Origin of the sequence: Haloarcula terrestris (genome assembly GCF_031624315.1) — an archaeon.
Lineage (GTDB): Archaea > Halobacteriota > Halobacteria > Halobacteriales > Haloarculaceae > Haloarcula > Haloarcula terrestris.
Genome location: NZ_JAMQOM010000009.1, coordinates 1 through 57,671 on the forward strand (window position 1 = coordinate 1; position 57,671 = coordinate 57,671).

Consider the following 57,671-nt stretch of genomic DNA (forward strand, 5'->3'; position numbering starts at 1 on the left):
TGCTGGCGACGTGGCGCCAGCAGGGACGCAATCCCTACGACGAACTCAAGCGAGTCTCCCGAGACAACGAAATGGTTTCACGGGCTCAGGCTGTGCCGGCGGTTGAATCCTCGGAGTAAACACGTACTCTTGAAATAATGGATCCTATCTGCTGTTCACTGTGATATCAAATACTGAGAACCAGGGGGTAGCATATATTGCACTCCGGGAATCATGTTACATTATCAATGCAAATGGCTCGTAACGAGACTACAGACACTTTCGAGATATCATCGAAAATGGTGTTGTTCTGTCCGGACTGCGGCTTTAAGAGTGGAATGATCGGCGGCGACTGGGATGTTTCGAGTACCGACCGGACGACGGCGTATCGCTGCCCTGAGTGCCAACACTCGTTTAGCGTTTCCAATCGACAATAGGGCTCGAATCCCGGAAAGCGGTACTGTATAGCCGTTTTACTTGTTGCGAAATGACCATCGTACACGCCGTGTTCCGAATACTCGTTGTTGATATGCGGACTACCGGTGTCGCAAACCGAGTATTAGTCGTCACCCGGGACGGCGTCAACTGGCTGCTGCGTGTCGTCCTGCCAGCTAAAGAAGCTCGCCAGGGCCGGTCCAGTGATGTTGTGCCAAACGCTGAACAACGCGGGGATGAGGGCGGCCGCAGGCTCAAACAGCGTCGTCGCCAACGCGACGGCTAGACCACTGTTTTGCAGGCCAACCTCGAACGCACAGGTCCGAACACGGTCGTTCGACATTCCGGTGGCCCGACCGACTCCGTATCCCGAGCCAAGCCCGATGGCGTTGTGGGCGACGACTGCCACCAACACGAGCAGGCCGGCCGTGAGAATGTTGTCCACGTTCGCACCGACGACACCGGCGACGATTGCCACGATGGCGGCGACACTGATAACCGGAAACACGTCGGTTCCGATTTCAGCGGCTTTGGGCGAATAACGGTCCAGCAAATACCGGAATGTGAACCCGAGCAACACCGGAATGATGACGATCTGGACGATGCTCTGGAACATCTCGGCGAAGGTGACGTTGATCTGCTCCCCGAGGGTAAACACCACCCAGGCCGGCATCACGATCGGGGCTGCGAGCGTCGTGAGCGTCGTGATCGCGACGGACAGCGCCACGTCACCTTTCCCGAGATACGTCATCACGTTTGATGCGGTACCCCCGGGAGCGGCACCAACCAGAATCAGCCCGATACCCACGGCGTCTGGAAGGTCAAGCAGGACGTACAGCCCGTACGCAGCGGCAGGCATCACCAGCCACTGCGTGACGGCACCGATACCGATATCGACCGGCTCTTCGATCAGCCGGCGAAAGTCCGCCGGCTGGAGTGTCAGCCCCATTCCGAGCATGATGATCCCTAACAACGGGGTGACGTAGTCCAAAACCGGAACGAACGGCTCCGGTCTGACGAGCGCGAGCCCTGCCAGGATGATGACCCAGACGACGAAGTACTTGCTTGCAGCTCTACTCACCGCCCGCAGCGTCGATATCGAAGTCATATCTCTGGATTATGAAGCATGTAAAAAAAGCTTGCTTTGCTTTACCTCAGTCCTGAATTCTGAACACGAAACGACCGGACTGCAGTTGGATTTCCCTACTCTATGTAGCCACTGTGCCCTTCAGATACAGCGAACCAGATGGCGATTTAAAATGTAATTGATAAAACAGATGGTCGCTGCCTGTCCCATGGTAATCCGGTTTCGGTGCGCTACTGGCATCCTCTCGTCGGTCAAATGTAACCACTTGGAAACTACGATTAGTAGCACCAATCAATCAGGCTGGGACATGATGTTTCAGCCTCCGAAGAAACTGTCGTGGAATGAGTGCCGGTTTTGCAATCAGGACCCGGTGGGGGTCTATCTCCCGTGACCTCTCTCGCACGCAATATCAGCTCCTGGGTGATGGTTGTTGTTGTGGTCGCCGCCAGTGGGACGGTGGGGACAACAGTGGCATTCCAGGATTCGGCACAGGACATTCAGTCGACGAACGATGCGCTCCGCGCTGAAAACGAGCAGCTACGCGAGCAATTGAATGAAACTCGGGCGGACCGAGCGGCCACACAGGACCGTGCTGAAAACCTCAGCACGCGGTTAGAAACCCGGAACGAGGACGTTGAGACGCTTGTTTCGAAAGTGGAAAAGAAGGAGAAATTACTCAATGCCAGTCGGAACCGACTCGCTGCGTCACAAGACAGCCAAGCGGGGATGTCACGGTCCGATATGGAAAAGCGCCTGGATTACCTCTGTGCGCAGCCAGAGAACAGAGACCGGTTCGGCTGTCGACAGTTCGGACCTGATGAATGAATGCAACAGTATCGGGAATTGTAGGTGGATACAATCCATATATACACAAAATAGATAATCAACAGCCAAATTCGAACTATATGGGATTGTATAGAGCAATCTCTCAGTAGAATACTGCAAATAGATTATATAAGCCACTCTCTCACTCATACCTTGCAGAATTTGTGTGTACCTACCCGCTTCCAGAGGTTTCGGAGAGAGTGATGGCTTATGACTCCTGTTGCTCGATCTGTTCGATCTGGTCTTGTGCGGCGGCCGCGGCTTCCGCGGGGGATTTGTCCTGCGTGAGACAGGCGTGGAACTCCTGCCCGATGGCCGCTTTCTGTGGATCCCAGACGGCGTTGATCGGCGGCGCGAACTGGTTTTTCGCCTGGTACTGGAGCGTGTCCAGATAGCGGTTTACCACGGGGACGTTGTCGGACTGCTCGATAAGCGAGGGCTTTGGCGGCGCTTCGCCCGTCACCTCGAACACCTTGAGGTAATACTCGTCGGTGGTCATCGCCTTGAGGACCTCGATTGTCGCGGCCAGCTTCTCCGTGTTAGGGTTGACGGAGAGGTGCCAGCCGCCGAGTTTCGCCTGGGAACCGCCCGTGCCCGCATATTTCGCATTTGACTCAGTGACGCCGTAGGGGTACGGCATTACGCCGAGATCTTGGCCGAACTCCCCGTCGGCGCCGAACTTCGCGATGGCGAACGTCCAGTTCCGGTGAAACACTGCTTCGCCGGCCTGAAACGATTGGAGCGAGGGGTTCGTGTCCCACCCGAGCGACTCGGATGGAAGAATACCACCGGTGAGCCCGTCGACGGCGTGTTCGCTGTCGCTCCCGTACATGAAGGTCAGCAACTGACGCAGCGTGTCGATAACCCGGTCGTCGTCAAGCGTCACCGGCCGGTCGCCGATCGGTCCGTTCTGGTTTGCAACGTCGCCGAAGTAGTTCCCGCCGTTTGTCATCAGGTGTTCGTACCCCGTGATACTCCCGGCGTTGCGCTGATTCAGCGCTGTGGTGTAGCCGTGGTCAGTGCCGTGTTCGGTCATCGTTGCCTCGGTGACCTCGGCGAAGTGGTCCCACGAAAGGGGCTCTGTCGCCCAGTTCTGGCCGTCGGGATCGTAGCCGGCCGACTCAACGAGGTCCTTCCGATAGACAATGGTCGGGATCCCCATTATCTGCGGGAAGCCGTAGAGCCCGCCGTCCCACGTCATCGAGTCGACGATTACGTCAGTGTGGTCGTCCAATTCAGCGAGTTTCTCCTCACCGAGGACCGTATTCAGGTCCAGAAGCCACTCTCGCGGGGCAAAAAACGGCGTGTACGCGAAGTTCGTCAGCAGCAGATCCGGCGTTGCCCGCCCGGCCGATAAGATCTGATTGTACCGGTCTTGCAGGTCGTCGGCTCCCCAGACTGTCGTCGTGAAGTTGATATCGATGCTTTCCGGGAGCCCGACATCGTACAGGGTTTGTTTCAGCGCGTCGGCGCTGTTGCCGAACAGCGGTGCCGTACTGTACTCGACGGTCACGTCGGACCCGTCGTACTCGATATCCGCAGCGGTCTGTTCAGTGGCACCGCTGGAACCGTCCTCGTCGTTTCCGTTGCCAGTCCCGGAACACCCTGCTACCCCGAGTGCGGCTCCGGTTGCGCCTATCGAGGCGACGAACTGTCGGCGGGAGAACCTGCTGGCGGCGGTCCGGCTATTCGTGGTTTTACTCCTATCGCGTTGCATGCTCGGCATATCAGACTCACCCTATATAATGTTATTGTTGATGTATGTTTTGTTCCTGATGACCGTTATCTGGTCGATTCTCCGTCCAGCGATTCTGTAGTTTCAATCGGGATTACTGAAATAATGCGTCCGGTGGGAGGAATTTCAGTGCTATTGAGGATGCGAAACGAAACACAGTATATATGACAAACTGCTGACTTCAAATATAGCGCGATTATACTGAATGTCCCCTCAAAATAAGTGGACATAATTCTGACTTCTGGTATCTCACGGGCTGTGATGGTCGCAACCGCATACAGGACAGAGCTGTGAGGGAGTGAATCGGTTAGCTGGCCCCTGTGAACGCAATCGCGTCACGTCGAATCACAGCCGTACATCTGTTAGGATGACGCAGAAACTACCGGATCAATAGCGAACGCCCACTATCGGGACTCGGCGTGTGTCAGTGAGTGACCGGTCGCGTATGCCCCACATCGACCGTACAGCGTAGTTCGAGATAGCTACCAGCCCGGTATATCCGGTCATCTCGGAACACTGTTCCATCACACCCGCGAATAGGAGCTTTTCTAAAACAAGTACCAGCCGTGTGAATCGGTCAATTGTACTGATACACTCTTGCTAACCGGTGATTATGTGCCGTCTCTCCCGTTCAACATATAGTAGATGAAAGTTGTTTAATACTGAATAGTATCTCGGACAGCGTGGTTGCCGGTGTGGGACCTTGTTTGTCGATGTGGACCCAGTACATTACCACCGCAAATTATGACAGGATTTTAACAATTCGTAAATTATAATTTATGGGGGTTTGATTGATTCTCACGGCGTGTTGTCACGTCGCAAGATACTATGACGCGTGAAACCGAATCCGAGGGACGAGAAGGGACAGATATCGAATCGAACGGACTGCGACTCGGTCGGCGGGCGATGATGGCTGCCATCGGCGTCGCCGGCCTCGGTGCCATTGGAAGCACTCAGGCACTCGCTCAGCAAAACGGAGACGACGGCGAGGGTAACGGCAACGGGAACGGTAACGGGAACCAGCCCTGGTACACCTGGGAGAACGACGTTGACGCCGGCGGGAACAGCCTGATGAACCTCGCCGGTGCAGACCCCGACCACCTCTACACCAGCGCACGCGAAGCGGATGTCGTGGTCTGGCGGGACGCCGAGGACGTGTATCAGGTCGATGGGTCGAACGGGACCGTCGCCGCAGAGGAGGAGCTGATGGCCGCGGTACAGGCTGGCGTGGATAGTTTGAGTGACGGCCGAACGACGGCTGAGAGCGTTCTCGTCGCATCGAGCGGCGTGGTGGACGCCGACGATGAAGTCACCGGCGTCGACCTCCCGAGTCATACGACCGTCGACGTGGCCGGCGAGATTACGATTGAGGGCGAAACCGACGATTTGTTCTCTGCGGTCGGGGCCAAGAACGTCGAGATCCCGCGACTGACGGTGTCGGGCGGCGCCAGCCGGGCGGTGTTCTTGGACGACTGCTCGGAGATCCGCCTCGGTCATCTCTGGATCAAGGGCGTCACTGTACAGGGGGTCCGCATCCAGGGCGGATGTGAGGACGTACAGATAGACACCGCGTACGTCGCCGAAACGGGGCACCACGGCATCGAAACCTACGATGTCACGCGCATCCAGATCGGACAGGTCATCGGCGTCGATCCGGGGAGCTCCGTCCTGCTTCTCAACGAGACCTTCGACGCGACAGTCGGACAGGTCATCGGACAGAATCCGAAGTTCGACTACGCCACCTTCCGGTTGGCCAACGGCTGTCGGAACGTCACCTGCGGACGCGTCGTCAGTCGAGGGGGCGTCCGTGGCGTGTCGATAATCACCGGGACGCGCGACGTGACCGTCGGCGAGGTCAACATCAACGGCGGCCGCAAGGCGGGGATACTGCTCGTGGACGTACGGAACGTCAACATCCTCGGCGGCGTTATCAAGAACGTTGACGGACCCGGCGTGAACATCTGGTCTATCGGGCTTCAGGGGACCACCTCGGAGATCAACGAATCCATCTCGCTTGGCAACCTCCGTATCGTCGACGAGCGGTCAGAAAGTGACCGGAGCCAAACGCACGCGATCAGAGAACGGGGCGCGTGTCTACACAACCGATTCCTCGACAATGACATCCGTGGTGGTGGGACGGAAGAGCTGATCGAGGTCGGATCCGAGACAACCATCGTCGACCGGAACGTCGGCGATGGCATCGCCTCGGGGACCGTCACGCTCGAACCCGGAGAGTCGGAGGCCGGGCGCGTCGAAGCGGTGACGACCCACCGCGCGTCCTCGCTTGCCGTTCGGTCCCAGCCTATGGATGAACCTGACGCCGCCTTCGCCTGGGACGAGTGGTTCGAGTGGACCGGCGATCAGTGGGACTTGGTATTTGACTGGCGAACTGACCCCGGCGAGTCGCTGACCTTAGAGTACGTCGTCGACCGGCCACAGGGGACGACCGACCGCGAGTTCGACCGTGAGGCTATCTGGGAGGAATCTGTCCCAGACGTTGAATCGGGGACCTACCGCATCGTCGCGGCCCACAGCGGGAAAGTAATGGAGGTCGCCGATGGCTCCGAATCCGGCGGCGCGAACGTCCAGCAGGGGACCTGGAACGACGACCCACACCAGAAGTGGACCGTCAATGTCGAGGACCGCGAAGACACCGGGTGGCGGGTCTATGCCTCCAGCATAACAGCCGAACACAGTGGAGGGGGACTCACCGTCTCGAGCGAGAACGCCCAGCAGGGGTCCGGACAGGCGTTCACGCTGGAACGCTACGAGAACGGTCACCAGATCAAATCGGACGACGGACGGCTACAGGTCGAAGACGGGTCGACGGCCGACGGGGCCAACATCGTCGAAGGCGGCTGGGAGGGCCGGGCCAATCAGATCTGGGTGTTCGAGCCGGTCTGAGCTTTCGCGGCCCACGAAAGCGACGTGAGAAACCGCAGACCCTCGCGGTGAGACTGGGGAAATTCCGTCTCGTGAAGGACGGATTTCAACCCGCATGTATCGGTCCCGAAATCGCTTGGAGTACTCTCACGCGTGAACGGCCTCTGTGGTGAGTATCACCCCCGTCTCCGGCGTTTTCGGTGCCGTGTCTGCATCTGATGGGCCAACTGAATATCCGTTTCGAATAGTTCCAAAGAGTGTGCTCCGTAGAATCTTGCGAGTCATTTCCGGGGTATCTACACTCTAAATATACTCCGAAAAACGAGAATATGTGTTTATATACATATACTATATCTCTAAAATTGGGATAAAATAATTGTATTTTCGACATGTAGGCGAGAAAATCCGGATGTAGTTGTATCCTGGAACAGTACTGATCGTCATACTTCGAACCACTCCCGGATTGCTCACGACAGCCTCTCCCTACAGGGCTGTAGTAGTCGGTACGAAGCGGTCTCTACATTGGCACGGGCATGTCGACCCGAGTACGGACCTGCTCAGTCCGTGAGCCTGTCCGTAGAAAGGGCCGTTCAACTGACAACTAGCCTTTGTATTTTACAGTATCAGAAGACCGTTTTCTGCGTATGGTTCCACCTCTCCGTGAATCGGGACACGGCGAGTCTCTGAAACAGGAAGCGTTTCTTTCTGGTTCGAACAGTGATGTCACTGTTCTTCACATTGAGGACGATCCGGCATTCGCCGATCTCGTTGCTGAGTTCTTGGACCGAGAGCGGTCGTATTTTACCATTCTCACAGAGACGGACCCGTATGACGCACTCGAACGACTTCAGGAGGAACCGATCAGCTGTGTCGTAAGTGATTACGAGATGCCGGGTCTCGATGGATTGGCGCTCCTCGAACGGGTGCGAGAAGACCATCCGCAGCTCCCGTTTATTCTGTTCACTGGACGGGGGAGCGAAGAGATCGCCAGCGACGCAATTTCGGCTGGCGTCACCGAATACCTGCAGAAAGACGGTGGCACGGAGCAATACGAGGTGCTGGCGAACCGCATCGAACAGGCGGTCGCTCGCTATCGTGCCGAAAAGCACGTCGAGCGAGGCTTCCAGGCCATTGAAACCGCACACGATGGGATCAGCATGTTGAACGAAACGGGGGAGTTCATTTATCTCAACGCGTCGTATGCGAATATCCTCGGATACGAACAGGACGACCTGATCGGTGAACATTTCGAGAGTATATACCCTTCGACCGGCGTCGAAAACGTATACGAGGAGATGATTCCACAGGCAAAAGCAGATGAGTGGGCCGGGACAACGGTGTATCAACGGAAAGACGGGACCAGCGTCTCGGTGGAGCACTCGCTGTCGTTTACCTCCGATGGCACGATGGTCTGTACGATCGCGGAGCGCGAGACTGAAATCCGTGACACGCTCTCGTTACGGGAGCGGGCGATGGACGCAGCGCCGATCGGTATCGTCATCACGGACCCACACCTAGCGGACAATCCCATCATTTACGCTAACGACAGATTTGTCGAGTTGACCGGATACCAGCGCGACGAAATCGTCGGTCGGAACTGCCGGTTCCTGCAAGGTCCGGACACGCGGCGTGAACCGGTTGCGAAGATGCGCCGGGCGATAGCGTCCGAGGAATCGGTCACCGTTGAACTGCGGAACTACCGGAAGGATGGCGCGGTGTTCTGGAACCGCGTCACAATCGCGCCGCTGTTCGACGCACAGGGGGACCTCGATCATTTCGTTGGTTTTCAGGAAGATGTGACTAACCGCCGGTAGTTGTTCGACTGTACTGGTCGACTGGACCCGTCTTTTCACACGCTGTGGCCATTCATACCGGTATCCGAACCCATCAATCCAGAATCGGGGTAGACCCGATCCAGTGAGTGGAGGGCGCGTCCGGCGTTAATTTCGGGAACTCGCTGCCCGGCACGTCGCTCATTTTGACGGCGTCGTACAGCTGGAGGGCAGTCGCTGGCCGAGCCTCGTCGATGATGGTTCGACGTTGCTCGTGCATCTCGGCGAGGTTGTAACGTTCACGCCGACCCACACTACTGCCCGTGATCGTGTTGCAGTCCTCCCTCTGATGAGATAACAAGAGTACTATTGTGATAGAGATCGTCGCACTCGGACGCTACTGCCGGGCACTGTCACAATATTCCGAGATCATACTCAGTGATGGGCGGCTTACCCGTTCTGAGAGGTGCCATCAGTAGTAGACCAATACTATTTTAAAACATTACGTCATTCCATCGGAGTATATGACTGATTCAAACAAAAGTCCGTCCGATCACCGGGCGCTCGTCGAAACGCTCTCACTGGCAGAAAAAATCGAACTCGTCCACGGGTCGATCGACCCTGCTGGGAAAGCGACGGGCTACTTGCCCGGGAACGAGCGGGTCGGTATCCCGCCGTTGCGAATGGTCGACGGACCACTCGGCGTCCGAGCGATGGGCGAGCGCGCGACGGCGTTTCCGTCGTCGATTGCGCTGGCAGCGTCGTGGCGGCCCGATCTCGCACACACCTTCGGTGCCGCGCTGGGTCGTGAGACGGCGGCACACGATCAGGATGTCATCCTCGGACCCGGTGTCAACATCATCCGGGTCCCACAGGGCGGCCGCAATTTCGAGTATTACAGCGAGGACCCGTACCTCACCGCGCAGTTGGCCGTCGGCACGATCCGGGGAATCCAGTCGGAGGACATCGCCGCGACGGTGAAACACTACGCCGCGAACAACCAGGAGACGAACCGATACGAGGTCAGCGCGGCTGTCAGCGAACGGGCGCTGCGTGAAATCTACCTGCCCGCGTTCCGCGCGGCGGTCGAGGAGGCCGATGTCCACTCGGTGATGACAGCGTACAACTGTGTCAACGGTGTCTACATGGGTGAACACGAGCGGCTCCTTACGGACGTGCTGAAGGACGAATGGGGTTTCGACGGGTTCGTGGTGTCGGACTGGTGGGGGACTCGAAGCACAGTCTCGGCCGCACGCGCCGGGTTGGACATCGAAATGCCCGGGGTCGAATTCTCCGAGTACGTCCCCGAGGAGACCGCCGACGAGGTAACGGGGTCGGACGACGAGGGTGACTTCCCACCGATCCCGGACGTGCCGGCGTACTTCGGGGTCCCGCTGCAGGAGGCGGTCGAGTCCGGAGAAGTCGACGAAACGGTGCTCGATGCCAAACTCCTGCGGCTGCTTGGGGTCATGGAATCCATCGGCTGCTTTACCGGTGACGACCGCTCCGCTGACGGTGTGCTCGATTCGGCCGATCATCGGCAGCTCGCTCGCGACGTTGCAACCGAAGGGACGATCATGCTGACCAACGACGGCACGCTTCCACTTTCCGAGTCGGATTCGATTGCCCTCATCGGGCCGAATGCCGATGCCGCGAAGCTCGGCGGCGGGGGGTCCTCCGAGGTGTCCCCCGTCACCGAGACGAGTCCGCTTGCGGGGCTGAAGGAGCGGGCAAGCGATGTGACCTTCGAGCGCGGTGTGCCGAGCATCGCGGAGTCGTCGTTCTTCGACGAAGGTGATGACGTTCCCGAGGAGAGTGACACGAGCATCGACGCTGCCGTCTCGATAGCCGGCGACGCCGACTGCGCGGTGGTCGTCGCACAGGACGACGCGACGGAGTTCAGAGATCGCCCGGACATCGAACTCCCCGGTGCGCAAAACGAGCTGATCGCCGCCGTTGCCGACGCCGCTGAACGGACCGTCGTAGTGCTTCGGACCAGCGGGCCGATCGAGATGCCGTGGCTGGACGCCGTTGACGCCGTTTTGGAGACGTGGTATCCCGGACAGGCCGACGGTGCGGCCCTCGCGGATGTCCTCTTCGGCGACGCCGACCCCGGCGGTCGGTTGCCGGTCACGTTCGGGCAATCGGTAGCTGACTACCCGACAGCGTCCGAGGCGGCGTTCCCGGGCAGTGACGATGTGGCGACCTATGACGAGGGCGTCTTTGTCGGCTATCGATATTTCGACCGGCAGGACACCGACCCGCTGTTCCCGTTCGGCCACGGCCTATCCTACGCCTCGATCGAGTACGATGCGGCGGCCGTCTCCGAAACGGCCACTGGATTCGAAATCGCCGTCGACCTCACGAACAGCAGCGACCGGGCCGGCAAAGAAGTTGTCCAGGTCTATGTCGACAAGGAAGCGGCACCGATAGCGACTCCCGACCGCGAACTCGCAGGGTTTGCGGCTGTCTCACTCGGGGCCGGTGAGTCGACGACGGTGACGATCCAGCTCGACGCCGACGACTTCGAGTACTACGACGAAGACGCCGGCTGGACTGTTGCGGAGGGGACCAACACCGTCTCCGTCGGCCGATCGTCCCGAGATATTACGGCCCGGTTCACTCTCGATATCTAACGGATCGAACTGGTTTGCGCACTGAATTCTTTGTCGGTCGATGACTCCGAATTCCGATGCGGGCAATGCGGCGCTTATCAGCCAGATCTAACGCACTCTGACTGTTGCGTGACACCATTTGTCGTTTCCATCGGTAATTGCGGAGAGTTAAGATTTAGTAATAATAATATGAATATTTGCGATATGCGAGAACATAGGAAAACCCCACAAGCAGATCAATAATATCAGACCACTCATCAATAGTCGGTCGTATCGACTGTCTCCGGAACGTATCGATCCGGCGCTTGGAACATACTTTCAGTGGAGAAGTGTTACGATGAGTGAACAACAGTCAAAATCGTGGGTGACTATCGGAACGCCCCTTCTCGTGACGACGCTGGGTGCGCTCTCGGGTGGAATTGTCAACCCTGTCTTGCCGGTGATCGAAAACGCGTTCTCGGAGGTTCCAAATGCCGGGACACTCGCACAGCTCGTCAGTACGCTCACAGGGCTTATCATCGCTATCTTTGCCCCGCTCACCGGGGTTATGGTCGATCGCTACGGGCGGAAACCCGTTTTGATCGGTTCGATCCTGCTCTACGGTGCCGGTCCCTTGTCGGCGTACGCTTTGGACTCGCTGTTCTTGATTCTTGGAACGCGAGTGGTCCTCGGCCTCGCTGTCGCCGGGATCATGGTCAGCGTGAGGACGCTCATTGCGGACTACTTTAGCGGTAAGCGTCGTGAGACTGTCTTGGGGTGGCAGGGGGGAATCATGCCGTTCGGGGCGGCTGCAGCCATGGTTGCCGGCGGATTCATGGCAGATTTCAACTGGCGAACAGTGTTTCTCAGGTACCTCGTCGCGTTTCTCACGGTTCCGCTGGTGGTCCGGTCTGTCGATGAACCGGACGTGGATTCGGGCAGTGATAAATCTGTAGAGTAAACTCGAATAATAGCATTCTGTCCCCTATCTCATTTGACCACTTAGCGGGTCATATTACAATCACCGCTGGATACCACTGTCGGAGCGGTTGATAACACCCGTACACTCGTTATCCGGTTCTGAGCTATGTTCCCGATCTCTACTGGCGACACACTCTCTCCGCTCCTGACCTATTGGTTGTGAGTGGTTCAGTCAGACTGCTTGTCGTACAACTGGATTCCTGAATGAACTATCCAAAATATAGCATATTGTTCCTTATAGGTGAACAAACGACCATTCCATTCTGCTGAACGGATGTTCTTGAATTCCGTGAATTAGTAGTTCGTACAGGAGTCCCGGGATTAACATCTCACCGATTACGAATTTTTGCGACCCTTTCCAAATAAATATTCAAAACTATGCCAAAATACTGCGTAGTATTGGATGGAACTCCCATCTATGATTCAACAGGATGGCTTGGCATGTATCTGGATGGATCGCTCATTAGAGGCCCCATACAGTCTGAATAGTCGTGAGTGGCCTACATCTGTCTGTTCAACCATCATGAACTGAATCGACCAGCAATTCTGGATTCGGTTACTGCCGATTCTCTCCGTTGCCACGACGGACGCCGAGTACAGACCGAGAGATCTCTTATTGCCACTCTCCGGGAGGGATCTGCCAGGTGTTCGACGATGCTGAAGCGAGGAGCCTACAGTAACGAGATTCTTGAATCGTCCAGGCACAATGATACCAGCGGATAGCCTCGACGGCCACACGCATCCCACGTGCCACGTCAAACACACGAGGGTCCGCTACGCCCAAATATCGGGCTCTACGTCCCACTCGGAACCAGTGAGACTCAGTCTTTGACCGGGGCTTCGACCTTCGAACTCTCCCGGGCGAGTATATTCACACCGTCCGATTGCCGGAAAAGGTGGATGTGTTCCTCGTCGAAGACGATTTCGTGTTCCCGGTTCGTTTCGGGAGTAACCCCACCGGGAACTCGAACCCAACATTCCTCGCCGTCGATGTCCATATGGAGGTAGTTGTCTGAGCCGACCGGTTCGCGGACATCCAGGTGGGCGCTGATGACGTTGGATTCGTCGCCGGTCGCGAGCCTGATGTTTTCCGGACGAATACCAAGGACAAAGTCGTCGATGCCGTCAGCATGCTCCTCAATGTGCTGGACGAGTTCCTCCGAGAGACCGTATTCGAATCCACTACCGACTAGGTTCGACCCGGACAACGTGACGTTGAACTGGTTCATCGGCGGACTGCCGACGAAATCGGCCACGAACAGGTTCTTCGGCTGGTGATAGATCTCGTCCGGGGTGCCGATCTGTTGTAGTGTCCCCTGATCGATGACAGCGATACGGTCGGACATCGTCATCGCCTCCTCTTGATCGTGGGTGACGTAGATCGTTGTCGTTCCGAGTTTGTCCTGTAGCTGTTGTAGCTCTGTCCGCATGTGGAGCCGTAGCTTGGCGTCCAGATTCGAGAGCGGCTCATCAAAGAGGAACACGGAGGGCTCCCGAACGATCGCACGCCCAGTGGCGATCCGCTGTTGCTGCCCGCCGGAGAGGTTTCCGGGCCGCTTGTCGAGCTGGTCCTCGACGCCCATCATCTCGGCGGCTTCCTCGACGCGCTCGTCGATCTCGCTGTCGGGGAGATCCGTTGTCAATTTCAGCCCGTAACTCATGTTCTTCCGGGCCGTCATGTGTGGATACAGCGCGTAGTTCTGGAACACCATCGCGACATCGCGGTCCTGCGGTTGGATACCGTTGACAGCCCGGTCCCCGATGCGGATCGTCCCGTCCGAAATATCTTCGAGACCGGCGATCATCCGGAGTAGCGTCGATTTACCGGACCCGGACGGACCGACGATTGTCAGGAACTCCCCGTCTTTTATCTCGAAACTGACGTTGTCGACGGCCACGACTTCCGAGTCACCCTCGTACACCTTGCGGACGTTCTCGATACTAACGTCGCTCATACAGGGGTAGTAACCAAGCGGCGTAATAATTGTTGTGACCGAACAATGATGCAGGTCGCAGACTGTTCCCCACCGCCGGACTTTCTCTCACCCGATTCCGTCGAACGGGTGACGAAATGATCCCTGGCAATTTACCGGAAACAATATCCTATATAGGTGGTTTAATAATTATGATGGTTTAACGGACTCTCCATGGGTCGTAGGAACGTCACCAGAGAGACGCGTCGTAAATTCATTAAATCAGTCGGAGCAGCAGGCACGGTCGCACTTGCCGGATGTGGCGGTAACGGCGGTGGTGATGGTGGGAGTGACGGCGGTAGCACAGGTGATGCCGGCAGTGCTTCCTACGAAATCACGTTCTGGGAGCCCTTCAGCGGCGGCGAAGGCCCGGTCATGGAGAACATCGTCCAGCAGTTCAACGAGAACCAGCCGCTGGATACCGATGCCGAAGTGACCATCAACCGCCAGCGGACACCGTGGGACAACTACTACAACAAGCTGTTTACAGCCCTGTCGGGCGACGAAGCGCCGGACATGACAATCATGCACGCCGCCTATCTGCGTGCGTGGAGCGGCGGCATCGACCCGATGGGCGATTACATCGACACCGACGCATACAGCGAGGATTACACGGAAAGCCACTGGAACCTCGTCACTGTCGACGGGAGCGTGAACGCGTTGCCGATGGACATGCACCCGATCGGTGTGTACTACAACAAGGATCTGTTTGAGCAGGCCGGGCTGGACCCGGAAAGCCCGCCTACGAACTGGAATGAGTTCCAGCAAGCAGGGAACGCAGTGGTCGAAAACACCGACGCCCACGCGTTCACGCAGTCCCCGTACAACGACGGGTTCGGTTCCTTCCGGACCTGGAGCACCTGGGTCAAGCAACAGGGTGGCACGCTGTTCGACGACGAGTGGAACCCGACGTTCGACAACGAAGCCGGCCAGAACATCTCCCAGCTGTTCTACGATATGACCGGCGACATGGGCTGGTCGAAACAGACGAGCGAGGCCGACTGGGGGAACAACGCCTTCCAGAACGGGGACTGTGCCATGGCGATGAACGGGACCTGGTACGTGGCCGCACTCGAAGGCATTGACGGCTTCAACTGGGACTTCTTCAAACCGACTGTCGGACCCAACAAACAGCAGGATAAGGTGTGGGCCGACGGTCATACGCTCGTGCTCCCACAGAAACAGAGCCGGAGTGACGCGAAGTCGGAAATCACAGCGCAGGTCGCCCACTGGATGTCCACGGCGAACCCAGCCTGGGCCACCGAAGCCGGCCATCTCCCTGCGGCGACGAGTATCTACGAGGCCGACGAGTTCCAGAACAGTTCGTACTACGACAAGACGCTCAGCAAGTACGTCGAGATGGCGGAAGACGACACCTACTTCTACCATCCGAAGGTCCCGGACGGTGACCCCAACGCCCAGAACTGGTACAACTGGCTGGTCGACATCTGGGCGCACAACTCGGAGCCCCAGGAGGGCATCGAGTCCGGAATCCAGACGGTCAGCGACGGTATCTCGGGGTAGTGACGGATGGGGCTGACAGAACGATTTACGGGAGGTGCGGACACGACGAAGCGCAAGACCATCGGCGGCGTGCGGAAAGAGACAATCGAGGGTATCGTCTGGTCGCTCCCGTATCTCGCCGTCTTCGCGGTGTTCCTCGTCTGGCCCGCGGTTCGGGGACTCTACATGAGTCTCCACACGTATCCGAACAAGTTCGACCTCTCACAGACAGAATGGGTCGGCCTGCAGAACTACATAGAGCTGTTCAACGACCCGGTGTTCTACAACGCCATGGAGGGGACGTTCCTCTTCGTCGCCATCTCGGTCCCGCTGCTCGTGATTCTCGGGCTCGTGATGGCCCTCGGCGTGAACAAGAACGTGGCCGGAAAACGAACGCTCCGGGCCATCTACTTCAGCCCCTACGTCCTGACTGTTGCTGTCGTGACGCTGGTCTGGGCCCAGGTGTACTCGACCAGCTACGGGTTGATAAACTACTACCTGGGGTTCATCATGGCGAACCCGCCGGGATGGCTCACGTCGATGAACCTGGTGATGCCAGCGCTCGCGTTCATGACCGTGTGGTGGCTGGTCGGGTTCAACTTCGTGATTTTTCTGGCTGCCCGCCAGAGCATCCCCGACCGACTCTACGAGGCGGCCAAGCTCGATGGCGCGCACGGATGGCGAGCGTTCAAGGACATCACGCTGCCACAGATGCGCAACTCCATCGTGTTCGTGGTCATGGTGCAGTTCATCCTGCAGTTTCAGGTATTCGCACAACCCTACGTCATGACGCAGGGCGGTCCGAAAAACTCCTCGGACACGCTCGTCTACTATCTCTACCGGAGCGCGTTCTCACAGCAGGAGTTCGGCTACGGGGCGGCGATGGGATACGTCCTCGTCGCTATCCTCATCGTCATAGCGATTATCAACTTCAAGGTTATCGGTGATAGCAATGACTGACACTACTTCCCGGTCACGTCTCGGTAGCGATCGCGTCCGGAACGCGTTGCTTCACGTGTTCCTGTACGGACTCGCGTTCTTGATGGCAGTTCCGTACCTGTATACGATCTCCCGGTCGCTCCAGCCAAACGAGTTGCTGCGGGACCCGCGTCCGTACTGGATTCCGCCGCTCGTCGGCGAGCCGGTGACGCTGGAACACTACCAGTACCTGCTGAACAACACGCTGGTCGTCGAATGGACGATCAACACGTTCATCATCGCCGGCGGGGCGACGTTACTGATCGTCGTCATCGACTCGATGATCGCGTTCTCGCTCACCCGCCTCGACTGGCCGGGCCAGGGCGCTATCCTCGGGATAATCCTGGCGAGCTTCATGGTGCCGTACTACATGAACATCGTCCCGCTCTACCAGATCGTCTCGGATCTGGGGCTGATTAACTCCTACTGGGGCGTTATCCTGCCCGCGGTTGCCAGTCCGCTTGGCGTGTTCCTCCTCTATCAGTTCTTCAAGGACATTCCCGAGGAGTACGAGGAGGCCGCGCGGCTGGACGGGTTCTCGACCTTCCAGGTGTACACGCGGATCATCCTTCCGCTCGCCAAGCCGATTCTCTCGGCGCTGGCGCTGTTCATGTTCGTCTACAACTGGAACGCGTTCCTCTGGCCACTCTTGGTGCTGTCGGAACAAACGGCCTACACGCTGCCGATCGGGCTCGTCAATCTGTATCAGGGGAACATCGACACGCCCGGCCTCCACATGGCCGTGGCTATCCTGGGCTCGCTTCCCCTGTTCATCGTCTATCTGCTCTTCCAGGGACAGCTCGTCCGGGCAGTGCAGATGCAGGGTGCAACTGGATGACTGAATCGACCGAGGGGACCCTGTCGGTCCACCGCGCGCTCGCAACCGCGTTCCGGACGGTGTACGACCATCCGGTTCCGATGGTCGCGATCAGCGTCGGCTGGGTGCTCGCGTCGCTGCCGCTCGTCACGGTCGGGCCGTCGACGCTCGGGGCGTACGCAGCGGTCCGCTCGGTCCGCGAAAAGGGATACGTTGACCGGACAGAAATCGCAGCAACGCTTCGTAACCACTGGCTCGATGCGGTCCTGTTCAGCGGCCTGATGGCTGTGTTTCCGGTTATTGCTGTCCTCTATCTGGACCAGTTCATAACGACCGGCACCGGATACGCTGGTCTGTTCGGCGCGGTCGGCGTCTACCTGGCCTATCACGTTTGGGTCGTCTTCGCACTGGCTTTCGTGTCGCTCGCCGGCGGGACCGATGTTGTCGAAGCCGTCACCACCAGCTACCGCTGGTCGGTCGAGCGGCCGGTCGTGACCGTCCTCGTCGGTATCGTCACCGGGACGCTGTTCGTCATCTGTACGCTTCTCACGATTGCGCTCCCGCTGATCTTTCCGGCGCTGGCGGCGACGTTCCATACGGAGCTGACTGCTGATTCGCTTCGTCCGGCGGGTACCTAGCGAAACGACGGCGATAGCACCCTTCTGGGCTCCTTGTTCGTCGAAAAAGTATTGTTGGCAGTGATGGCTCTACCGTGCTTTGCCCCGGCGATTCGGACTGCCTTTCTCGTTATCGCGAAGAGAGTACAGGCAGTCGGTCCGATCGAGACGTGTAGCAGTCCGTCTTAGAGCTTGTTCAGTTTCAGCGGTCGTTTGCCATACCGGATCTCACAGAGTTCTGAACTGGACGCAGTCGAGGTGAACTGTAGTAGCTGCTTTCCGTTCGGTGAGGGCAGAATCGGCGTCGTCCAGCCGACGAAAATACGCCCGTCGAGATCACTCTCAGTTTCGAACGAGAGCGGTGCTTTCAGTGCCGTCCAGTCGCCGCTCCCGTCCAAGTCGGTGTTCGCGAGGACAACCTCACCGTTGCCCTCGACAAGTTCTCGATTTTCATCGACCAGTTGTTTACCCGAAACCAGGACAGTACCGTTCTCTCCCCCACGCGGCGTCCACGTGACGTAGGGTCCGTTGATGAACCGCCGCCCGTCTCCTGTGACGACCGGGTTTCCGAGGTCGGATGGCTCCCCCCAGTCACGACCGTCGGGTGAGGTTTTGACGTGAACTTCCCCGTCTACATCGTCCTCCCCGACCACTTCATAGCATATCATGTACCTGCCATTGGGCAGCTTAGTGATGGTCGGCATTCCTGGTCGGGTCACCCCGTCGGACACGGCAGCCACGAACTGCTCGTCGCCCCACGTCAGGCCGCCGTCCTCGGAGGCCTTGTACGCAACCAGTTGATTGTAGTCATCGTCGGTCCCCATCCGTTCGTCGGCGAAGTAACAGACGAGGTTCCCGTCGTCGTCGAGCGCGAGTTCCGGTTCCCAGACGGGACTGTTGCCGGCGTACGGCACGGCCTTCCCACCGGTAATGACGGTGCTTACGAACTCCCAGGTCTCGCCCTCGTCGGTACTTGCGTACAGGTCGATTTTTGTTTCGCCGAGTTCGCCGATCTGACCCTCGGGAACGTCTTCGGGGTCGTCCAGAATCGGAATCGAGTTACCGGCGGCAAGCACCGTTCCGGCCGGCCAGGGTCCAACTTCCTCTGGGAGTTCGAACAGTGTCGGTTGGTATCGCAGTCCCCACCCTTTCCCGCTCGTATCGTGTATCTCCGAGTACTTCGACCAGGAACGGCCGCCGTCAGTGCTCCGGTACACGGGGAAGTACGGGGTCGACCCGCCGCTCATCGACGGATAGAACTCGAAGGTAGCGAGGAGGGGGCCACGTCCACTCTGACTGTTCCCGCAACTATTCCCTGGACCGGCGTGTTCCAAGCGTGTGACGCGGGGATACAGCGACCCTGGGGCAGGTGTACCTTCCGGAGGGGTATAGAGTACATCACCGCTGTACTTGCCTCCGGGCTTGTTGGTCTCGGACTGGGCTGATCCAGTTCCGACAAACATCGTCCCACCCAGTGCTGCCATTGTCTTGCAATACTCTCTCCGACTGCTGTGACTACTGAACGGTATATCTCTCATATCTCCGACTCCGATTCCGTCTTCTCACAAATCTTCAATAAAGATTGTGTTATTATTTCCCAGGGATACTTTTGCAGTAGTTCGCTGGCCTTTCGGGTGTTTTCAGTAGGAGTGCCATCTCGTTCTACAGCGCACAATCTCGGAGAATGGAAATGTTTCGTGCCTTCTATACGCCCAAATTAGCGTGTTTTAAACACTAATGAAAGGTTTCAGGACCTCCATCGGTTAAGGCTGGAACCGGACCCGTGAAAATACGGCGTGAGGAACCACCGATATCGCCGTCAGTTCTTAACACACAACAGTCGCGATTAGCGATGCTGTCGACGCAATCGACGAACTACCGTCGCATTCATGTTCACTACAGCCCAGATGTCAGCATATGATGGTTAGAAAATCCCTATGTCTATAATTTGTATACCTATCTGAGTATTTAGAGTGATATAGGGCTACTACGACTGTGAAATACCGTGCTATATTTAATTATCACCTCCAACGACTCTAAAATAACTAAAAGTAATTCGAAACCTCGAAGAATAGAAATAGATTTGTAACGTTATTCCGATAACTATCACTACGGATAATTCGTCACGCAGTCAATCTCTTTGGAGTTATATTGTCCGTCCGACACCCGCTAGTTGGACTATCTCCGGAAGACGCCCATTGAGAACTCTCATCGGGGCTGTCGGATCAATAGTAGTACTCGATTCGAACAATCTCAGACCGCACGTGACCGCCTGACCCAGCCGATGCGTGTGATTGCCTCCGCACCGAGTTGGCCGAGAAGTCCGGCGGCTTCGAGATCGTGTTCCGCGAAGGCGTCGACGACGACATCACCGGCGCTGAGGACACCGTGTTCACCGATAGGGACGTACAGCCCGGACTGAAGATCACCACGGCTATGATCATCTGCGGTCAGTTCGTGGTCCGCATGGAGCTCGGGGTCGCCGGTCCGGAAGGTCCGTGCAGCGGGGGTCTCCTCGTCCACGGAATAATCAGGTCGGTCGCCAGCCCGCGCAACACACTCCTCGGTAGCCACGACAGTTCGCAGCAGGTCGGCGTCGGTATCGACCAACCGAACCGTCGTATTGACCAGTCCGAGGATGTTCTTCGCGGCGTCGGCGAGGATTTCAGCAACGTCCTTCCGTGAGCTCACAGACCGAAGTTCCTGACTCGTTTTCCGAAGCACCTCGATGCGCTGTTCGCGTCGTTTCACGTCGGTGATATCCTGAACGGTCCCGTACAACCATAGTTCTCCGCCTGCCGTTTCACGCGGCTCGCAGTGTATCTGTATCGACCGCTCGGTCGTGCCCGCCCCGGTAAGCGCCACGTCGACGGTGAACGGTTCGGTATTCGAAGCTGCCTCGGTAAATAGCCGGAGCACCTCCTCTTCGTCGCTATCGGTGTATTGGGCGACGAGGTCGGCAAACGAGAGCTGCTGGTCCGGATCGACACCGTGGACTCTCTTTGCCTGTCGGCTCCACCATGTCTCTTCCGTCGCCACCCTGTAGGACCACACGCCGACACCAGTAAGCCGCTGAAAGCTTGACAGCAGTTCCAGATACTGCTCCGTATTTAGCAACTCAGACGGTCTGTCTCGTGGACTACCCATGTTCCTGTGGACAGTTAACACAGACACCAGATAAAAACCTTCCTGTGGAGTCTCTCTATTGCATTCCTGCCCCTACCGGTCGCACCCTTAGCCGTGCCAAGTCCGTTCGTGGGACCAATTTGGGCCGTTCAAATAAGTCAATCCAATTACTATTATGGGGTTCATGTCCCCAGTCCGTCCGTTGTCGACTGTTGAGTACTGGCAGTACTTCCAGTCAATATTCACATAATGCGAATAATACGCTCTCGGCGGCGTAGTGTTCACATTATGCAAACAGTTATCAAAACGGCGCAGTATGAATACGGTATGATAGAGAATACCGAGCGACGAACGCTCAAAACGACCCAGACCTCGTTGCGTATTCTCACCCTGATTCTGGAACACGATGGACTCACGCTGGCAGAACTCGACGGGATGGTCGACAGTCCGAAGAGTTCGATTCTCAGCCACCTCGACACGCTCCGTGACAGCCGATATCTGGTGAAAACAGACGGTGTGTACCGGGTGAGCTTTAGAGTGGCGCTGCTGGGTGACAGAGTCAGAGCGCGGTATCCCAACCGCGACCGCGTCAGTTCTGTCCTCGAAGACCTGGCCGAGACGACTGGTGAGGAAGCCAACTTCACTATCTTCGAGCATGGCCGGCTGCTGATGTTCCACGGGACTTCGGGTAACGCGGCGACGACAGAGGATGAAACCGACTACCGTTCGGAGTATTACCTCCACAATACCGCCGCTGGCAAAGCCATTCTGTCGGAACTTGACCCGACTCGTGTCGAGCGGATACTCGATAAGTGGGGACTGCCACGGGAGTCTGAGGCCACGATCACCGACCGGGAACGACTGTTCGACGAACTGGCCGAGACCGGTGAGCGGGGGTACGGCATCGTCGACGAGGAGTTCGCACCCGGCCTCGTTGCCGTCGGGGCAGCCGTCTACCGCGACGATGGGACGATCCTCGGCGGTCTGAGTGTGGGCGGACCGAAGTATCGGATCGATCGAACGCGGATCAACCACGAACTGGGTGAGCAGCTGCTTGAGGCCGTGAGCTCACTGGAATCCACACTCCAATCGTAGCCAGTCGGTCATCTTTGCGGTGCTATTTGACGGCCGAAATAACGTCTGTACGTGTGTTAGTTTGAGTCCGTCAGATCACCAATCGGATGTTCTGGCGCTCCTATCGAAGTATACGAACGCCCTGCGTTAAAGCAACTGTATGGCTTAACTGGCGGTTCGCTGAGACAGTATCTACCAGACCAAACTTGCTCTATTCGCATTATGTGAATACTCTCGGTAACCGCTCGGTTTTTGATCGGTGCGATAGCTGCCGGGGGACAGACACGAAAACAAAATGATTGATTGTGGACATCACACAGACTATCCGTCCACGCCGGGCCGAACTTGGTTTTCGAAACCTATTCAACATCATTAATATTGCAGAAGATTTAAATATGTTGTTATACCATTCTTTCATGGACGTTCAAACTATGACCAGAGATGCAGAAGCGGTGGACGGGTCCAGGCGAAGCTATCTGAAAGCTATCGGAACCGCTGGCATCGCTGCCGGCCTCGCCGGCTGCTCGGGTGGTGACGGGGGCAGCGGCGGCGATGGTGGCACCACCGGTAACGGGGACAGTAGCGGTGGCAGCGACGGCAACGGCGGTACCGAGTACGCCGCTATCGGGAACTTCCCACCCGAGGGCGATACGGTCTCCATCGGATTCAACGGACCGACTTCGGGAGCGTTGGGTCCCGATGGCCAAGACCAGGAGAAGGGGTTCGATCTGGCGGTCACACACCTCAACAACGGCGGGGGGCTCGTAGACTACTGGGACCGGCTGAGCGGCGGCGGTATCATGGGTCACCAGATCGAACCGACGAAGGCCGACACAGCGGGAAGCGCTGATACGGCCCAGGACAACATCGACCGGATGATTCAGCGGGACAACATCCAGTTCTGGACCGGTGGCATGTCCAGTACGGTGACGATGGCGATGCAGAACGTCGCCCAGCGCGAGAAAGTGCCGTTCATGGGCGGGAACTCCACCTCCGCGGGTATCTCTGGAGAGAACTGTTCGCGGTACTACTTTCATCCAACCTTCCACGCGGAGATCATCGGGATGGCGATGGGCGAAGCCGCCCCGGCCGTGCTCGGCGAGGACCGGTCGCTGTTCCACATCTACATGGATTACTCCTACGGGCAGTCCAACCGCGATGCTGCTCGCAAGTACCTCACGGAAGAGGGACCGTGGGAAGACGCTGGTGGGGCCGCTATCGCGGAGGGTGAGACCGACCATAGCTCCCAGATACAGGCGCTCGAAGAATCCGGCGCCGACACGCTGTACTTCTCTAGTTTCGGGAACTTCGCCGCCAGCGGCCTCGCACAGCTGCGCGATGCCGGACTCACCGACGATATCGATGTCATCATCCCACACGTCAGCGCGTTCACGCTCGATCCCCTGGGTGCGGACGCAGAGGGGGTCCTCGGGATGGAACCGTGGAACCCCAACGCCGACAACGAGCCCAGCCAGGTGTTCGCTGAGGCGTATCGACAGGAGTACGACGAGACGCCCAACCAGAGTTCGATGCACACCTACGAGTCGATGATGGTCTACGCGGCCGCGGTTGAGGAGGCCGGCACTTTCCACCCACCGACGGTGGTCAGAACGCTCGAAGAATTCGAGTGGAGTCTCGCGTGGGGCGAGTCGGCGTACCGGACCTGCGATCACCAGGTCGAACGACCGTGGTATCTCGTGCGTGGCGTCGGTGACGACCGCGCCGAAGAACTCGGTATCCGGACGGAAATCGTCGAGACGACCGACCCGCTGGTCTACGACTGCAGTTCGTTCCCGGCATCTAACTGCGCTATGGGAGACAACCCGTACGGAGACGAGTAGCGACAGACAGCTACCGAGCCGTGGGCGGGCCAACAACTGGACGCCGAGACGGGCGTTGAACCAATAGTACGGTGGTTCGTGCGCGAACGGCGGTGGTCCGACACGACGTGAGTTTTCCCCGAAGTCCACCGAAGCACAAGGTTAACATACATGATGGATGCAGTACAAATCGTACACACTATGAGACGGATAATCACACCTGTCCCGAGGTGGCAGCCATGAGTATCGATGGAATCGTCGGATTCCTGTTCATCGCGCTGAGCGTCGCGTCCCTGTACTTGCTCGTCGCAGTCGGGCTCTCGATCGTGTTCGGATCGCTTAAATACGTGAACATGGCACACGGTGTGCTGTACCTGGCAGGCGCGTACATCGGCCTCCTTATCGCGTCGAGCGAGCAGTACGGCGGGCTCCTGAGCGATGCGGGTCAGATTGGGCTCGGCTGGGGGTTCATTCCAGCGTTAATACTGACCCCGGTCATTATTTTCGTCCTCGGTATCGTCATGGAGCGGTTCCTCGCGAAGCCGTTCTACGAACGCGATTTGCTCGAACAGTTGCTGGTGACGTTCGGGGTTCTGATCGCCGCCCAGGAGTTCGTTGCCATCATCTTTGGCCGGACGGGGACTATCTATCCCCGGCCCGAGTGGCTCACGGGCGCGATATCGCTTCCCGTCATCGGCACGCCGCCCGGGATGAGCGCGGCATCGACGATACGTGTGCTGGTCGTCGCACTCACGTTCGTTCTTATCCTGGCCATCTTCGCGTTCTTCAGGTACACCGACTACGGGCTCGCCGTGCGTGCGGGGACGGAGGACTCGGAGATGGCCGAGATGCTCGGCATCCGAGTCGGACGGCCGTTCCTGCTGATATTCGCGGTCGGGTCCGCGTACGCGGGTCTGGCGGGTGTCCTCGGGGGGTCGCTGTTTAACGTCACTTCCGGAATCGGCATGGAGATAATCATCCCCTCGCTGGTCATCGTGATAATGGGCGGCGTCGGCAGCCTCAGAGGGACAGTGGTCGGCGCGCTGCTGGCCGGCCTCTTTTTCGCGACAGCCACCGAACTCATGCCGAGCATGACCCGGGCCAGTATCTACCTGCTGGCAATCGTGGTCTTATCTCTCAGACCGAACGGGATCTTCCCCTCCACGGAGGTGGGCCAATGAGTATTGATACGATTCGCAACAGTGTCAACGGCGACTCGACGCTGGTTAGCTGGGAGACGTGGAATCGAATCAAGCACACTGAACGATTCGTCGTCCTGTCGTCGGTCCTGTTCGTGCTCTCGTTCTCGTACATATTCGGACGCGCACCTGTCGTCTCTGGGATTCTACGGGGATACCACGGACTCGCGATGACTGTCCTCATCTGGTCGATATTCGCTCTCGGATTCAACCTTCTCTTGGGGCAGACGGGACTCCTCTCCTTTGGCCACGCCATGTTCTTCGGGACGGCGAGTTACGCCGCAGCGCTATTCGCGATTCACGTGTACAATGAACCACTCGTCGTCGTCCTCGTCGGGATGCTGGCTGCGGTGGCCCTCGGCGTTGTCTCGGCGCTGATATTGCTGCGTCTGCACACCGTGTACTTCTCCATCGTCGCGCTCGCGATCGCCCAGCTGCTTTATTTCCTCGCTCGGGAGCCGCTGGTCGAGATAACGAGGGGGATTAACGGGCTCGAAATCCCACGCGTTGCACTCCTGGGAATCATCGACCTGGAACACGAATACAGTGGTCTCATCGGCACACTCCTGGTGAATAACCTCTACATCTTCATCGGAGTGTTTTTCGTCGCCGTCGTCGCGCTCATCACGCGAATCCGAAAGTCGCCCTACGGGCTGATATTCAAGTCGATCCGGGAAAACGAGACGCGGACGGCGTTTATGGGACTGGATGTCTGGCGCTACAAGTTCGCGGCGTTCATCCTCTCGGCGGCGATTGTCGGACTTGCCGGGGGTCTGATGGCTGTCAACACGCAGTTCGCCGGCGTCGAACGGCTGTACTGGTCCGTCAGCGGTGACATCGTCGTGATGACCGTCCTCGGCGGGCTGGGAACACTCGCCGGACCCGTTATCGGGACGTTCGTTTTCTTCTATTTCAAGGGCATCGTCAACGGGTTCCCGACGCTTGGCAACTACTGGTTGCTCTTGCTATCGCTGTCGTTCACCATCGTCGTGTGGATCTATCCGGACGGAATCTGGGGCATGCTCACGGACGTTACTGCGGCGCTCCGTGACCCGAAAGAACTGGTGGCGAAAACGAAACGGTGGCTCGCGAACCTTGGACCGTCCGGAGGTGAGCGCTGATGTCGCTGCTCGAAACACAGGGGCTAACGAAGGAATTCGGCGGTCTCACGGCGCTCAACGATGTCGACTTGGCTGTCGAAGCGGGTGAGCTAGTCTCGCTTATCGGTCCGAACGGCGCTGGGAAGTCGACGCTCATCAATACGATAACGGGACAACTGTCGCCGACGCGGGGCGATGTTTACTACGACGGGACCGACCTCGTCGGGATGAAACCGTTCGAAATCGCGCAACTCGGGGTCGGTCGGTCGTTCCAGACCGCGTCGATTCTGCCAGAGCTGACGGTGCGTGAAAACATTCAGGTCGCGTCCTTCGCGGCGGAGCACGGTTCGTTCAGGATCAACTTCCTCCGTCGTCGGGACTCCTTCGAGGAAGTGCAAGCGCAGACGGACGACATTCTGGAAACGATCGGGCTCGATTCGAAGGCCGATTCGGACGCTCGGTCGCTCCCGTACGGTGACAAACGCAGGCTCGAAGTCGCGATTGGACTCGCGACCGATCCGGACCTGCTGTTCATGGACGAGCCGACGGCCGGGATGTCTCCGGCGGAGACCGAAATGACGGTGAATCTCATCGGCGACCTGCTGACCGACTGGGGAATGACGATATTCCTCGTCGAGCACGACATGGACATCGTCTTCGACGTTTCAGACCGCATCTTCACGCTCCACCAGGGAGAGCTGATTGCACGCGGAACGCCGGAGGAAATCAGAGAGCATCCGGCCGTCAGAGAAGCCTACCTCGGCGGAGGTGGAGAGGCATGAGCCTGCTTCACCTGGATGACATCCACGCCCATTACGGACCGAGTCACATCCTGCGGGGCGTCTCGCTCAGCATCGAAGCGGGTGAAATCGTCACACTCCTCGGACGGAACGGGGCCGGCAAGACCACCACCGTTCGGAGCATCGCTGGGACCGAACCGCCAGAGGTTCGGTCCGGAACGATACGCTTCGACGGCACAGACATTACGGACTGGCCGGCCGATAACGTCGCAATGGGCGGCATCGGCGTCGTTCCCGAGGGGCGTCGCCTGTTCACCGAACTGACTGTCGAGGAGAACCTCGAAATGTCCAAGATCACCCGCGGCTGGTGGAACACGATCCGTCGGGGCGGGCTCGGTGGCGACGACAGCACGATGACCCTCGGGGAGCTCTACGACCTGTTTCCTCGACTGGAGGAACGACGGGAACAGGAAGCCGGCACGCTCTCCGGTGGTGAACAACAGATGCTATCGATTGCGCGGACGCTCCGATTACCGGATCTGAAGCTATTGCTGCTGGACGAACCGACGGAGGGGCTGGCTCCACAGATAGTCAAGACGGTCGGTGACTCCATCGAGGAAATCGCCGACCAGGGGCTGACGGTGCTGCTCATCGAGCAGAACGTCCGCGAGGCGCTTCGCATCGCAGACCGCGGATACGTCCTTGACCAGGGCGACATCGTCTACGAGGGCACCGTCGAGGAACTCGAAAACAAAGACCTCGACGAGTACCTCGTCGTATAGCGACGGTCCAGCCGGCGACACCGTCACACGTCCCTGAGCGCCGATACCATTATTCCATCAGCGTCACAAGGTGCCACAGATGGCGAACAGCAACCGTCGGCAGTTTCTCGCGTCGCTCTCGACAGCCGCAGTCACTCTCGCTGCTGGCTGTCAGAGTCTGGGTACTGTGCGCACCGAGCACCCGATTTCCGAACCGATCACCTCGTGGCCGACGTTTCGGGGCAGTCGATACAACACTGGTTACACCGGTGGCCCCACAGCAATCGGGTCGAGTCCGTCGACCAAGTGGACCTACGAAGCCGATGGGCCGTTCTGGGGGAGTCCGGTGGTGGTGAACGGGACCGTCTACATCGGTAGTGCGGATAATTCGCTGTACGCACTCGACGCTGAGACGGGGGCCGAAGAATGGACGTTCCCGACACAGCATCGGATCGAAGGCACACCGGCCTACCGCGATGGGACGGTCTACGTCGGGTCATACGATAGGCACCTGTACGCCGTCGATGCGGTGGACGGCACAGAACAGTGGTCACGAGCGTTTGGCGGCCTGATTCGAGGCAGTCCGACGGTGTGGAACGGCTCGGTCTTTGTCGGCGTCGGCTGCCACAACCTCGCCTGTGCGTGGTACGCCGACGAAACCGACGTGCCGGAAAACGGCTGGATCTACTCGCTCGATGCCGCGACGGGAGAGACGAACTGGCGGTACGAGGTCGGCACCGAGGTAGTGAGCAGCCCGGCAGTCACTGACGAGTACGTGTATATCGGTGCGTCCGACGGGACCCTGTATGCACTGACGCCTGCTTCGGGCGACATCGAATGGACGTACGACACCCGGGACATGATCTGGTCGAGCCCAGCCGTCGCCTACGGAACCGTATACATCACCGATTGGAACGGCAATGTTCACGCCGTCGATGCGGAGACGGGGGATCAGGAGTGGCTCGCGGACACGGCCGGACGGTACATCTCGGGGTCCGTCGCCGTCGACGAAGAAGCAGTCTATATCGGCCATACGCCGTACAACACGCTCGACGACCCTACGACGAACCACGCCAAGATATTCCGGTTCGACCGAACCGATGGCACGGAGGAATGGGCCTTCGAAACACCGGCCCTCGAGATCGGGAGCAGTCCAGTCGTGACGGACGAGCACCTCTACGTCGGGAGCCACCGACAGACCGAAGGGGACAACGGCGTCGGTGTGCACGCGCTCACGACCGACGGTGACGAGGAGTGGTTCCTGGAGATCGGTGGTCGGGGTGTCGGCTCCAGCCCAGCGCTCGTCGACGGCGCTCTCTACTTCGGCGGGACCGACGCGACAGTGTACGCTGTGGAATAAGGTTCAGCTTACGAACCCGGAACGTCACCCGGCGGGAAAATCGTCGCTTCGTCGAGGTCGCGTATCTCGGCTTCCGGGCCGGGCGGACAGTAGACGGCGATGAATCGAAGCGGCTCCCAGGACGTGTTTATGGTGCTATGTTCGACACCGCTGGGGATGTAGACCATCTCACCCGCGCTGACGGATCGCTCTTCGTCCGCAACGGTCTGTTCGCCCTCGCCGCTGAGGAAGTAGAGGATCTCCTCGCTGTCTGGGTGGGTGTGTCGCTCGTGTCCTTTCCCGGGTTCGAGGACCACGACACCGGCACTGAACCCCTCGGATCCGGTGACGTTGGGGGCGTTCATCCACTTCAGTGTCCCCCAGTCTAGCTGTATCGTCTCGACATCGTCTGGCTGGACGAACCGCTGGTCTGCTGCCATAACGTATGGTATCGCACAGCAAGATGTGTTAAATATTGTGATTAGATCTCTACACTATGGTCCAACAGGGTCGAAAGAACGAACAGCGCCAGTTTGAACCCCAATCTTGATTAGGGATTCTATCGATAGTTTCAACGCACATGGAGTTCGCACGAACCGAGTCTCTAGAGCGGTTAGAATCGACTGTACAGGACAACGAACCCGTTATCGGAGCAGGGGCAGGCACGGGTATCTCGGCGAAGTTCGCCGAACGCGGTGGGGTCGATCTGCTCATCATCTACAACTCTGGGCGGTACCGGATGAACGGCCGCGGATCGCTGGCTGGCATGCTCTCGTACGGCGACGCCAACGAAATCGTGCTGGAGATGGGGCAGGAGGTCTTACCTGTCGTCGAGGACACGCCGGTCCTGGCGGGTGTCAACGGCACCGATCCGTTCCGCGAGATGGATGTCTTTATCGAAGACCTCAGACGCCGCGGGTTCTCGGGCGTCCAGAACTTCCCCACAGTCGGCCTGATCGACGAGGACAGTTCCTTCCGGAAGAACCTCGAAGAGACCGGGATGGGCTACGATCAGGAGGTCGAAATGATCCGGGAAGCCAGTGAGCAGGGGATGCTCACCTGTCCCTACGTGTTCAACGAGTTACAGGCCCGCGAGATGGCCGAAGCCGGTGCCGACGTGATTGTCTCGCACATGGGACTGACCACCTCGGGTGATATCGGCGCGGAGACTGCTTTGAGCCTGGATGAGGCCGCCGAGCGCGTGCAGGCACATCATGACGCCGCAAAAAGCGTCAACGACGATGTGATGGTCATCTGCCACGGCGGCCCCATCGCCTGGCCCGATGACGCCCAGTACGTCCTCGACAATACTGACGGCGTCGTCGGTTTCTTCGGCGCTTCCAGCATCGAGCGCCTCGCTACTGAAGACGCAATCGAAAAACAGGCACGCGAGTTCAAGGACATGACCGTCTCATGAACCGACCGACACGAGTGAGGTGCATACGATGAGCGTCGTCATCGTTGGCACACTCGACACGAAGGGCGAAGAAATCGGTTTCGCACGCGATATCATCCAGGCCCAGGGCATCGACGTTCACCTGGTGGATGTCGGTGTGATGGGTGACCCGGAAATCGAACCTGATACCACTGCCGACGAGGTGGCACAGGCGGGTGGCTCGTCTCTCGCAGCGCTTCGCGAGGACGAGGACCGCGGTGTAGCGATAGAAGTCATGGGTGATGGTGCGGCGGCTATCGCGACCAGGTTCCACGAGGCGGGGACGCTCGATGGGATTCTCGGGCTGGGTGGGTCGGGGAACACGTCAATCGCCACAAGCGCGATGCGAGCGCTTCCTGTGGGGGTTCCGAAGCTCATGGTTTCGACGATGGCTTCAGGAGATACCGAACCCTACGTCGGGGCCACCGACATTGCGATGCTGTACTCCGTCGCTGACATCGAGGGACTGAACCAACTCTCACGGACAGTCATTGCCAACGCAGCGCTAGCGATGGTGGGCATGGTCGCCAACGACCCCGGGGTGGAGCTGTCCGAGAAGCCGACCATCGGGATAACTATGTTTGGCGTCACCACACCGTGCGTCCAGACGGCGCGCGAGGTGCTGGAAGACAGCGGGTACGAAACCATCGTCTTCCACGCAACCGGAACCGGCGGCCGAGCGATGGAGAATCTCATCCGAGAAGGCGTCATCGACGGTGTCCTCGACGTGACCACCACGGAATGGGCCGACGAACTCGTCGGTGGGGTGCTGTCCGCTGGCCCTGACCGACTCGACGCGGCGGCCGAGACGGGGATTCCACAGGTCGTCGCTCCCGGTGCGCTCGATATGGTCAACTTCGGGCCGCGTGAATCTGTCCCGGAGAAGTTCGAGAACCGGACGTTCCACGTCCACAATCCACAGGTAACGCTGATGCGAACGACACCGGAAGAAAACACTGAACTCGGACGGATCATCGCTGAGAAACTCAACGCCGCGACCGGACCGACGGCGCTCGCGCTCCCGCTTGGTGGCGTCTCGATGCTTGATGAACCCGGTGGGGACTTTCACGATCCTGAAGCCGACCAAGCCCTGTTCGATGCGTTCCGTGCCCATCTGGATGACGGGGTCGAACTAATCGAATCCGATGCCGCAATAAACGATGCAGCGTTCGCTCGACGCATCGTGGAGACACTCGAAGCGTACATGGATGGAGAGGGAGACAGCTGAAACCCTCTCCCGCAAGCGTGAGCGATATTTGTAACGGTGACAACCGCACCAGCGGACCAGTTGTAGACTGCTTTTATCATGTCCAAGAGATTGTCTCGTAACCTCGTCTTCTCTGGCATGGCTAATTCGTGCAATCACTAGTCTTTCAGAACCCGCAACGGAGAAGTAGTACGTGTGGGAGAATACTGGCGAGGGTAGTGTTCCTCCGGAATTGCTTCAGCTGTTCCTGGACACTGCACTGATAGTCGCCTCTTGATAAGCTAGACCTCCGAACCGAGAAGCCTCACGGTTTCTTTGGTCGTTTCCGGGCCCTCGGAAAGAGAGCCAGAGGACGATGAAATTTGGTATAGCATTATAGAGTTTATACCCCGCGGTAATACGAGTGGCGATATTTGTCTTGTTGTGGGTTTCTCATGCAGAAAACAAAACAAGACAAAGTATTAGTAGTTCGACTGGAATACGCTACATACGAAATATCGGCGATGCAGATGAACCAGTCACGACCGCTCCGTTGTTACTGTACTCTATGTGCCCAAATCAAAATCCAATGACTGAAACTCTCTACTCGACTATGGACTTGTCTGACTGTGAGTCCTTCTATCACGAGACCGTCGTGCCGATGATGGAAAACGACGACTTCGATCCCACCGTCGAAACTCCCTCCTATGCGTGGATTAACAGACAGTTTCCGGGATTCGTCAAGCATCTCCAGCGGCAGTTCGACCTGTCTCCGGCCCAGTTCTATGACGAGATCGGAGTACCGAAAGTAGAGAGGTCACGGGCTTCTTTTGACTTTCTCTCCGATAACACACGTCGGGCTATCGAGAACTATCTCGATGAACTAGAAACGCGTCGTGGACGTGCGGAGGCGACAATCGACACTCGGCGGTCGATTCTACGCCGATACGCCAAAGTATATACCAATATTCACTATACGAAAGATTTGCTTGCACCGCTGGAGAATCCTGACGAACGCGTCGCGGAGATGGAGCGGGTCGCAACGACGTTTGACGCATTAGATCAACTCGATGACGCGCTGACGACGCTTGCGTCACGGCGCAAATACGTCCAGGACACACGGCAGTTCTACAAGCATTTGGTGATGTTCGGGGACGCCGAGTACAACCCACTGGCTGACCTTGAGATCCGGTTTGGTTGGGACGAGACCCCATCTTGGGACAACAAAGCACTTGATCGCGATGCTGTGCAGCGACTCTACACCGCGGCGACGGATCTAAGAGACCGATTCATTGTGATCGCCTGCTGTGGCTGGGGGCTCCGACCGAGTGAAGTCGCATCGTTGCATATTCGACAGCTCAATTTGGAGCAAGAGGATGGCTCACACCCGTATATTGAGTTTGACGAGGGTGAACGGAAAAACGGGCCCGGAACCGTGGCTCTCTTGACCGGGCTAGAGACGGTGGAACGTCGGATCGAAACGCTATCTGACACGGACTGGAGCGGATACCTCCTTCCTTCTCCAGCCTCGGAGAGTGGTCACCTAACCGCTGAGACTGTGCGCCGTCGGTTCAAATCCGTGGCCGAAACTGCAAATGTCACCGTCGATGGCGAAAGGCCAACGCCGAAAACAGGCCGCAGATTCTGGTATACGGCCTACGGTGCCGCTGTCAGGCGTGTCGCGGAACGGTTTGAGGACGTTGCTGCGGAGCAGGGTTCGGCGTCTGCGCAGGTCGTCCTCGACAACTATCTCTCTGAATCTGAAGCGCGTTCGCATCGACGGGCGGAGATGCGCGAGACGCTTGCGGGACTGTTCGACAGCTGATCTGCGGTCGTGGATTCGTGAGGTGTCTATAGTGGTGAACCACATCAGCTATACTATATAGCTATATCGTCTGACTAATCTTTATATCTACTCAGTGTATTCTGTCCGATATGCTCACCTACACTGTGTACAGCGAGGCCGGCGGGGTCGGCAAGACAACAATGGCGGCGAACCTTGCTGTCGCCGATGCTCGTGCTGGCCACGATGTACTGGCAATCGATATGGACCCACAGGAGGGCAGCCTCTCGTTCCTGTTCGATGTTGCGGATCACCGAACAGACTCGGAGGCCGACAGCTTAGTTCGGCACCTCGTCGAACGGCCTCGTGGACCGTTCGCTGACCTCATTGAAACCTCTGAAGGTGTCGATATCCTCCCTGCGCACAATTCTCTAGAAGTCCTTTCGAAGCACCTGCGACGCCGGGAAGAGGAAGCAGCTGATTTCGGTGAGAACTGGAACCCGAACGTCCAGCTCCTTCGCGTATTAAAGGACGCAGGGGTCCCATCAGAATATGATACCGTTATCATAGATCCGCCGGCGACCGCCGACGTGAAATTGTACAACGCGCTCCATGCGACTCGACACCTCGTTATTCCGTTCGAACCGAGCGGCAAGGGCCAGCAGTCCGTCGAGGGGCTGGCAGATCTCGTTACCGGGCTAGAGGAGACGCTGAACATCAACGTGGGCGTATTGGCCGCAGTCCCGAATCGGTTCAAGGGGACGAACGATCAAGAAGAGATGCTCAAGCGGCTCCGGGCGGAGTCGTATGACATTCCGGTAGTGTTCCGCGAGCGCACGTCGCTACTTGAGGGCTGTTGGCGCAAGCAGTGTTCGGCCTTCGAGTACATTGACAAACACCGTAGCCGGGAACGGGAGTACGAACTCGAAACGTTACAGCAGTTCGAAGAACTGGCCGCCCATCTCCGACAAACCCGAGAGCAGGAGGCGACAGCATGAAATCTGGCTCCGGTGACGACCCGTTTGCGGAATCAGACTCGGATCCGGATACAGAAGAACGGTCGGACGAAACTGCGGAGATCGAGCCCGACTCGGAAGCTCCGGAAGATGCGGGTCAGCCTGATATTCCGTACAAATTCCGTCGCAGTTCTGTCAAGGAAGACCGCAAACAACGGCCGATTTTTATTCGGCCCGATGTCGAAGCACGTGAGTCTACGTTTCTCCGTAATCTAGAGGATGATGTCGGTGAGGATGTCTACAAAACCGACGCGCTGGAAGCGGCTCTCGTCGTTGCGATGGATAACCCTGATCTCGTCGCTGCGAAACTGCGCGAGTGGGGCTACGACTGGGAACAGTCAACGACACCGCGCTGATTCTTTTTCAGTCTCTCCAGACCAGTTCTTGTAGTGACCGACGGTCGTCGTATTGTAGCTGCCCGTTGGCCCAATACGCGGTGGTCTGGTAGCGATCCGAGGAAAATCGTCGGAATCGCTGGGGTGATGGACTGAACTGTGTGGGTGTGCTCTCCGACTATACCATAAAGATATTTTGTGTGAATCGGCTATGTGGCTATGCTTACCAGCTATTTTTGATAGCTATATTTGTTAGCTATACTGTTTGGTTAGAGGGATTAGCTATTTTGACAAAGTATTCTGTAGAGTTGAGTTGTGTAGGTGGTGAGTATAGCCATCTGTCGTAGGTAGTGCCATCAGCTACACATAAACATCCGTTGCGTGACAGTGACTACACAGTCCTTAGCGACCAGACACTACAGATGAGAATGTGTCTGAAGAATAGGGTTTCAACAGAGCCGAAACTGCCGTCCGTAACAACGACCAGCGCGCAGAGCGAGTCCTAGTGAGTGCCCCAAACATGGTCGGTGACCAATATAACACTTCCCGCCACTATGAATGAGTGAAATTAACATGGACGAATCCGAGGCTAGAACAGCAAGAGAGGAGTGGGGAAGCCGGTTCGGCTTCCTCATGGCGATGCTGGGGGCGATGGTCGGCGCAGGTAACATCTGGCGGATGCCGTTTACCACAGGCCAAAACGGCGGTGGGGCGTTCCTCGTGATATACGTCGTTCTGTTGTACCTCATTGCGATTCCCGGCCTCATGGCAGAAACGATGATCGGCCGGTACACGAACAACGGCGTTATCGGTACGTTCAGGGAACTTCTCGGGGGCGGGAAGGGTCTCGGGCTCGGTCTCGTCGTGCTCCTCGTCAACGTCGCACTGATGTCGTACTACGCGCCCATAATCGGGTGGGCGTTTTATTACGCTGGCCACTCGCTGCTTCTGACGTTCACACAGGCCGGATTCCAGCCGCAGGCGTTCTGGGACGGATTTATTTCCAGTCCGATGCTCGTTATCGGGATGCATACACTGACGATGGCTGGTCTCGCCGGGGTCCTCGTGTTCGGCATCCGGCGTGGTATCGAGCGCGTCGTGAAGTGGATGATACCGCTGCTCGTCGTCGCGCTCATCGCGGTCGGGGTGCGCGGCATCACCCTTCCAGGTGGGATGGACGGGCTGGCGTTTATTTTCACGCCCGACTGGACGTACCTCACTCGCGGGAGTACCTGGGTCGCCGCGCTCGGCCAAGCGCTCTTTTCGACGGGGTTAGGATGGGGGATCGCGCTCACCTACGGCAGCTATCTCGGGCGATACGACGATGTCCCGCTCGGTGGAGGCCTGTTCACTGCCGTTGGGAACACGAGCATCGGCCTGCTAGCGGTGTTTGCGACCTTCCCCGCCGTCTTCGCGTTCGGACTCGAACCGAGTGCGGGGTCTAATCTGCTGTTCATCTCACTGGCCGAGGTGTTCCCACAGCTAGCCGGTGGCTGGATGTGGGCCATCGTGTTTTTCGTCTCGTTTTTCTTCGCGACGTTCACCTCCGGGCTGGGCATCACCGAGGTCGGCGTGACGACCGTCGCCGAGGAGACGGGACTCTCACGAACCGGCGCAGTGCTGGCGGTCTGTGGCGCTATCTGGCTGCTCGGGCTCCCGAGTGCCTACTCGTCGTCGTTCCTCGGGCAGATGGACTTCATGTTCGGCACCTTTGGGCTCCCGCTGGCGACGCTCTCGATCATCGCGCTCGTTGCCTGGAAGCTCGGTCCCGAGCGCGCCCGCGTGATCGAACTCAACCGGTGTGCCGGAGTCTATGTCGGTCAGTGGTGGAACCCGGTCGTCAAGTACGTCGTCCCGCTCGTCGTGGTGTTCATCCTCGGCTACGGCGTCGTTTCGAGCATAGGCACTGAGAACCAGACGCTGATGATACTCGGCGTCGCGCTCATGGCAACGCTCGTCCTCGGGAGCACGGCCGTGATGAGCGTCATCGACGGCGCGTCCGGAACTCCCGCGTCGGAGGGGGGTGAGTGAGATGGCGCTCTCGGCCGTCGCCTGGGCGACGATGCTTTTCACGATACTCGTGTTGCCCGGCATTGCGACCGCTGTCCTCATTCGCTCGCTCCGCACCGAGGAGCGAAAGCTCGCGCTGATCAGAGACCAGGGACGTATCGACAGCTACTCGCCGCGAGCGTTACGGGAACTCGGCGAGTGGATCCATGCGAACCCGAACGATCCGTACGTCGCTGAGGCCCGGGAACGATACAACGAGTGCGTCCGGACGCTCCGTGAAACCGACGAACCCTACTACGACTGGTCCGACGAGCAAATCGAGGCCCTGGAGACGATCGAAAAATGAGAGCCAGCCGAGACTTCGACGACCTGCCGACGGACGCCTCGTTTACCACCGTCGACACACACACGGAAGGCGAGCCGACACGCATCGTGCTTGATTGGCTCGATGGGTCCCCACTTGCTGGCGACAGCATCCGGGCGAAACGCGAGTCCTTTGCCGACGAATACGACTGGGTCCGCGAACTGCTGATGCGAGAGCCGCGAGGACACGACGACATGTTTGGCGCAGTCGCGTTCGAACCACATGACGACGACGCCGACCTCGGTGTGTTCTTCATGGACAGCGAGGGGTACCTGGACATGTGCGGACACGGAACGATCGGCGTCGTCTCCGCGTTCCTCGACCTGGGATACCTCTCCTCCGAGCCCCTCATCCGCGTGGAGACGCCGGCTGGCATCGTCGAAGCGAGCCCGGAGTACAACGAAGACGGTGTCGAACGGGTCACGATACAGAACGTCGAGTCGTTCGTCTACGGATCGACGACTGTCCCCGTCTCGTTTCTGGATGCGCCGCTCAGCGTGGATGTCGTCTATGCCGGGAACTTCTTCGCCCTGGTCGACAGCGATCAGCTCGGTGTCGGCGTCGATACCACTCGAACGGACGAGTTCATCGACTGGGGACTCGAAATCCGTGCCGCCGTCAACGACGCACTCGACATCGTTCATCCGTTCACGGGCGACCCCGGGTCGATCTCTATCACCGAGATCTACGAGTCCCCAGCCGAGGCCGACCGCAGTATTGTCGTCTTCGGTGACGGGCAGGTCGACCGCTCGCCGTGTGGGACCGGTACGTGTGCGAAGATGGCGCTCTTACACGACATCGGAAAGCTCTCAGTCGACGAACCGTACATCCACGAGAGCATCATCGGCACCCGCTTCGAGGGCTGTATCACCGAAACGAAGCAGCGAGACGGCGTTACGGTCGTCGTCCCGACGATAACCGGGACTGCCCGGATCACGGGCAAGCACACCTTCGTGAAAGACTCCCGCGACCCGATGACGAGCCTGCGTATCGCCTCGGACGAGCGGGAGTGACTGTTTTATAAGAGCAGGCTCCCCAAACCTGGGTATATTTACCGTCTATCACGATAGAATAGCAAATATAATCTCAAAAATCGGAATACGAATCCATTCCTTGATTATATGTGGCTATAATTGAAGATTATATCTACATACTTTCCGTTGATAAACGTGCCGACGTGGCTGTGCGGGCCAGTATCTCGGGGTCGGGTGTCTTGCCAGACAGCCGCGCTGTCGACCCCGATTCGTGGTGGCTCTCCTCGGGGAAAACCCCATGCCGGCGTTCTCACAGCGGAGTCGTAACCGTGTGACTTCGGAACCGCGAGGTCGAACTCTCCCGTGGCTGTCAGGACATCGAGACCGTCACGTTCCCGTCGAAGTTGAGGATGACTTCCTGGGCCACGTCGCCGAACAGCACTTTGCCGGTCGGCGAGCGCCGGCGGCCGACGAGGAACACGTGATCGCAGTCGGACCGCCGCGCCGCGTCGAGAATGTGTTCGGCGACCGCGTCGTCCTCGGTCACTGCTGAAGAAACGTCGTATTCGGGGACATCGCTGCCACAAACATCCTTGGCGAAGGAGTTGGCGAAATTCGTCACGATGTCGTTCGCGGAGGCGTTCGAGTACGTCCCGCTTCCGGCCTGCTCGGCGGCTTCGAGCGTTTCAACGTCGCGCTCGAACTCGTCGGGGGTTACCCACGAGAACAGTTCCAGCTCCGCGCCGGTCCCGTGGACGATCTCTACCGCCTCGGCAAACAGGTCTCTGTGCTCGTCAGTGTCGTCGATAACAACGAGTGCTCGCTCCATATATCTGGTATGTATTGACAGGATGATAAAAGTTTCAACGACAGACTCTATCGCTCCTGTCGCTCAGCGGTCCGTTCGATACGCTTCGAGTTTGGCCGCGTCTATCTCGATGCCGAGCCCGGGTTGTTGTGGAACGGCGAGTGACCCGCCAGACGGATCAAACGGCGATTCGAGGAGGTCGTCCCGGAGCGGGTTCGGGCTCCGGTCGAACTCCACCATCATCGGGTCGGGGATATTTCGCGTGTGTGGGTACTCGGGGACGCTGGCGGCGAACTGGACGGCGGCCGCCAGTCCGACGGCGCTGTTCCAGATGTGTGGCCGCACGGCGACGTTCTCGGTCGTCGCCATATCAGCGATAGTGCGAGCCTCGGAAAGGCCGCCACACCGAGCGAGGTTGGGCTGGACGATGTCGACAAGCCGGTCGTCGATGAGCCGCTTGAACTCGAACCGACCGTAGTGGGCTTCACCGGCCGCCAGCGGCGTGTCGATGCGCTGCTTTATTTCGCGGTAGCCCGAGAGGTTCTCTGGGGGCACCGGCTCCTCGATCCAGGTGATATCGTACTCGGCGATGGCTTTCGCTGTCCTGATGGCCTGCCGGGGGCGGTAGTTCCCGTTCATGTCGACCATCAGGCGGGCGTCGTCGCCGAGGATCTCGCGGGCGGTCCTGACCCGTTCGATGTCCTCGTCGGTTCCAGTTCCGATCTTGATTTTCGCTGCGGTGAACCCCTCGTCGACGGCGGCCTCCATCGGTTCTGCGATAGGGCGGTCCCGTTCGGTGTAGTACATCGTCGAGGCGTAGGGCAAAAGCGAGGTGCGCTCAGTACCGCCGAGCATACGGTAGACGGGGCGACCGACCGTCTTCCCAATGATGTCCCAGCAAGCGGTATCGATAGCGCTCAGTGCGCTCTGGACGAACACGCTGCCGCCGAAGTGATATGGATCGGTGTAGGAGCGCTCCGCGAGCGATTCCACGTCGAAGGGGTCCATCCCGATGACCACATCGCGGAACAGTTCGTCCACTGTCGACGCGACAATCTGACCGGGTGCGAAGGCCTCACCCCAGCCGACGGTCCCCTCGTCGGTCTCGATGCGGACGAGCGTCGTCTCGCGCTCGTGCCCGAAGCCCCGTGCGTCACCCAGCCCTTCGCCGTCCGGGAGCGTGTACGCTATCGGGATCACGCGCAACTCGGTAATCTCCATGCCTTCAGAGGCGAGTGGCCACCGGAAATAATTTATGCTGGGTGTGGTAGTCGGCGTCGCTATATCAGGGAGCAGCGATCCGCCGGGGGCGATGGAGTGGTCTGCCGCGGTTTCCGTCTCAGGACCATTTTCAAGCCCTACAGGACCCCCAGGCGGTGGATTTATGATCGTGCGGTGGGTCATACCGGTATGTCGCTTAGCCCCGAGCAGGTGCAGGAGCACCTGCGCGGCGTCGCAGTCGGCTTGCTGACGCCGTTTGACGACAGCGGTTCGATAGAACACTCGAAGATCACGGAGAACGCCGTGACCCTCTACGAGTCGGGCATTCGGACGTTCCTCGCAACGGCGAACATCAGTGAGTACCACTCGCTCTCCCAGCAGGAGCGCATCGACGTGGCGAGGACGAGCGTCGACGCACTCCCCGCTGACGCCTGCGTGCTGGCGGGCGTCGGCGGATCCACCAAAGACGCTATCGAACTCATCGAAGCCTACGACGACCTCGACGCTGACGCGATGATGATCATGCCGCCGGATCACACGTACATCCACGAACGCGCGCTACTGGACTACTACCGGCAACTCGATGCAGCCACGGAAACCCCACTCGTCCCATACGTCCGCGGGTTCGACCCCTCCATCGACTACCTGAAGCAACTGACGTACGTCGACGGGGTCGTCGGCATCAAGTACGCGCTGCAAGACCCCGTCAAGCTCGGCGAGGGCTCGGCCGCCGGCTCCGACGACGTGGTATGGGTCGGCGGGCTCGCCGAACCGTGTTCGGTGAGTTACTGGGCGGAGGGGATCGAGGGGTTCTCCGCGGGCGTCTCGAACTTCCGTCCCGAGGTCGGCCTCGAACTGTTCGACGCGCTCACGGCGGGGAACTGGGAGCGCGCCCAGAAGCTCCGGAACATCTGCATGCCCTACCAGCGCTTCCGCGACGAGACCGGGCAGGACAACACTATTCCCGGCGCTATCAGCGTGTCCGCGGTCAAGAAGGGGCTCGAACTGGCGGGCCTACACGGCGGGAACGTCCGACCCCCGATCCGTCCGCTACAGCCGGAGGAAGCGGCACGCGCCGAGGAGATGTACGCGGAACTCGACGCCAACATCGACCGCCTCATCAGCTGAGTGACTGGCCGCGCTTTTGTCGTGATGTGAACCACGTCGACAGGCCGACCAGTACTGTCGAACTCCGAATGCTGCGACGCCGCCCGTACCGGTCCGAGGACTTATTTCAGATCGCTGAGAACAATTGGTTATGTCGCGACAGGTCACGGTGTGGAACGAGAACGTCCACGAGCGCGAGGAACCCGACATAGCCGAACTGTACCCCGACGGCATCCACGGCGCACTCGCCGACGCCATCGAAGAAGCCGGCCACGACGTACGGACGGCGACACTCGGCGATCCGGCCCACGGACTCACCGCGGACGTGCTGGCGGCCACCGACGTGCTCGTCTGGTGGTCCCACTGCGCAAACGACGAAGTCGAGGACGAGGTAGCGAGCCGGGTCGTGGACAGCGTCCACGACGGGATGGGCTTTGTCCCGCTCCACTCCGGGAAGAACTCGAAGCCGTTCAAGCGCCTGATGGGGACGACCTGTAACATCAAATATCGCCACGGCGGCGAAACGGAACGGGTGTGGGCCGCCGACCCCGGACACCCTATCACGGATGGGCTCGGGGAATCCTTCGAGATTCCCGCCACGGAGATGTACGGCGAGCCCTACGACATCCCCGAGCCAGACCGGACTGTCTTCATCTCGTGGTTCGAGGGCGGTGAGGTGTTCCGCTCGGGCGTCTGTTACCGACGCGGTCGCGGACGGATATTTGCGTTCCGGCCCGGTCACGAAGCGTATCCGATATACTATCAGGACGAGGTCCGGACAGTCATTCGAAACGCCGTCGAGTGGGCAGCGCCGACGGCGGGCGCAGACGCGGTATACGGCGAGGTCGCGCCGGCCGAATCAGCCGACGAATAAGCCGCGCCGACCCGTTTCTGGAAGTAGTTCCGCTAGTCGCTCCGCGTCTCGCTCCACGGGAGCGCGTACGTCGGATCGTTCACGAAGCGGTCCATCGTTGCTTCCACGGTCGCTTTCGTGCCGCTGGGGAGCGTCACGGTCACCACGGGGTCGGCAATATCGACCGCCCGGTCGCCGTGTTCGAGGGTCCGGAAGTCGTGTTCGGCGTACGCACCCGCCTGCACGATGACTTTTCGCTCCCCGCCGGCGTCGTTCACGAGCGTGAACGCGACGCCAGTCGAATCGACGGACTCGACGAGCGCCGACACGCCCTGGGGGAGACCGGGGCGTTGACGCTGGGGGTCGAAGTGACGGAGCTGGGCCATCACCAGCCCGCCGTAATAGATCTGCTGGGGCGCGCCCATCGTCAACTGGAGGAGTCCGCGGTGGAACACGGGATTTCGGTCCCGAAGGTAGTCCTCGTCTACGCTCTCGGGAACGCCGCCCTCCGCGTCCATCAGGGACAGCCGCTCGCGGACGTGGGCGTGGTTGGCCTCAATGATCTGCTCGGGGTAGTCCTCGAACTCGCCGTCGAGGTACGCGAGCCATGCGTACTCGTGGCCCGCACCGTGCTTGGTCGACGCGCGGTGATCCACCTGTGTCCAGTCCCGGTTGCTCCAGTCGCGGAGCCGCCGCAGCCGTTCGCGGTCGCCTTCGGACTGGGACATCTGCCAGAGGTGGACCGCGTAGGGGTCGTCCGAGTGTGGCTTGAACTCGTACCACCCGTCGCGCCACAGCACTTCGCCGTCGTCCTCGGTGAGCACGCCGGTCGCGTCGTAGTGATAGTCGCCCGCGTCGTTGTACTTGTGGGGGATGTACAGCGTGTCGTGGACCGGGTCCTCGCTCACGTCGATGCCGGCGTCGATGAGCCGGTCGAGTTGCGAGCGCGGAAAGTCGAGGTACTCCTCGTCACCTTCCAGCAAGACGGCGTTCTCCGCGGCGACGGTTGGGCCGATGCCGACGTAGTGCCACCCGCCCCACGACCAACCGTAGTAACCGCCGTACCAGTTCCCGGCGACGCCGCCGATCTCACCCTCTCGGTCCACGTTATCCGGGATGATGCCCCCGTTCTCCGCAGTTCGCTCGCGCCACGCAGCCAGGTACTCCGTCACCCACTCCCGATACCGGTCTGCACCGGTATGGAGGTAGGCGTTGGTCAGTAGACTCGTGATGTTGAGATTCAGCGGAACGTCACCGGTCGCACACCGCTCGTTGAGTACCTCGAAGAGCCGCTCTTCGTTTTCCGGGTCGAGCAGGTCGGCGGCCGTGTCGAACTCCAGGTCGCGCCAGGGCAGGCCGTGTCGCGCCCACCGATAGTCCGACCCGTACGGGTGGTGGTGGTACTTCGAGAAGTCACAGAAGTCCGGCCCCATGCTCCCGTTCATCGGCCCGCGCACGAGGTTCTGTTCGGCGTCGTAGTTCCCGGTGTCGGCGTCGGCCGTGTACAGCGCCGCGAACTTCCTGGCCCGCTCGCGGACGGTTTCGTCGGCCGGTGCGGCCAGCCCCATGTTGTAGGTGTAGAGATTCCCTTCGCCGAGATGGAACCAGTCGCGGCACTGCTCGAACTCGTCGACGACCATCGGGTGACCGTACGGCGTCTCCGTCTGTGCTCCGCGCTCTAAGGCTGCTTCATATGCGGTGCGGGCCGCAGTCAGAAACCGCTCGTCGCCGCCCATCGCGTACACGAGCGGCCAGTTGTAGAACCCCTCGACGATGTCGTCGAAGCCGTCGATACCGGTATGATCCTCCGGCGGCCAGAACGGGTCGCCGTCGGGACTGAGATACTCGTCGGTGAAGCGTTCGACCGCCGATGCCGTCGTCTCCATGAGCGCTCGCTGGCGAAGCGCCCACACGGGCGGCCGCGAGAAGGAGTTCTCTCCCGTCAGTTCGACCATACGTCTTCCCGCGTGCGGCGAGGTGTTGAACATTGGGATGGAAACCACCGGTCCAGCAGTCTGTAAGAGATCGCCTCGAACGGATCGCCTCTCTCCGGCATCGATGAATCCGGGCAGTTTCTCCCGCGGTGTCGGAACCTGTCAGTAGTAAACTGTTTTAGTACTGGGAATCAGTATCGGTCGTATGGACGTACTGATGACCGGCGTGTACGGCCGATGCGGCACCGCAGTTATCGACCATTTGCACGACAACCCGGACTACGATTTCACGTATTACAACCGGTCCGACCGCCCTGACGACCATCCCTACGGCGGACTGGACACGGTCGTTGCGGACATCTCCGACAGGACCGCACTGGAATCTGCCTCCCAGGACCAGGACGCGCTGGTTCACATGGCCGCTTACCCCTACACGGACGGCGACTGGGCCGACATCTTCGAACCGAACATTGTCGGCATGTACAACGCACTCGAGGCGGCCCGCAAGCAAGAGGTGGAGACGTTCGTCTTCATCTCGTCGAACCACGTCATGGGGCTGTACGAACTCGACAACGCCCCCGAGATATACTACCCGGACAACGAGTTGGTCGTCGACCACACCGACCCCGTCCGACCCGACTCCTTCTACGGCGCGTCGAAGGCGTTTGGCGAGTCCCTCGGTCGGTACTACGTCGAACAGTACGACTATCCCACGCAGTTCTACGCGCTCCGGGTCTGTAGCGTCCGCATGCCGGAGTACGACCACCCCTACGGTGACGCCGAGAAGGGCGTCGCCGACGGGGAGTTCGAGCGCGAGAGTGAGGAGTACGACCACGCCGTGGCCCGCATGAAAGCGATGTGGCAGTCCCGCTCGGATTTCGCCCAGCAGATCGAGTGCTGCCTGACGGACGACAGCGTGGAATTCGGCATCTTCAGCGGCGTCAGCGACAACCACCGACGGTGGTTCGACCTCGAACACGCACGGGCACGCATCGGCTACGACCCACAGGACGACGGTGAGGAATGGGATCACCCACCGGAATGAAGCGATGATCTCGCTGTCTTTTCCATTGGCCTTCGCGACGCTCGTCTCTCTGTCAGCCGTCGCTGACGCCTGGTAGGGCCACGACTGACAGCCAAACTGATTTATACTGTCACTCTGTACCACTGATCGATGGGAACGACACAGCCAAACAGCCAGAGTGGTGTGGACGGAAGCGCGGGACCGAACGAAGCCGTATACAGTCGGTCGGAGGGGATCGTCGAGACGATCCGTGACTCGATACTACTCAAGATAGCTATCGGTGGCATCGTGTTCACGCTCGTCGGCGTGTTTTTCGACTCCGGCATCCTCGTTCCGACCGGCGGGCTCTGGAGCATCTGGGCGGCGATATTCGCTGTGTGGGGTGCCGGACTCTTCCTCCTCGGCATCGTTGGGTATGGGTTCTTCTGGTGGCGACGTCGCTGAACTGATGGTTCCTCTACGGGACGATTTCACGGTTATCGACGGGTGAGTTGTGAAACGCCGCGTTCGTTTGGCTTCCGCGTCAGCGATAGCCCGTCGATTTTCTTAATTGTGAATTCGCCGAGAACGTTTACTACACATCCCGCTTCGAGATGCCCACCAATGGTCCGATCCCCGTTAAAGCCGGTAACGTGGAGGTGTGGCTCGCCGTCCGCAATCACGCCGCCGACGTCGGTTATCTCCCACGCGCCATCGAGTTTGCGAGTCACGTTTCGCTGTGAGCGGTCCGTGGGAAGGTCAGTCCGGTCCACGTAGTGGATATTCAGCGTGCTGAAGGTACCAATCCCCGAAACCACTGCGCCGGTATCAACATCGTGATCGTCACAGGCGGCTTCGATAGATTCGAGCGCCAGGTCGCCGCGGTCCAGTCGCACGATAACGTGTCCGTCGTCGCTCTCGAAGGTCTCCATATCCTTGTCTGTGTGGGCAATTGGCATAAATCCACCTTGCGCTTTGACAGTCTCACAATACGATCGAGCTTATGGGGATGTTACTCGCCTTCGACGCTCACGTCCTCGCTACCGGCCTCCAGTTCTGGGATCGGCGGGCTGGCCCAGTACTCGTGGTTGTCGAGAACGCGGAAACACATCGCCTCGTGAGAGGGCGCCTCGCTAGCGCCGTACGGGGCCGGCGACTCGCGCTTGCAGACCTCGCGGGCCTCCGGACACCGAGTGTGATAGCGACATCCGCTCGGCGGATTCGTCGGGTCCGGAATGTCGATTTCGCGGATCGGCGATTCGGTACGTCCGCCCTCGGAGTGGAGCTGTGGCGTCGCCCATCGGAGCGCCTGGGTGTAGGGATGTTGCGGGTCGTGGATGATCTGTTCGGGAGGCCCGATCTCGACGAGGGTACCCAGGTACACGACGCCGATTCGGCCGCCAGTCTTCTCGGCGATGTAGCGGGCGTTCGAGAGGTCGTGGCTGATGAACAGGTAGGACGTATCGAACTCGTCTTGGAGCTGGATCATCAGGTCCATCATCTCGACGCGCAGGGAGACGTCCAGGGCGCTGACCGGCTCGTCGGCGAGGATGAGGTCAGGGTTCATCAACATCGCGCGGATGAGCGCGACCCGCTGTTGCTCGCCGCCGCTGAGCTGGTGGGGATACCGTTCGATGTAGTCCTCCGGCGGCGCCATCCCGACGAGTTCCAGCAGGCCGAGGATACGCTGCTTCCTGTCGTTACCGTCGAGGTTGTCGTTCCAGCGTTTCAGCGGCGCTTCCAGAATCGCTTTGACGCGGCGGTTGGGGTTCAGCGCGCTGCCCGGATCCTGGTGAACGATCTGGAGGGACTGGCGTATCTCGCCCCACGAGATCCCGTCGCCGCCGTTGGCCTTTACGTCCCAGATGTCGTGTCCGCGGTACGTTACGGAGCCGCCGGTCACCTCCTGCAGTCCGACGCCGGCCTTCCCGAGCGTCGTCTTCCCGCACCCTGACTCGCCGACGAGGACGACCACGTCCCGGTCGTAGACGTCGAGCGAGACGCCGTCGACCGCCTTGACCACGTCCGGGTCCGAGAAGAAATCGAAGAAGCCGGTCTCCTGGTCGAAGTGTACCTCGACGTCCTCCATCGAGACGATGGGTTCGCCGTCGGATCCCAGCGAAGCGCGGTTCGTCTGCCGCTCGTCGAAGTCCGGGATATCCGGCGAACCGTACTCGAACTCGTCGAACTCGTCGGTCATCGGGATTTCGTCTCTTGCCTGTTGCCAGTGGTGGCAGTGAACGTGGTGGGTCCCGTCGACCTCGTAGGGTCCAGGGTCGTCCGTTCGACACGTTTCGGTCGCGAGCGGGCAGCGCGGATGGAACGAACAGCCCTGCGGGACGGAGACCGGGTCAGGGGCGCTCCCTTCGACAGGGCGCATCGCCTCGATCGGCGAGTCGAGATTCGGTGTCGATTTCAGCAGCAGCCGCGTGTACGGGTGGGCAGCGTCTTCGAGAATCTCCTCGGTTTCACCGATCTCGGCGAACTCGAAGGCGTACAGAACTCCGATACGGTCGGCGATGTCCGCGACTAGCGGGAGGTCGTGCGTGATAAAGACGATAGAGAGGTCGTATTCCTCTTTTATCTCCTCGATGAGCGAGATGATCGAGCGCTGCATCAGCAGGTCCAGGGCTGCCGTCGGCTCGTCCATCACGAGCACTTCCGGCTCCAGAATGAGCGAAAGCGCGATGAGCGCACGCTGTTTCATCCCGCCGGAGAGTTCGTGGGCGTACGAGTCGAGTATCCGCTCCGGATCGAGATAGAGGTCACGGAGAATGTCGCAGGCACGCTGCATCCCCGCTTCGATGTCGTAGTCGTGTGCTTCGAGCGTCTCGACGAAGTGTGTTCGGATCGGACGGACTGGATTGAACGAACTCATCGCCCCCTGGAACACCATCGAGATCTCCTCCCAGCGGAACTCCCGGAGTTCCTCTTTACTCATATCGAGGATGTCAACGTCTTCGTTGGCCGTCGGATGATACGTAATTTCACCGCGCAGCATGCCGGGGTCTACGACGGCGTCGAGGAGCGCCGAAGCGAGCATCGACTTGCCGCTTCCGCTCTCGCCGACGACGCCGAATATCTCGTTTCTCTGGATGTCCAGGCTCACGTCATCAAGGACGCGCGACTCGCCGCGGTCCATGCTGAACGTGACCGACGTGTCTCGTATTTCCAGGATCGGGTCTTCTTGGCGTAGTCCGCGTTCGTAGGTGGATTCTGAAATTGTCATGGTTAAAGGTCTCCAGCAGTGTGTCCCTCGTCGACGTTCTCGTCGACTTCCGCTGTCGTCTTCTCGTGGCGCGCTCGGACGCGGGGATTGAATACCCGGTCAAGGGACTGCCCGAGCAGTATCAGACCGATAGAGATGACGACGATCGCGACCATCGGGACGACGAACCAGTGAATCGCCGCCATTCGGGTGTGGGCGTTCGCGCCGTAGGCCAGATTGAGAATGCTCCCCCAGTTGAGGTTCTGGAACGGGAGGATGCCGAGGTAGTACAGCGCGACGGCCTCGAAGATGACCCGGCGGCCAGCGTTAGTGAGGTTAATGACGACGAACGGCATCAGATGCGGGATGATGTCCTTGAAGACGATTGTCCGCGTCGGGAGTCCCATGGCGCGTGAGGACTCGACGAACGACTCCTGTCGAAGGGTGAGTACCTGCGAGCGGATCGAACGAGCGAGTCCCCCCCAGGCTGCGACGCTCAACAGCAGCCCGACTGCCCAGGGGTTCCCGAGAAGTACGTCGTCGAACATCAGTCCCAGCACCATCACGAGCGGGAAGCCGGGAATGTTGATGAAGACGTCGGTAATCGAACTCAGCACGGTGTCGGTCATGCCGCCCTTGTAGCCGGCGATGGAGCCGACGATAGTTCCGATGAGAACGGTCGAGGTCGCCCCTGCAGCCACCATCTTCAAAATCGTATTCGTGGAGTAGATCGTCTGAGAGAGCAGGTCACGGCCCATGTTGTCGGTACCCAGCGGGTATTCCCACGTCTCAAAGGGCAATGCGAGCGCCGGTCCTTCGAGGACCTCAGTCTGTTCGACGAACGTCGGACCGACCACGCCCATCAGGAGGTACACGAGCATGATGCTAAACCCGATGCGGGCACGCCAATCCGTCCAGATAATGGCGATCGGCGTGTACACGTAGGCGTCGTACAGCTTACGGAGTCTGTCCGCCTCAGTCTCCTCGTATTCGGAGACGATATCAAACGGTGACGCATCGCCGTCTACCGCGTTGCCACCGTCCGTTCTGTGATCGCTGGTGTTGTCAGTCATGGCTTCGTGCTATCGTGTTAGTGGTAGTCGAACTGCGCCCCATCGGTATTCCATTGTCAGGCTGTCGCGCTCCGTAAATCGAAACGGCGGCCTCAGTACGATTCATTGTTCTGCCCTCCTGCTCGCGGATCCACGAGCGAGTACGTCAGGTCCGCGATCAACAGTGCGATCACGATAGCGACTGTAATGACGACAAACCCGCCCATCATCAGCGGATAGTCGCGTTGGTTGAGCGCACTGAACAGGTAAAATCCCAGCCCACGGTACTGGAACACCTGTTCGAGGACGACCGACCCGCCGAACATCTCGCCGATACTGATGAGAAACGTCGTGTACATGGGAAGGATTGCGTTGCGAGAGACGTATTGCGTGGAAATCCGGATGTCGGAGAGCCCACGGAGCCGCGCAACCCGAAGGTAGTCCTCACCGAGGACGCGGATGCTGTTCCCACGCATTCCGAGCGAGGCGACCCCCGACGCAACGAGCATCGAGATGATCGGTAACGCGGCGTGTTCGACGATGCCGGAGATGTACACCCACGTGAATCCGGGCTCGACGCCGGCCGGCTGGCGGCCGCTCGACGGGAACGGGCCGTGGTAGGCCAGAAAGATCAGGAGGAGGATGGCAAGCACGTAGTAGGGAATGGACCCGACAATGACGGCGTAGGATGTCAGTCCGACGTCCAGTTTCCCGCCTTCCCAGTACGCCATGAGCGCCCCGACAGCGATACCGATGAAGAAACTGATGAATATCGCCCAGCTCAACACAAAGAGCGTCCACGGGAGCGCCCTGGCGAGGATATCCGCCACCGGTTCCGCGTAGTACACTGATTCCCCGAGGTTCCCCTGGAGCATGTTGATAGTGTACTCGGCGTACGCGGCCGGTATCGGTTTGTCCGGATCGATAGTGAGCCGTGATTCGATGAGGGCCCGTATCTGTGCGGGATTGTACCCCTGTTGGGCCAGACGGGACACCATTGATCCCATAATACTCCCCGGCATGAGTCGTACCAGAGCGAAAGAGAGCGTGATGACGGCCCAGACTGTAAACACAGTCTGCCCTAGTCTCCGTATGCGCCAGTCAATAGTTACCATAGTATGGATTACTGACTCTTTCCCAGCCATTCCTAATGAAAGTTCCTATTTATTAGGTGTTGCTAGCTTTCCAGGGCGCTTTGAGGCAAGGGCATTCTCGCACCCATGGAATCAGCGCCGTTAGAACGGCTCCCAGCCGGTGTAAATCACGATGACGCTTGCCACGAAACTGAGTATAACCGGAATGAGGGACAACTGAGCGAGCACGTATCCACCGGTACCCGGCTCACCGACAAGCAACGAGAACGCCAGTAACAGGAAAAACAGGACAGTCATAGCCAGTACGACCTGTGATATAGATTGGAGGAAGCCCATACGTCAACGTGGGCCTGCTACCTACTTAAATTATCAGCCGGGTGGCACACGGGACCAGCGCGCGATCGGCGAGACGATATTCGTCGACTCAGATGTACCCAACCACCTCAGCAGGCCTCTGACACGTGAGTACCTGTATCAGTCGCCGATGTACCGGATCGTTCCGTCTTCCATTTTGGGTGCAATGTACAGCGCGTCGTCCACACCGTCGACGATCGCATCCTGGGCGTCGAGTTCCCAGTTGCCACCGTCGTATGCGCCGGCGTCGGGCTGGAACATCGCTTCCATCTCCGGCAGGGTCTGGTTCCACCACCACATGAGTTCCTTGTGGTACTGGTCTTCGCCAGTGATCTGCCACTGGCGGATGTGTTCCTCGACATTGATCGTCTTGGTCCCGTTCGACCCTTCGGGATCCCCAACCGGCATCGGCACGTCACGCTCGGGCTGGTAGTGCGTAATGGACTGGATCCAGTTCGGCACGAGGTCGAGCGTCCACATCGCCGTGATTCCGTTTGCAGAGGACCCGTCCGGCATGACGTGGTAGTCCCCGACTGTTCGACGCTCGTCGAGCGTCGCAGAGTCGACCTGCTCCTGATTGATCGCGATACCGAAGTCCTTGAGATTGCGCTGGAGGAGCTGATGGTCCGGTCGTTCGATGCCGTTCATCCAGTTGATCTCGAAGCGGCTCCCGTCAGGACTCAGCCAGTTGCCGTCGTCGTCTTGTTCGTAGCCAGCCTGGTTCAGGAGTTCGGTGGCGCGTTCGGTATCGTTCTGCCCGTAGAGGGTGAAATCTTCAACCCAGTCTGCCGCGGGGTGATTGCCTTCTTCGAGGATGTTGCCGGGAACCCGACACGGCCCCCACCCGAAGGGGCGGTTCACGCCCTGAAGGAGTTGCGGCAGTCGCTCGCGATCGAAGACGTGACAGACCGCTTTGCGCACCTTCGGGTCCGAAAACGGCGTCTCGTAGTCGACTTCGTGGCCACAGTTGAAGGCGAACAGTTTGTTGGTGGAGAGCGTCTCACGGAAGAGGGTGTGGCCCTCGGGGAGATTACTCTGGAGATCCTCCTGCACGGGAAAGCCGGTGTGGGCCGCGTCGACTTCGCCGGCGGAGTAGGGCTGTGTTGGGATGTTGCTCTCGTAGAGGTCGAGCCTGAACTCATCGAGTTCGATGCTGTCTGCGTTGGGATGGTCGTCGTACACCTCCATGATGGTTGTGGTGTCGCCGACCTCCGCCACCTGGAACGCGCCGTTCCCGACAGTGTCCGCACTGAGCGTCGGCTCGTTGCTCGTCGTAATTTCTTCGAGGACTGCGTCGTCACCCTCTTCGAGCCGTGTTTTCCAGGTCTCCCACGGTTCCTCGCCGCTCTTTGTGAAGATGCCTCGCCCTTCGCGGCCGGCGAGATCGGAAACGGCGTTCTGGAGCGCCCAGCTCTCGTCGAGCGTGTCGTGGAACCCCACCTGAAGCGTCGTGTCGTCGACCGCTTCCGCAGATTTCACCAGCGGGTGTGGCCGTGCGCCGTCTTCGGCCTGCGCTGCGAGGATGCCGAGCCCGATGTCGAACTGGAGTGCCCAGTCCTGGGCGGTAACGCTGTCACCGTTGTGCCACGTGAACGCGTCACTGAGACGGAACTCGAGGGTCGTATCCTCGACCATCTCCCACTCCTGGGCGATGATCGAATAGCCCTCGTTCGTCGCGGGACTGTGGACGACGGCCCTGTCGAAAATGTTCGCGCCGGGATGCCAACAGCCGTTCTGCGTTGGGTTCCAGGGATTAAGATGCCGGTTCGCGGGTGCTGTCCCGCCTGTGTTGGGATCGAAGACGTTGAACGTTGCACCGGTCCCCGAACCGCCACCGCCGCTTTCGCCATTACTACCGCCGCCTCCGTCGCCACTACAGCCAGCCAGAAGGGCAACACTGCCTGTGACGCCGTATCGGAGGTAATCACGTCTACTCATGCCACTGAACCGCTCGCTAGAGTCTGGCATACTTCGCCTTCGTAGCCGATACCACATAAATGTAAGTATTGTTTGTTTATTATACTCCAGGAACAGGAACCTGAGGGCGGTAAAAACGGGACTCTCCGGACGGTCTAGCAGTCCCGAGAGTGGTCGCCAGTATCTCCGCTACAGCACTATCCATGAGATTCGGTGTTTTCGAGCTCCGCTCTCGGATTCCATCCGTCGAACACTGTCTCCAGCGAGGCGTGTTCAGCGGCCTCTGGCGCTGTGAGTTGGTCGGCCCACCCGACGCGTTCCCTCGGATTGGCGCCCGGACCGGAGTTCTCGTACTCGGCGTACGTCGCCGTCGTCTCGTTTGCCGGGTCCCGCCAGTTGTGCCATCCTGCCGGCCTGATGTGGTCGTCGAGGTAGCAGTGCATGAAGATCGTTCTGGCGTGTGGTCGCCACGGCCGGCCGAGATAGAAGGAGTTCGGCGGGGCGTCACCGGTCACGTCACAGTTCAGGAAGACGTAGCCATAGTTCGATTCCGCTGGGGTCGAGGCGGCCGTGACGTATCCCTTGTCGCCGACACAGAAGATCTCACAGCCCTCGAAGACGGCTGTGGCCCAGCCGAAGATAAAGTCGACCCGGCCCTCAATGTAGCAATCGGTGTAGTACTGCCGCGTCCCTTCGCCGTACGTGTAGAGGGTGTCTTGCCAGCCGAGGAAACGGCAGTTCTCGAAGACAGTCCGGTCAGCGTCCACCCGAATCGCGACGGCCTGTGCGACGTGGGGCGCATCGTTTTCGAAGGTGAGGTTCCGGGCTGTGAACCCGTCCCCGTTGACGAAGCAACTCGACGACCCCGTCGTGCCGATTTCCTCGCCGTCTTCGTCGATCATGTCGGCGTGGTCGTCGTAGGTGAGTACCGTTTTCGCCGGCCCTGCCCCGTCGAACGTCACGTTCTGTTTCGTCTCCGGCACGGTGAGTTTCTCCTCGTATCGACCTGCCCCGATATGGATTACTGTCTCCGAGGAGTTCTGCTCGGGGACTGCGTCGATAGCGGCCTGGACCGTCTCGTAATCGCCGCTCCCGTCTTTGGCGACCACGATATCGTATTCTGTCGTCCGGTTCGCAGATCTGTCCGTTCGATCTTGATTCCGCGTCATAGTCTCACCGCCACCTGCTGGCGATATGTCACCGTAAAACGAGTACTGATAAAAAAGGTCCGACGGACCGACACCGAGTGGCTGCAACAGAACCCTATTCAAAAACCCCGTCGAGGAATGGAAATCTGTCTTCGATATCGATTCGTTCCTCCCGCCGACCGGACTCGTAGGCAGCCATCGTCACGACCACGGCCTTGAGCCCGTCGTAGACCGTTGCTGGCGGTGCAGTGCCCTCGATGATTGCATCGAGGAACGCTGTGCCCTTGCTCAGCCACCGACTGTACCCGAAGTAGGGATCGTGTTCGGCCCCCTCGTCGTCGATAGTGTACCCTGTACGATCGTTCCACTCCCGCCCTTCGAGATACACCGCCCCCTCCTCGTCCCAGATGTGAACGTGCTCGCGCGTCCGGGCGACGACGCCCGTATCGGAGATGTTCGCCACAGCACCGTTTGCGAACTCGATGTTGATGGTCGACTGCGTGTCGAATATCTGCTCGTCGTCGTGGAACACCATGTTCGCGTTGACCTCGGTGGGCGTCAGTCCCGTCGTCCAGAGGATCGCGTCGATGACGTGAGTTCCGACGTTAATCAGGTGGCCCCCACCGCTGAGTTCCGGGTCCATCCGCCAGTTGTCGTCCTTCTCGTAGCAGGACTGCCAATCGTGGGTTATCTCGCCGGTGATGAACCGGGGTTCCCGATCGCCGAGCGCCCAGCGCTCTCGGGCCATGTGGTAGGCCGGGTTGAAGTGGCGCTGGTAGCCGACCATCACGACGGCATCGGTCTCTTCGGCGTGCTGGGTGACCTCGTAGGCGTCCTCGACAGTTGTGGCCAGGGGCTTCTCACAGAGGACGTGGAGGTCTGCGTCGAGGGCGGCCAGGGTCTGGTCGTAGTGGAGCCCGTTCGGTGTCGCGATGCCGACCGCATCGAGGGGCGCATCGCGGAGCATCTGCTCGTATGCGGTGTACTGTCCGGTTTCGGGCACGCCGAGCTGTTCACCGACGTCGGCCAGCACCGCTTCGTTCCGGTCTGCAAGCGCAACGAGGTCCGCCCGTTCCAGTTCGTCGAACTGCTCTGCGAGCCGTTTCCCGAGGCTCCCGATTCCCACGACGCCGACAGCAATCGGGGCTGAATTGTCGGTCATCGTCTATGACTCCCACAGCCGAGACGGAAATAGTTGTATGCTAGCACGGCTCTACAGTCATCATTGGTCGCTGGAAAACTCATTCGTGTTGGACAACAATGGAGTCAGCCGCGTCGATAGCATCTTCGAGTGACCCGTGGTTGCCGGTGAGTGAAACGACGCCGTCCCCGTTCGCTTCCAGGAACGTCTCCGGAGTGGTCGCCCCGTCACAGCCAGTGACGGTCGTTCGTCCGACGTCTTTCACGACGATTGCGGGCTTGGACACACCGGACACGTCGAGACCGTCAAAACTCACCGACCCGGTTTCCTCGAAGGTCATGGCCGGTCCCTCAGGGGTCCGGATTGCCACGTTGTCGAACGAAACGTCCTCGATCGACTTACAGAACAGGCCGTGGCGCTGGTCGTAGTTGCTGGCCATCGCTGGCGAGAGGTCGGAGGCGCCGAGGTCCCGCGTGGCGTCAATTTCGACGTTGTCGAAACTGATGCCCTGGAACCGCTGCTCGGGCAGACCTGCGAGGAACGCGGCGCTCTCCACGTCGCGGGCAGTGATGTCGTGGAAGTTCACGTTCCGAATCATCGGCGTCCCCTCGTCGACGGGTATCTCGTCGCTGTCGATGTCCATGAAGTAGTAGCCGTTGATGACGAACGGGCAGGCGACGTGGCGCATGACGATGGTATCGAAGCGGAGGTCCTCGACGACGCCGCCCCGGTCGCGCTGGGTTTTGATGCGAATGCCGCGGTCAGTGTTCGTGAAGGTACAGTTCGACACGACCACGTCGCGCACGTCGCCGGACATCTCGCTGCCGATGACGACGCCGCCGTGACCGGCTTCGATAGTACAGTTCGTCACAGTGATCTGAGCCGCGGGAATGCCGACCGCACGCCCCTCCTCGTTTTTCCCGGACTTGATACAGATGGCGTCGTCACCCGCATTGATGTACGTGTCACTGACGCGGACGTGCTGAGAGGAGTCGATATCTATCCCGTCACCGTTTGGTGCGCCCGCGGGATTGGACACGGTCAGGTCATGGAGTGTCACGTCGTCGGAGTAGACAACGTGGGTGTTCCAGAACGGCGAGCGCTTCAGCGTGACCCCGGAGACAGAGACGTTCTCGCTGTCGTACACCTGGAACAGCGGCGGGCGGAGCGTGAAGCTGCTCACGTCGTCCGCTTTCTCGTTCTGTGCGCTGAAATCGGCCAGTCGCTTCCGGAGTCCGTCGGGAATCTCCGCGTCGTCTGCTTCGTAGAACTGCCACCAGTAGTCCCCCTGTCCGTCGATCGTCCCCGAGCCTGTTATCTCGACGTTTTTGGCATCAAACACACGCAGGCACGGATGGAACCCGATCTGGTCCCAGCCTTCCCAGCGGCTTTCCGCGTCTGGAAAGGCCTGGTAGTCACGGACGAATCGCAGCGCCGCCCCGGCCTCCACGCGGAGCGTCGTGTTGTCACCGACAACTAACGGCGCGCTCAAGTACTCTCCAGGCGGAAGACGAACCGTTCCGCCGTTCTCGGCCGCTTCGTCCAGCGCCGACTGGAGCACCTCGGTATCGCGCTGTTGGCCGTCGCCTGCTGCACCCCGATTTTGAACATCAATACTGTCTGTTGCGTCCATATCTCTTCGTTCCAGCAGTGTATGAATAAGCGTTGTGTTGTGTCAACTATTGACTGTGTGGGTGAATCATCGTCGAAAGACCAATCGCCGAACACGGCCCGTGCTATACACACCCAAACACCCAAGTCCACGCCCGTGGATACCACGAGACAGAATGACTGTGCCTTCCGCAGGCGACCTTGTAGACGCTGTGCAAGCACACGTCGACACAGTTCTCGAACACGCACGCGACGACTACGGCGACGAATCCACACCGCTACTGGTCGATGCGCTTGACGCGACGACGCTTTCCGGCGTCGAATACGATGGCCGCGACGTCGCCGACGGCCACCTCTCGAACTTCGCACTCCAGCAGTCGTTCCTCCGGGCGCTCCTCGCACTGAGCGAGGTCACCGGCGAGAAGCGGTATCGTTCGAGGGCCGAGACGCTCGTCTCGTGGATGTTCGAGAACGCGAGTGATGACACCGGTCTGCTGTACTGGGGCGGCCACGCCGCCTACGACCTCGATGCAGACGACATCGTCGTCGGGAAAAGCGACCACGAACTCAAGTTCGAGTACCCGTTCTACAAATTCTGCTATGAGGTGGCACCCGAAGCAACCCGCGAGTTCGTCTCGGCGTTCTGGAACGCACACGTTCTCGATTGGACGACACTCGATTTCAACCGACACGGGGCCTGGAATGCGTCGATGGGTGATCTCTGGGATCACGAATACGAAGGCGGTAACGTGTTCTTCTGGGGCGACGGGCTCACCTTC

48 protein-coding genes (1 of these 48 running past the window's edge) are annotated in these 57,671 nt (G+C 59.3%); 29 read left to right on the forward strand and 19 right to left on the reverse strand.

Features of this window, described 5'->3' with window-relative positions:
* Positions 1-538: 538 nt before the first annotated feature.
* Positions 539-1,522: a bile acid:sodium symporter family protein gene (locus NDI54_RS16875; RefSeq protein WP_310897609.1), complete on the reverse strand. Its 984-nt coding sequence runs from the start codon at positions 1,520-1,522 to the stop codon at positions 539-541.
* A gap of 447 nt (positions 1,523-1,969) precedes the next feature.
* Between NDI54_RS16875 and NDI54_RS16880 the strand changes: the two genes are divergently transcribed.
* The gene (locus NDI54_RS16880; protein WP_310897610.1) at positions 1,970-2,326 is read left to right on the forward strand and encodes a hypothetical protein; all 357 of its coding nucleotides are present in this window, start codon (positions 1,970-1,972) and stop codon (positions 2,324-2,326) included.
* 208 nt (positions 2,327-2,534) lie between these two features.
* Here NDI54_RS16880 and NDI54_RS16885 read toward each other — a convergent pair whose 3' ends face one another.
* Entirely contained in the window at positions 2,535-4,043 is a 1,509-nt protein-coding gene (locus NDI54_RS16885) for an ABC transporter substrate-binding protein (protein ID WP_310897611.1), read from the reverse strand.
* A gap of 846 nt (positions 4,044-4,889) precedes the next feature.
* Here NDI54_RS16885 and NDI54_RS16890 point away from each other — a divergent pair.
* Together NDI54_RS16890 and NDI54_RS16895 are read left to right on the forward strand one after the other, a co-directional pair.
* A complete protein-coding gene (locus tag NDI54_RS16890; RefSeq protein ID WP_310897612.1) occupies positions 4,890-6,965 on the forward strand; it encodes an RICIN domain-containing protein in 2,076 nt (691 codons plus the stop codon).
* A 623-nt stretch (positions 6,966-7,588) separates the two neighbouring features.
* Positions 7,589-8,758: a PAS domain-containing protein gene (locus NDI54_RS16895; RefSeq protein WP_310897613.1), complete on the forward strand. Its 1,170-nt coding sequence runs from the start codon at positions 7,589-7,591 to the stop codon at positions 8,756-8,758.
* Positions 8,759-8,831: 73 nt separating this feature from the next.
* Here the strand turns inward: NDI54_RS16895 and NDI54_RS16900 are convergent, their stop codons facing one another.
* Complete coding sequence (locus NDI54_RS16900) at positions 8,832-9,029, reverse strand: hypothetical protein (protein ID WP_310897614.1); 198 nt, start codon at positions 9,027-9,029, stop codon at positions 8,832-8,834.
* 211 nt (positions 9,030-9,240) lie between these two features.
* On the opposite strand from NDI54_RS16900, the gene NDI54_RS16905 reads away from it, so the two are divergent.
* Positions 9,241-11,352, forward strand: a complete 2,112-nt coding sequence (locus NDI54_RS16905) for a glycoside hydrolase family 3 C-terminal domain-containing protein (RefSeq protein ID WP_310897615.1) — start codon at positions 9,241-9,243, stop codon at positions 11,350-11,352.
* Between the two features lie 316 nt (positions 11,353-11,668).
* Positions 11,669-12,271, forward strand: a complete 603-nt coding sequence (locus tag NDI54_RS16910; RefSeq protein ID WP_310897616.1) for an MFS transporter — start codon at positions 11,669-11,671, stop codon at positions 12,269-12,271.
* 841 nt (positions 12,272-13,112) lie between these two features.
* On the opposite strand, the gene NDI54_RS16915 is transcribed toward NDI54_RS16910, so the two are convergent.
* Entirely contained in the window at positions 13,113-14,246 is a 1,134-nt protein-coding gene (locus NDI54_RS16915; RefSeq protein ID WP_310897617.1) for an ABC transporter ATP-binding protein, read from the reverse strand.
* A gap of 192 nt (positions 14,247-14,438) precedes the next feature.
* On the opposite strand from NDI54_RS16915, the gene NDI54_RS16920 reads away from it, so the two are divergent.
* From NDI54_RS16920 to NDI54_RS16935, 4 genes are read left to right on the forward strand one after another with little or no spacing between them, the layout of a single operon-like run.
* Entirely contained in the window at positions 14,439-15,788 is a 1,350-nt protein-coding gene (locus NDI54_RS16920) for an ABC transporter substrate-binding protein (RefSeq protein ID WP_310897618.1), read from the forward strand.
* Positions 15,789-15,794: 6 nt separating this feature from the next.
* The gene (locus tag NDI54_RS16925) at positions 15,795-16,727 is read left to right on the forward strand and encodes a carbohydrate ABC transporter permease (protein WP_310897619.1); all 933 of its coding nucleotides are present in this window, start codon (positions 15,795-15,797) and stop codon (positions 16,725-16,727) included.
* Positions 16,720-17,583: a carbohydrate ABC transporter permease gene (locus NDI54_RS16930; RefSeq protein WP_310897620.1), complete on the forward strand. Its 864-nt coding sequence runs from the start codon at positions 16,720-16,722 to the stop codon at positions 17,581-17,583. Before NDI54_RS16925 ends, NDI54_RS16930 begins: the two co-directional genes overlap by 8 nt.
* Complete coding sequence (locus NDI54_RS16935) at positions 17,580-18,200, forward strand: hypothetical protein (RefSeq protein ID WP_310897621.1); 621 nt, start codon at positions 17,580-17,582, stop codon at positions 18,198-18,200. Before NDI54_RS16930 ends, NDI54_RS16935 begins: the two co-directional genes overlap by 4 nt.
* A 164-nt stretch (positions 18,201-18,364) precedes the next feature.
* Here the strand turns inward: NDI54_RS16935 and NDI54_RS16940 are convergent, their stop codons facing one another.
* Both NDI54_RS16940 and NDI54_RS16945 read right to left on the reverse strand, forming a co-directional pair.
* The gene (locus NDI54_RS16940) at positions 18,365-19,717 is read right to left on the reverse strand and encodes a sialidase family protein (protein ID WP_406600196.1); all 1,353 of its coding nucleotides are present in this window, start codon (positions 19,715-19,717) and stop codon (positions 18,365-18,367) included.
* Positions 19,718-20,432: 715 nt separating this feature from the next.
* On the reverse strand, positions 20,433-21,326 hold the full coding sequence (locus NDI54_RS16945) for a GAF domain-containing protein (protein ID WP_310897623.1): 894 nt from the start codon (positions 21,324-21,326) through the stop codon (positions 20,433-20,435).
* Between the two features lie 306 nt (positions 21,327-21,632).
* Here NDI54_RS16945 and NDI54_RS16950 point away from each other — a divergent pair, with 306 nt between their 5' ends.
* The 7 genes from NDI54_RS16950 to NDI54_RS16980 all read left to right on the forward strand — a co-directional run bounded on the left by NDI54_RS16950 (position 21,633) and on the right by NDI54_RS16980 (position 29,359).
* Entirely contained in the window at positions 21,633-22,400 is a 768-nt protein-coding gene (locus NDI54_RS16950; RefSeq protein ID WP_310897624.1) for an IclR family transcriptional regulator, read from the forward strand.
* Between the two features lie 410 nt (positions 22,401-22,810).
* Complete coding sequence (locus tag NDI54_RS16955; RefSeq protein ID WP_310897625.1) at positions 22,811-24,220, forward strand: substrate-binding protein; 1,410 nt, start codon at positions 22,811-22,813, stop codon at positions 24,218-24,220.
* A 218-nt stretch (positions 24,221-24,438) separates the two neighbouring features.
* Positions 24,439-25,380: a branched-chain amino acid ABC transporter permease gene (locus tag NDI54_RS16960; protein WP_310897626.1), complete on the forward strand. Its 942-nt coding sequence runs from the start codon at positions 24,439-24,441 to the stop codon at positions 25,378-25,380.
* Positions 25,377-26,519: a branched-chain amino acid ABC transporter permease gene (locus NDI54_RS16965; RefSeq protein ID WP_310897627.1), complete on the forward strand. Its 1,143-nt coding sequence runs from the start codon at positions 25,377-25,379 to the stop codon at positions 26,517-26,519. Before NDI54_RS16960 ends, NDI54_RS16965 begins: the two co-directional genes overlap by 4 nt.
* A complete protein-coding gene (locus NDI54_RS16970; protein WP_310897628.1) occupies positions 26,519-27,280 on the forward strand; it encodes an ABC transporter ATP-binding protein in 762 nt (253 codons plus the stop codon). Before NDI54_RS16965 ends, NDI54_RS16970 begins: the two co-directional genes overlap by 1 nt.
* Positions 27,277-28,020 carry an ABC transporter ATP-binding protein gene (locus NDI54_RS16975; protein ID WP_310897629.1) on the forward strand — a complete coding sequence of 248 codons (744 nt, stop codon included), beginning with the start codon at positions 27,277-27,279 and terminating at the stop codon, positions 28,018-28,020. Before NDI54_RS16970 ends, NDI54_RS16975 begins: the two co-directional genes overlap by 4 nt.
* A gap of 79 nt (positions 28,021-28,099) precedes the next feature.
* Positions 28,100-29,359: an outer membrane protein assembly factor BamB family protein gene (locus NDI54_RS16980; protein WP_310897630.1), complete on the forward strand. Its 1,260-nt coding sequence runs from the start codon at positions 28,100-28,102 to the stop codon at positions 29,357-29,359.
* A gap of 8 nt (positions 29,360-29,367) precedes the next feature.
* Here the strand turns inward: NDI54_RS16980 and NDI54_RS16985 are convergent, their stop codons facing one another.
* The gene (locus NDI54_RS16985) at positions 29,368-29,778 is read right to left on the reverse strand and encodes a cupin domain-containing protein (RefSeq protein WP_310897631.1); all 411 of its coding nucleotides are present in this window, start codon (positions 29,776-29,778) and stop codon (positions 29,368-29,370) included.
* Between the two features lie 140 nt (positions 29,779-29,918).
* Here NDI54_RS16985 and NDI54_RS16990 point away from each other — a divergent pair, with 140 nt between their 5' ends.
* The 8 genes from NDI54_RS16990 (at position 29,919) to NDI54_RS17025 (ending at position 38,480) form a co-directional block, all read left to right on the forward strand.
* On the forward strand, positions 29,919-30,755 hold the full coding sequence (locus NDI54_RS16990; protein WP_310897632.1) for a phosphoenolpyruvate hydrolase family protein: 837 nt from the start codon (positions 29,919-29,921) through the stop codon (positions 30,753-30,755).
* 28 nt (positions 30,756-30,783) lie between these two features.
* Positions 30,784-32,001, forward strand: coding sequence for a Tm-1-like ATP-binding domain-containing protein (locus NDI54_RS16995; RefSeq protein WP_310897633.1), 1,218 nt, complete (start codon positions 30,784-30,786; stop codon positions 31,999-32,001).
* A gap of 547 nt (positions 32,002-32,548) precedes the next feature.
* Entirely contained in the window at positions 32,549-33,784 is a 1,236-nt protein-coding gene (locus NDI54_RS17000) for a tyrosine-type recombinase/integrase (protein ID WP_310897634.1), read from the forward strand.
* A gap of 110 nt (positions 33,785-33,894) precedes the next feature.
* The gene (locus NDI54_RS17005) at positions 33,895-34,740 is read left to right on the forward strand and encodes a ParA family protein (RefSeq protein WP_310897635.1); all 846 of its coding nucleotides are present in this window, start codon (positions 33,895-33,897) and stop codon (positions 34,738-34,740) included.
* The gene (locus tag NDI54_RS17010; protein WP_310897636.1) at positions 34,737-35,114 is read left to right on the forward strand and encodes a hypothetical protein; all 378 of its coding nucleotides are present in this window, start codon (positions 34,737-34,739) and stop codon (positions 35,112-35,114) included. Before NDI54_RS17005 ends, NDI54_RS17010 begins: the two co-directional genes overlap by 4 nt.
* Before the next feature lie 552 nt (positions 35,115-35,666).
* Positions 35,667-37,124 (forward strand): sodium-dependent transporter, encoded by a 1,458-nt coding sequence (locus tag NDI54_RS17015; protein ID WP_310897637.1) that lies wholly within the window; start codon positions 35,667-35,669, stop codon positions 37,122-37,124.
* Between the two features lies 1 nt (position 37,125).
* Positions 37,126-37,449 carry a hypothetical protein gene (locus NDI54_RS17020; protein WP_310897638.1) on the forward strand — a complete coding sequence of 108 codons (324 nt, stop codon included), beginning with the start codon at positions 37,126-37,128 and terminating at the stop codon, positions 37,447-37,449.
* A complete protein-coding gene (locus tag NDI54_RS17025) occupies positions 37,446-38,480 on the forward strand; it encodes a proline racemase family protein (protein WP_310897639.1) in 1,035 nt (344 codons plus the stop codon). The genes NDI54_RS17020 and NDI54_RS17025 overlap by 4 nt, the downstream gene beginning before the upstream one ends.
* 331 nt (positions 38,481-38,811) lie before the next feature.
* On the opposite strand, the gene NDI54_RS17030 is transcribed toward NDI54_RS17025, so the two are convergent.
* Together NDI54_RS17030 and NDI54_RS17035 are read right to left on the reverse strand one after the other, a co-directional pair.
* Positions 38,812-39,270: a universal stress protein gene (locus NDI54_RS17030; RefSeq protein ID WP_310897640.1), complete on the reverse strand. Its 459-nt coding sequence runs from the start codon at positions 39,268-39,270 to the stop codon at positions 38,812-38,814.
* Between the two features lie 63 nt (positions 39,271-39,333).
* Positions 39,334-40,470, reverse strand: a complete 1,137-nt coding sequence (locus tag NDI54_RS17035; protein ID WP_310897641.1) for a mandelate racemase/muconate lactonizing enzyme family protein — start codon at positions 40,468-40,470, stop codon at positions 39,334-39,336.
* 189 nt (positions 40,471-40,659) lie between these two features.
* On the opposite strand from NDI54_RS17035, the gene NDI54_RS17040 reads away from it, so the two are divergent.
* Together NDI54_RS17040 and NDI54_RS17045 are read left to right on the forward strand one after the other, a co-directional pair.
* A complete protein-coding gene (locus NDI54_RS17040) occupies positions 40,660-41,598 on the forward strand; it encodes a dihydrodipicolinate synthase family protein (protein WP_310897642.1) in 939 nt (312 codons plus the stop codon).
* Between the two features lie 130 nt (positions 41,599-41,728).
* A complete protein-coding gene (locus tag NDI54_RS17045) occupies positions 41,729-42,451 on the forward strand; it encodes a ThuA domain-containing protein (RefSeq protein ID WP_310897643.1) in 723 nt (240 codons plus the stop codon).
* A gap of 32 nt (positions 42,452-42,483) precedes the next feature.
* Here NDI54_RS17045 and NDI54_RS17050 read toward each other — a convergent pair whose 3' ends face one another.
* A complete protein-coding gene (locus NDI54_RS17050; RefSeq protein WP_310897644.1) occupies positions 42,484-44,385 on the reverse strand; it encodes a hypothetical protein in 1,902 nt (633 codons plus the stop codon).
* A 184-nt stretch (positions 44,386-44,569) separates the two neighbouring features.
* On the opposite strand from NDI54_RS17050, the gene NDI54_RS17055 reads away from it, so the two are divergent.
* Both NDI54_RS17055 and NDI54_RS17060 read left to right on the forward strand, forming a co-directional pair.
* Positions 44,570-45,409: an NAD-dependent epimerase/dehydratase family protein gene (locus NDI54_RS17055; RefSeq protein ID WP_310897645.1), complete on the forward strand. Its 840-nt coding sequence runs from the start codon at positions 44,570-44,572 to the stop codon at positions 45,407-45,409.
* Positions 45,410-45,538: 129 nt separating this feature from the next.
* Entirely contained in the window at positions 45,539-45,832 is a 294-nt protein-coding gene (locus NDI54_RS17060; protein ID WP_310897646.1) for a hypothetical protein, read from the forward strand.
* Positions 45,833-45,864: 32 nt separating this feature from the next.
* Here NDI54_RS17060 and NDI54_RS17065 read toward each other — a convergent pair whose 3' ends face one another.
* From NDI54_RS17065 to NDI54_RS17105, 9 genes are all read right to left on the reverse strand, one after another.
* A complete protein-coding gene (locus NDI54_RS17065; protein WP_310897647.1) occupies positions 45,865-46,299 on the reverse strand; it encodes a PPC domain-containing DNA-binding protein in 435 nt (144 codons plus the stop codon).
* Positions 46,300-46,379: 80 nt separating this feature from the next.
* Positions 46,380-48,596 carry an ABC transporter ATP-binding protein gene (locus NDI54_RS17070; RefSeq protein ID WP_310897648.1) on the reverse strand — a complete coding sequence of 739 codons (2,217 nt, stop codon included), beginning with the start codon at positions 48,594-48,596 and terminating at the stop codon, positions 46,380-46,382.
* Between the two features lie 2 nt (positions 48,597-48,598).
* Entirely contained in the window at positions 48,599-49,648 is a 1,050-nt protein-coding gene (locus NDI54_RS17075; protein ID WP_310897649.1) for an ABC transporter permease, read from the reverse strand.
* A gap of 92 nt (positions 49,649-49,740) precedes the next feature.
* Entirely contained in the window at positions 49,741-50,742 is a 1,002-nt protein-coding gene (locus NDI54_RS17080; RefSeq protein WP_406600197.1) for an ABC transporter permease, read from the reverse strand.
* A 120-nt stretch (positions 50,743-50,862) separates the two neighbouring features.
* A complete protein-coding gene (locus tag NDI54_RS17085) occupies positions 50,863-51,018 on the reverse strand; it encodes a hypothetical protein (protein ID WP_310897651.1) in 156 nt (51 codons plus the stop codon).
* Between the two features lie 177 nt (positions 51,019-51,195).
* Positions 51,196-53,043 (reverse strand): ABC transporter substrate-binding protein, encoded by a 1,848-nt coding sequence (locus NDI54_RS17090; RefSeq protein ID WP_310897652.1) that lies wholly within the window; start codon positions 53,041-53,043, stop codon positions 51,196-51,198.
* A 146-nt stretch (positions 53,044-53,189) separates the two neighbouring features.
* On the reverse strand, positions 53,190-54,161 hold the full coding sequence (locus NDI54_RS17095) for a pectinesterase family protein (protein ID WP_310897653.1): 972 nt from the start codon (positions 54,159-54,161) through the stop codon (positions 53,190-53,192).
* A 94-nt stretch (positions 54,162-54,255) separates the two neighbouring features.
* Entirely contained in the window at positions 54,256-55,302 is a 1,047-nt protein-coding gene (locus NDI54_RS17100; RefSeq protein WP_310897654.1) for a Gfo/Idh/MocA family protein, read from the reverse strand.
* A 79-nt stretch (positions 55,303-55,381) separates the two neighbouring features.
* Complete coding sequence (locus tag NDI54_RS17105) at positions 55,382-56,914, reverse strand: glycoside hydrolase family 28 protein (protein WP_310897655.1); 1,533 nt, start codon at positions 56,912-56,914, stop codon at positions 55,382-55,384.
* Between the two features lie 154 nt (positions 56,915-57,068).
* Here NDI54_RS17105 and NDI54_RS17110 point away from each other — a divergent pair, with 154 nt between their 5' ends.
* On the forward strand, positions 57,069-57,671 hold the 5' end (the start) of the coding sequence (locus tag NDI54_RS17110) for a hypothetical protein (RefSeq protein ID WP_310897656.1). Its footprint extends 918 nt past the window's final position; the window shows 603 of its 1,521 coding nt (coding positions 1-603); its start codon is at positions 57,069-57,071; its stop codon lies off the right edge, out of view.

Coding starts and splice junctions, on each gene's coding strand:
- NDI54_RS16920 (WP_310897618.1), top strand. CDS start 14,439: ATGGGTCGTAGGAACGTCACCAGAGAGACGCGTCGTAAATTCATTAAA.
- NDI54_RS17095 (WP_310897653.1), bottom strand. CDS start 54,161: ATGACGCGGAATCAAGATCGAACGGACAGATCTGCGAACCGGACGACA.
- NDI54_RS17020 (WP_310897638.1), top strand. CDS start 37,126: ATGGCGCTCTCGGCCGTCGCCTGGGCGACGATGCTTTTCACGATACTC.
- NDI54_RS16885 (WP_310897611.1), bottom strand. CDS start 4,043: ATGCAACGCGATAGGAGTAAAACCACGAATAGCCGGACCGCCGCCAGC.
- NDI54_RS16960 (WP_310897626.1), top strand. CDS start 24,439: ATGAGTATCGATGGAATCGTCGGATTCCTGTTCATCGCGCTGAGCGTC.
- NDI54_RS17025 (WP_310897639.1), top strand. CDS start 37,446: ATGAGAGCCAGCCGAGACTTCGACGACCTGCCGACGGACGCCTCGTTT.
- NDI54_RS17000 (WP_310897634.1), top strand. CDS start 32,549: ATGACTGAAACTCTCTACTCGACTATGGACTTGTCTGACTGTGAGTCC.
- NDI54_RS16890 (WP_310897612.1), top strand. CDS start 4,890: ATGACGCGTGAAACCGAATCCGAGGGACGAGAAGGGACAGATATCGAA.
- NDI54_RS17080 (WP_406600197.1), bottom strand. CDS start 50,742: ATGGTAACTATTGACTGGCGCATACGGAGACTAGGGCAGACTGTGTTT.
- NDI54_RS17090 (WP_310897652.1), bottom strand. CDS start 53,043: ATGCCAGACTCTAGCGAGCGGTTCAGTGGCATGAGTAGACGTGATTAC.
- NDI54_RS17065 (WP_310897647.1), bottom strand. CDS start 46,299: ATGGAGACCTTCGAGAGCGACGACGGACACGTTATCGTGCGACTGGAC.
- NDI54_RS16985 (WP_310897631.1), bottom strand. CDS start 29,778: ATGGCAGCAGACCAGCGGTTCGTCCAGCCAGACGATGTCGAGACGATA.
- NDI54_RS17055 (WP_310897645.1), top strand. CDS start 44,570: ATGGACGTACTGATGACCGGCGTGTACGGCCGATGCGGCACCGCAGTT.
- NDI54_RS17035 (WP_310897641.1), bottom strand. CDS start 40,470: ATGGAGATTACCGAGTTGCGCGTGATCCCGATAGCGTACACGCTCCCG.
- NDI54_RS16975 (WP_310897629.1), top strand. CDS start 27,277: ATGAGCCTGCTTCACCTGGATGACATCCACGCCCATTACGGACCGAGT.
- NDI54_RS16990 (WP_310897632.1), top strand. CDS start 29,919: ATGGAGTTCGCACGAACCGAGTCTCTAGAGCGGTTAGAATCGACTGTA.
- NDI54_RS16980 (WP_310897630.1), top strand. CDS start 28,100: ATGGCGAACAGCAACCGTCGGCAGTTTCTCGCGTCGCTCTCGACAGCC.
- NDI54_RS16875 (WP_310897609.1), bottom strand. CDS start 1,522: ATGACTTCGATATCGACGCTGCGGGCGGTGAGTAGAGCTGCAAGCAAG.
- NDI54_RS16940 (WP_406600196.1), bottom strand. CDS start 19,717: ATGAGAGATATACCGTTCAGTAGTCACAGCAGTCGGAGAGAGTATTGC.
- NDI54_RS17105 (WP_310897655.1), bottom strand. CDS start 56,914: ATGGACGCAACAGACAGTATTGATGTTCAAAATCGGGGTGCAGCAGGC.
- NDI54_RS17060 (WP_310897646.1), top strand. CDS start 45,539: ATGGGAACGACACAGCCAAACAGCCAGAGTGGTGTGGACGGAAGCGCG.
- NDI54_RS16955 (WP_310897625.1), top strand. CDS start 22,811: ATGACCAGAGATGCAGAAGCGGTGGACGGGTCCAGGCGAAGCTATCTG.
- NDI54_RS17075 (WP_310897649.1), bottom strand. CDS start 49,648: ATGACTGACAACACCAGCGATCACAGAACGGACGGTGGCAACGCGGTA.
- NDI54_RS16930 (WP_310897620.1), top strand. CDS start 16,720: ATGACTGACACTACTTCCCGGTCACGTCTCGGTAGCGATCGCGTCCGG.
- NDI54_RS16970 (WP_310897628.1), top strand. CDS start 26,519: ATGTCGCTGCTCGAAACACAGGGGCTAACGAAGGAATTCGGCGGTCTC.
- NDI54_RS17050 (WP_310897644.1), bottom strand. CDS start 44,385: ATGGTCGAACTGACGGGAGAGAACTCCTTCTCGCGGCCGCCCGTGTGG.
- NDI54_RS17045 (WP_310897643.1), top strand. CDS start 41,729: ATGTCGCGACAGGTCACGGTGTGGAACGAGAACGTCCACGAGCGCGAG.
- NDI54_RS17085 (WP_310897651.1), bottom strand. CDS start 51,018: ATGACTGTCCTGTTTTTCCTGTTACTGGCGTTCTCGTTGCTTGTCGGT.
- NDI54_RS17015 (WP_310897637.1), top strand. CDS start 35,667: ATGGACGAATCCGAGGCTAGAACAGCAAGAGAGGAGTGGGGAAGCCGG.
- NDI54_RS17010 (WP_310897636.1), top strand. CDS start 34,737: ATGAAATCTGGCTCCGGTGACGACCCGTTTGCGGAATCAGACTCGGAT.
- NDI54_RS17005 (WP_310897635.1), top strand. CDS start 33,895: ATGCTCACCTACACTGTGTACAGCGAGGCCGGCGGGGTCGGCAAGACA.
- NDI54_RS17070 (WP_310897648.1), bottom strand. CDS start 48,596: ATGACAATTTCAGAATCCACCTACGAACGCGGACTACGCCAAGAAGAC.
- NDI54_RS16935 (WP_310897621.1), top strand. CDS start 17,580: ATGACTGAATCGACCGAGGGGACCCTGTCGGTCCACCGCGCGCTCGCA.
- NDI54_RS16895 (WP_310897613.1), top strand. CDS start 7,589: ATGGTTCCACCTCTCCGTGAATCGGGACACGGCGAGTCTCTGAAACAG.
- NDI54_RS17100 (WP_310897654.1), bottom strand. CDS start 55,302: ATGACCGACAATTCAGCCCCGATTGCTGTCGGCGTCGTGGGAATCGGG.
- NDI54_RS16965 (WP_310897627.1), top strand. CDS start 25,377: ATGAGTATTGATACGATTCGCAACAGTGTCAACGGCGACTCGACGCTG.
- NDI54_RS16925 (WP_310897619.1), top strand. CDS start 15,795: ATGGGGCTGACAGAACGATTTACGGGAGGTGCGGACACGACGAAGCGC.
- NDI54_RS16995 (WP_310897633.1), top strand. CDS start 30,784: ATGAGCGTCGTCATCGTTGGCACACTCGACACGAAGGGCGAAGAAATC.
- NDI54_RS16950 (WP_310897624.1), top strand. CDS start 21,633: ATGATAGAGAATACCGAGCGACGAACGCTCAAAACGACCCAGACCTCG.
- NDI54_RS17040 (WP_310897642.1), top strand. CDS start 40,660: ATGTCGCTTAGCCCCGAGCAGGTGCAGGAGCACCTGCGCGGCGTCGCA.
- NDI54_RS16915 (WP_310897617.1), bottom strand. CDS start 14,246: ATGAGCGACGTTAGTATCGAGAACGTCCGCAAGGTGTACGAGGGTGAC.
- NDI54_RS16905 (WP_310897615.1), top strand. CDS start 9,241: ATGACTGATTCAAACAAAAGTCCGTCCGATCACCGGGCGCTCGTCGAA.
- NDI54_RS16910 (WP_310897616.1), top strand. CDS start 11,669: ATGAGTGAACAACAGTCAAAATCGTGGGTGACTATCGGAACGCCCCTT.
- NDI54_RS17030 (WP_310897640.1), bottom strand. CDS start 39,270: ATGGAGCGAGCACTCGTTGTTATCGACGACACTGACGAGCACAGAGAC.
- NDI54_RS16945 (WP_310897623.1), bottom strand. CDS start 21,326: ATGGGTAGTCCACGAGACAGACCGTCTGAGTTGCTAAATACGGAGCAG.